General features: G+C 27.7%; 60 protein-coding genes and 1 other annotated feature. Of the genes, 56 read left to right on the top strand and 4 right to left on the bottom strand.

Features of this window, described 5'->3' with window-relative positions; translation table 11 throughout:
* Positions 1-226: 226 nt before the first annotated feature.
* Positions 227-1,954: an Rqc2 family fibronectin-binding protein gene (locus Q1K13_RS09285; RefSeq protein ID WP_300349920.1), complete on the bottom strand. Its 1,728-nt coding sequence runs from the start codon at positions 1,952-1,954 to the stop codon at positions 227-229.
* A gap of 90 nt (positions 1,955-2,044) precedes the next feature.
* Between Q1K13_RS09285 and dapF the strand changes: the two genes are divergently transcribed.
* From dapF to scpB, 42 genes are all read left to right on the top strand, one after another.
* Entirely contained in the window at positions 2,045-2,863 is an 819-nt protein-coding gene (dapF, locus tag Q1K13_RS09280) for a diaminopimelate epimerase (protein WP_300349918.1), read from the top strand.
* A 17-nt stretch (positions 2,864-2,880) separates the two neighbouring features.
* A complete protein-coding gene (locus Q1K13_RS09275; RefSeq protein WP_300349916.1) occupies positions 2,881-3,909 on the top strand; it encodes a hypothetical protein in 1,029 nt (342 codons plus the stop codon).
* Positions 3,910-4,065: 156 nt separating this feature from the next.
* Positions 4,066-5,439, top strand: coding sequence for a GspE/PulE family protein (locus Q1K13_RS09270; protein ID WP_300349913.1), 1,374 nt, complete (start codon positions 4,066-4,068; stop codon positions 5,437-5,439).
* Entirely contained in the window at positions 5,426-6,445 is a 1,020-nt protein-coding gene (locus Q1K13_RS09265; RefSeq protein ID WP_300349911.1) for a type II secretion system F family protein, read from the top strand. The genes Q1K13_RS09270 and Q1K13_RS09265 overlap by 14 nt, the downstream gene beginning before the upstream one ends.
* Positions 6,438-6,881, top strand: a complete 444-nt coding sequence (locus Q1K13_RS09260; protein WP_300349909.1) for a pilus assembly FimT family protein — start codon at positions 6,438-6,440, stop codon at positions 6,879-6,881. Before Q1K13_RS09265 ends, Q1K13_RS09260 begins: the two co-directional genes overlap by 8 nt.
* Before the next feature lie 79 nt (positions 6,882-6,960).
* Positions 6,961-7,440 (top strand): type IV pilus modification PilV family protein, encoded by a 480-nt coding sequence (locus Q1K13_RS09255; RefSeq protein WP_300349907.1) that lies wholly within the window; start codon positions 6,961-6,963, stop codon positions 7,438-7,440.
* 74 nt (positions 7,441-7,514) lie between these two features.
* Positions 7,515-7,892, top strand: coding sequence for a hypothetical protein (locus tag Q1K13_RS09250; RefSeq protein ID WP_300349905.1), 378 nt, complete (start codon positions 7,515-7,517; stop codon positions 7,890-7,892).
* A complete protein-coding gene (locus tag Q1K13_RS09245) occupies positions 7,882-8,274 on the top strand; it encodes a type IV pilin (protein WP_300349903.1) in 393 nt (130 codons plus the stop codon). Before Q1K13_RS09250 ends, Q1K13_RS09245 begins: the two co-directional genes overlap by 11 nt.
* Positions 8,261-8,890, top strand: a complete 630-nt coding sequence (locus Q1K13_RS09240) for a hypothetical protein (protein WP_300349901.1) — start codon at positions 8,261-8,263, stop codon at positions 8,888-8,890. The genes Q1K13_RS09245 and Q1K13_RS09240 overlap by 14 nt, the downstream gene beginning before the upstream one ends.
* A complete protein-coding gene (locus Q1K13_RS09235) occupies positions 8,865-9,293 on the top strand; it encodes a hypothetical protein (RefSeq protein ID WP_300349898.1) in 429 nt (142 codons plus the stop codon). Before Q1K13_RS09240 ends, Q1K13_RS09235 begins: the two co-directional genes overlap by 26 nt.
* Before the next feature lie 17 nt (positions 9,294-9,310).
* Positions 9,311-9,664: a hypothetical protein gene (locus Q1K13_RS09230; protein WP_300349895.1), complete on the top strand. Its 354-nt coding sequence runs from the start codon at positions 9,311-9,313 to the stop codon at positions 9,662-9,664.
* Positions 9,665-9,833: 169 nt separating this feature from the next.
* Entirely contained in the window at positions 9,834-10,391 is a 558-nt protein-coding gene (gene efp, locus Q1K13_RS09225) for an elongation factor P (protein ID WP_300349893.1), read from the top strand.
* 62 nt (positions 10,392-10,453) lie between these two features.
* Complete coding sequence (locus tag Q1K13_RS09220; protein ID WP_300349891.1) at positions 10,454-10,816, top strand: CD1247 N-terminal domain-containing protein; 363 nt, start codon at positions 10,454-10,456, stop codon at positions 10,814-10,816.
* 132 nt (positions 10,817-10,948) lie between these two features.
* On the top strand, positions 10,949-11,833 hold the full coding sequence (gene spoIIIAA / locus Q1K13_RS09215; protein ID WP_300349889.1) for a stage III sporulation protein AA: 885 nt from the start codon (positions 10,949-10,951) through the stop codon (positions 11,831-11,833).
* Positions 11,834-11,866: 33 nt separating this feature from the next.
* Positions 11,867-12,382: a stage III sporulation protein SpoIIIAB gene (gene spoIIIAB / locus Q1K13_RS09210; protein ID WP_300349887.1), complete on the top strand. Its 516-nt coding sequence runs from the start codon at positions 11,867-11,869 to the stop codon at positions 12,380-12,382.
* A 42-nt stretch (positions 12,383-12,424) separates the two neighbouring features.
* Complete coding sequence (gene spoIIIAC, locus Q1K13_RS09205; RefSeq protein ID WP_300349885.1) at positions 12,425-12,622, top strand: stage III sporulation protein AC; 198 nt, start codon at positions 12,425-12,427, stop codon at positions 12,620-12,622.
* Between the two features lie 76 nt (positions 12,623-12,698).
* A complete protein-coding gene (gene spoIIIAD / locus Q1K13_RS09200) occupies positions 12,699-13,085 on the top strand; it encodes a stage III sporulation protein AD (protein ID WP_300349882.1) in 387 nt (128 codons plus the stop codon).
* 17 nt (positions 13,086-13,102) lie between these two features.
* The gene (gene spoIIIAE / locus Q1K13_RS09195) at positions 13,103-14,275 is read left to right on the top strand and encodes a stage III sporulation protein AE (protein WP_300349880.1); all 1,173 of its coding nucleotides are present in this window, start codon (positions 13,103-13,105) and stop codon (positions 14,273-14,275) included.
* Between the two features lie 5 nt (positions 14,276-14,280).
* Complete coding sequence (spoIIIAF, locus tag Q1K13_RS09190; RefSeq protein WP_300349878.1) at positions 14,281-14,841, top strand: stage III sporulation protein AF; 561 nt, start codon at positions 14,281-14,283, stop codon at positions 14,839-14,841.
* A 94-nt stretch (positions 14,842-14,935) separates the two neighbouring features.
* Positions 14,936-15,535: a stage III sporulation protein AG gene (gene spoIIIAG, locus Q1K13_RS09185; protein WP_300349876.1), complete on the top strand. Its 600-nt coding sequence runs from the start codon at positions 14,936-14,938 to the stop codon at positions 15,533-15,535.
* Between the two features lie 57 nt (positions 15,536-15,592).
* Positions 15,593-16,096 carry a SpoIIIAH-like family protein gene (locus Q1K13_RS09180; protein ID WP_300349926.1) on the top strand — a complete coding sequence of 168 codons (504 nt, stop codon included), beginning with the start codon at positions 15,593-15,595 and terminating at the stop codon, positions 16,094-16,096.
* Positions 16,097-16,177: 81 nt separating this feature from the next.
* Positions 16,178-16,555 carry an Asp23/Gls24 family envelope stress response protein gene (locus Q1K13_RS09175; RefSeq protein WP_300349873.1) on the top strand — a complete coding sequence of 126 codons (378 nt, stop codon included), beginning with the start codon at positions 16,178-16,180 and terminating at the stop codon, positions 16,553-16,555.
* A 127-nt stretch (positions 16,556-16,682) separates the two neighbouring features.
* On the top strand, positions 16,683-17,090 hold the full coding sequence (gene nusB, locus Q1K13_RS09170) for a transcription antitermination factor NusB (protein ID WP_300349871.1): 408 nt from the start codon (positions 16,683-16,685) through the stop codon (positions 17,088-17,090).
* A 49-nt stretch (positions 17,091-17,139) separates the two neighbouring features.
* Positions 17,140-17,973, top strand: coding sequence for a bifunctional methylenetetrahydrofolate dehydrogenase/methenyltetrahydrofolate cyclohydrolase (locus Q1K13_RS09165; protein WP_300349869.1), 834 nt, complete (start codon positions 17,140-17,142; stop codon positions 17,971-17,973).
* A 1-nt stretch (position 17,974) separates the two neighbouring features.
* Positions 17,975-19,174, top strand: a complete 1,200-nt coding sequence (xseA, locus tag Q1K13_RS09160) for an exodeoxyribonuclease VII large subunit (RefSeq protein WP_300349866.1) — start codon at positions 17,975-17,977, stop codon at positions 19,172-19,174.
* Between the two features lie 241 nt (positions 19,175-19,415).
* On the top strand, positions 19,416-19,643 hold the full coding sequence (locus tag Q1K13_RS09155; RefSeq protein WP_300349864.1) for an exodeoxyribonuclease VII small subunit: 228 nt from the start codon (positions 19,416-19,418) through the stop codon (positions 19,641-19,643).
* Complete coding sequence (locus Q1K13_RS09150; RefSeq protein ID WP_300349861.1) at positions 19,633-20,505, top strand: polyprenyl synthetase family protein; 873 nt, start codon at positions 19,633-19,635, stop codon at positions 20,503-20,505. Before Q1K13_RS09155 ends, Q1K13_RS09150 begins: the two co-directional genes overlap by 11 nt.
* A 20-nt stretch (positions 20,506-20,525) precedes the next feature.
* The gene (gene dxs, locus Q1K13_RS09145; protein WP_300349858.1) at positions 20,526-22,385 is read left to right on the top strand and encodes a 1-deoxy-D-xylulose-5-phosphate synthase; all 1,860 of its coding nucleotides are present in this window, start codon (positions 20,526-20,528) and stop codon (positions 22,383-22,385) included.
* Positions 22,386-22,396: 11 nt separating this feature from the next.
* Positions 22,397-23,215: a TlyA family RNA methyltransferase gene (locus tag Q1K13_RS09140; RefSeq protein WP_300349855.1), complete on the top strand. Its 819-nt coding sequence runs from the start codon at positions 22,397-22,399 to the stop codon at positions 23,213-23,215.
* Positions 23,216-23,287: 72 nt separating this feature from the next.
* Positions 23,288-24,118, top strand: coding sequence for an NAD(+)/NADH kinase (locus Q1K13_RS09135; protein WP_300349853.1), 831 nt, complete (start codon positions 23,288-23,290; stop codon positions 24,116-24,118).
* A gap of 21 nt (positions 24,119-24,139) precedes the next feature.
* Positions 24,140-24,592, top strand: a complete 453-nt coding sequence (locus Q1K13_RS09130) for an arginine repressor (protein WP_300349850.1) — start codon at positions 24,140-24,142, stop codon at positions 24,590-24,592.
* 14 nt (positions 24,593-24,606) lie between these two features.
* Positions 24,607-26,304 carry a DNA repair protein RecN gene (gene recN / locus Q1K13_RS09125; protein WP_300349847.1) on the top strand — a complete coding sequence of 566 codons (1,698 nt, stop codon included), beginning with the start codon at positions 24,607-24,609 and terminating at the stop codon, positions 26,302-26,304.
* 298 nt (positions 26,305-26,602) lie between these two features.
* Positions 26,603-27,772 (top strand): SpoIVB peptidase, encoded by a 1,170-nt coding sequence (spoIVB, locus tag Q1K13_RS09120; protein ID WP_300349845.1) that lies wholly within the window; start codon positions 26,603-26,605, stop codon positions 27,770-27,772.
* 166 nt (positions 27,773-27,938) lie between these two features.
* The gene (gene spo0A / locus Q1K13_RS09115; RefSeq protein WP_300349842.1) at positions 27,939-28,769 is read left to right on the top strand and encodes a sporulation transcription factor Spo0A; all 831 of its coding nucleotides are present in this window, start codon (positions 27,939-27,941) and stop codon (positions 28,767-28,769) included.
* A gap of 115 nt (positions 28,770-28,884) precedes the next feature.
* Positions 28,885-29,211 carry a hypothetical protein gene (locus Q1K13_RS09110; protein ID WP_300349839.1) on the top strand — a complete coding sequence of 109 codons (327 nt, stop codon included), beginning with the start codon at positions 28,885-28,887 and terminating at the stop codon, positions 29,209-29,211.
* Between the two features lie 224 nt (positions 29,212-29,435).
* The gene (gene spoIIM, locus Q1K13_RS09105; protein WP_300349837.1) at positions 29,436-30,056 is read left to right on the top strand and encodes a stage II sporulation protein M; all 621 of its coding nucleotides are present in this window, start codon (positions 29,436-29,438) and stop codon (positions 30,054-30,056) included.
* A 49-nt stretch (positions 30,057-30,105) separates the two neighbouring features.
* Positions 30,106-30,978, top strand: coding sequence for a site-specific tyrosine recombinase (locus tag Q1K13_RS09100; RefSeq protein ID WP_300349834.1), 873 nt, complete (start codon positions 30,106-30,108; stop codon positions 30,976-30,978).
* 300 nt (positions 30,979-31,278) lie between these two features.
* A complete protein-coding gene (locus Q1K13_RS09095; protein WP_300349832.1) occupies positions 31,279-32,580 on the top strand; it encodes a pyrimidine-nucleoside phosphorylase in 1,302 nt (433 codons plus the stop codon).
* Between the two features lie 158 nt (positions 32,581-32,738).
* Positions 32,739-33,170 (top strand): HIT family protein, encoded by a 432-nt coding sequence (locus Q1K13_RS09090; RefSeq protein WP_300349829.1) that lies wholly within the window; start codon positions 32,739-32,741, stop codon positions 33,168-33,170.
* Positions 33,171-33,299: 129 nt separating this feature from the next.
* A complete protein-coding gene (locus Q1K13_RS09085) occupies positions 33,300-34,526 on the top strand; it encodes a D-alanyl-D-alanine carboxypeptidase family protein (protein WP_300349826.1) in 1,227 nt (408 codons plus the stop codon).
* Positions 34,527-34,980: 454 nt separating this feature from the next.
* Positions 34,981-35,727: a segregation/condensation protein A gene (locus tag Q1K13_RS09080; RefSeq protein WP_300349823.1), complete on the top strand. Its 747-nt coding sequence runs from the start codon at positions 34,981-34,983 to the stop codon at positions 35,725-35,727.
* A complete protein-coding gene (gene scpB / locus Q1K13_RS09075) occupies positions 35,720-36,316 on the top strand; it encodes an SMC-Scp complex subunit ScpB (RefSeq protein ID WP_300349819.1) in 597 nt (198 codons plus the stop codon). The genes Q1K13_RS09080 and scpB overlap by 8 nt, the downstream gene beginning before the upstream one ends.
* Before the next feature lie 145 nt (positions 36,317-36,461).
* Here the strand turns inward: scpB and ytfJ are convergent, their stop codons facing one another.
* On the bottom strand, positions 36,462-36,884 hold the full coding sequence (gene ytfJ / locus Q1K13_RS09070; protein WP_300349816.1) for a GerW family sporulation protein: 423 nt from the start codon (positions 36,882-36,884) through the stop codon (positions 36,462-36,464).
* 22 nt (positions 36,885-36,906) lie between these two features.
* Positions 36,907-37,356: a DUF2953 domain-containing protein gene (locus tag Q1K13_RS09065; protein WP_300349813.1), complete on the bottom strand. Its 450-nt coding sequence runs from the start codon at positions 37,354-37,356 to the stop codon at positions 36,907-36,909.
* A 321-nt stretch (positions 37,357-37,677) separates the two neighbouring features.
* On the opposite strand from Q1K13_RS09065, the gene Q1K13_RS09060 reads away from it, so the two are divergent.
* The 3 genes from Q1K13_RS09060 (at position 37,678) to Q1K13_RS09050 (ending at position 41,014) form a co-directional block, all read left to right on the top strand.
* Complete coding sequence (locus tag Q1K13_RS09060) at positions 37,678-38,556, top strand: D-alanyl-D-alanine carboxypeptidase family protein (RefSeq protein ID WP_300349811.1); 879 nt, start codon at positions 37,678-37,680, stop codon at positions 38,554-38,556.
* A 173-nt stretch (positions 38,557-38,729) separates the two neighbouring features.
* Positions 38,730-39,710, top strand: a complete 981-nt coding sequence (locus Q1K13_RS09055; protein ID WP_300349809.1) for a sulfide/dihydroorotate dehydrogenase-like FAD/NAD-binding protein — start codon at positions 38,730-38,732, stop codon at positions 39,708-39,710.
* A gap of 26 nt (positions 39,711-39,736) precedes the next feature.
* Positions 39,737-41,014, top strand: coding sequence for an FAD-dependent oxidoreductase (locus Q1K13_RS09050; RefSeq protein WP_300349807.1), 1,278 nt, complete (start codon positions 39,737-39,739; stop codon positions 41,012-41,014).
* A 122-nt stretch (positions 41,015-41,136) separates the two neighbouring features.
* Here Q1K13_RS09050 and Q1K13_RS09045 read toward each other — a convergent pair whose 3' ends face one another.
* A complete protein-coding gene (locus tag Q1K13_RS09045) occupies positions 41,137-41,745 on the bottom strand; it encodes a hypothetical protein (protein ID WP_300349805.1) in 609 nt (202 codons plus the stop codon).
* A gap of 547 nt (positions 41,746-42,292) precedes the next feature.
* Between Q1K13_RS09045 and Q1K13_RS09040 the strand changes: the two genes are divergently transcribed.
* The 11 genes from Q1K13_RS09040 to Q1K13_RS08990 all read left to right on the top strand — a co-directional run bounded on the left by Q1K13_RS09040 (position 42,293) and on the right by Q1K13_RS08990 (position 53,837).
* Positions 42,293-43,189, top strand: coding sequence for a GGDEF domain-containing protein (locus Q1K13_RS09040; protein ID WP_300349923.1), 897 nt, complete (start codon positions 42,293-42,295; stop codon positions 43,187-43,189).
* 23 nt (positions 43,190-43,212) lie between these two features.
* Positions 43,213-44,460 (top strand): replication-associated recombination protein A, encoded by a 1,248-nt coding sequence (locus tag Q1K13_RS09035; RefSeq protein ID WP_300349803.1) that lies wholly within the window; start codon positions 43,213-43,215, stop codon positions 44,458-44,460.
* A 241-nt stretch (positions 44,461-44,701) separates the two neighbouring features.
* Positions 44,702-45,163: an RrF2 family transcriptional regulator gene (locus Q1K13_RS09030; RefSeq protein WP_300349800.1), complete on the top strand. Its 462-nt coding sequence runs from the start codon at positions 44,702-44,704 to the stop codon at positions 45,161-45,163.
* Positions 45,156-46,355, top strand: a complete 1,200-nt coding sequence (gene nifS / locus Q1K13_RS09025; protein ID WP_300349798.1) for a cysteine desulfurase NifS — start codon at positions 45,156-45,158, stop codon at positions 46,353-46,355. Before Q1K13_RS09030 ends, nifS begins: the two co-directional genes overlap by 8 nt.
* Positions 46,356-46,357: 2 nt before the next feature.
* A complete protein-coding gene (gene nifU, locus Q1K13_RS09020) occupies positions 46,358-46,792 on the top strand; it encodes a Fe-S cluster assembly scaffold protein NifU (protein WP_300349795.1) in 435 nt (144 codons plus the stop codon).
* Positions 46,793-46,811: 19 nt separating this feature from the next.
* Positions 46,812-47,891, top strand: coding sequence for a tRNA 2-thiouridine(34) synthase MnmA (gene mnmA / locus Q1K13_RS09015; protein ID WP_300349792.1), 1,080 nt, complete (start codon positions 46,812-46,814; stop codon positions 47,889-47,891).
* A gap of 187 nt (positions 47,892-48,078) precedes the next feature.
* Positions 48,079-48,495 (top strand): hypothetical protein, encoded by a 417-nt coding sequence (locus tag Q1K13_RS09010; RefSeq protein WP_300349789.1) that lies wholly within the window; start codon positions 48,079-48,081, stop codon positions 48,493-48,495.
* A 173-nt stretch (positions 48,496-48,668) separates the two neighbouring features.
* Positions 48,669-49,139 (top strand): PRC-barrel domain-containing protein, encoded by a 471-nt coding sequence (locus tag Q1K13_RS09005; protein WP_300349787.1) that lies wholly within the window; start codon positions 48,669-48,671, stop codon positions 49,137-49,139.
* A gap of 15 nt (positions 49,140-49,154) precedes the next feature.
* Complete coding sequence (locus Q1K13_RS09000) at positions 49,155-50,192, top strand: AI-2E family transporter (protein WP_300349784.1); 1,038 nt, start codon at positions 49,155-49,157, stop codon at positions 50,190-50,192.
* 234 nt (positions 50,193-50,426) lie between these two features.
* Positions 50,427-50,598: a binding site (T-box leader), on the top strand.
* Between the two features lie 199 nt (positions 50,599-50,797).
* Positions 50,798-53,437 (top strand): alanine--tRNA ligase, encoded by a 2,640-nt coding sequence (alaS, locus tag Q1K13_RS08995; RefSeq protein WP_300349781.1) that lies wholly within the window; start codon positions 50,798-50,800, stop codon positions 53,435-53,437.
* 142 nt (positions 53,438-53,579) lie between these two features.
* Positions 53,580-53,837, top strand: a complete 258-nt coding sequence (locus Q1K13_RS08990) for an IreB family regulatory phosphoprotein (protein ID WP_300349779.1) — start codon at positions 53,580-53,582, stop codon at positions 53,835-53,837.
* The last annotated feature ends 1 nt before the right edge of the window (position 53,838 follow it).

Below are 53,838 nucleotides of genomic sequence, written 5' to 3'. Positions count from 1 at the left end.
AGACCTACTTAATTGCGCAGAGAGTTTCTATTGAATATTCCAGAATAATAGCTAAAGCGAAGAAACTCCCGTTGGTCAAACAACTTCGCTTCTTAACGCTATTATTCTTCCATATTCAATGAAACTCTAAACTGCTTATTAATATGGTCTTACAGTTCTATCTAAAATCAACACTAGTTTAAAACAGAACTAAAAATCATTATATTTTTTATAGTGTTAAATGAGTTTATTTTAGCTTTTCTAAAGTTATTTCTTTTGGTGAATCCATGTAAACTGTTTTGTTAGTTGAGTATATTACCATTCCAGGTTTTGAACCAGATGGTTTTTTTACATTTTTAACTAGGGTATAGTCTACAGGTATTTTATTTCCGCCTTTTCCTTTACTATAGAAAACAGCTAGGTTTGCAGCTTCTTCTAAGGTTTTATCTGGAACATCTGAACTTTTTACAATTACATGGGAACCAGGAATATCTTTTGTATGAAGCCATGTATCATATTTATCTGCAAATTTTAATGTTAGATAATCATTTTGTATGTTATTTTTACCAACATAAATGTCTATTCCATCAGATGAAACATAGTGATAAGGTTTAGACATTTTTTGTTTTTTCTTATCTTTAGGATTTCTTCTGAATCTTACATATCCAGTTTCAATAAGCTCATTTTTTACTCCATCTATATCTTCATAATTATCAGCAGCTTGTATGCTTGATGAAACTGAGTTTAAATATTTTAATTCATCTTCATTTATTTCTAATTGTTCTAAGGCTGATTCTTCAGCTTTCTTTAACTTATTATATTTTTTAAAGTAGAATTGAATGTTTTCAGAAGGAGTTTTATTTTCATCAAGTTCTATTTTTAGATATTCTTCCTCTTCACTATAGTAATTTAAAAGTTCTACTGATTTGTCACCTTTATTTATGCTATAAATATAAGATGTAAGAAGCTCTCCTTTTATTTTATATTCTTCTTTTTTCTCACATTCTTTTAGGGTATTTTCTAAAACTTTAATTTTCTTTAAACATCTATCTATATTGGTGTTTATAAGTCTTTGAATATCAGCACTCTTAGCATGAAGTCTATCTTGTTTATCTTTATTTGAGAAGAAGGCATCTAAAAGTTCACTGTTACTTTCATAAAATTCTTTTTTACAATCCTCTAATACCCATAAGTCTTTAAAGTAAAAGTCTAATATTTTCTCATCCCTATAGAATATTATGTTTTTTTCATTTTCAAAAATATTATTGAAGTAATTTGATATGAAGTTAAATAAATCATCAAAAACATAAGAATCTCCAAATTCTTTTGAGAATAAAGAGTACATTTCTAGTGAAAGGTTTTTACCAACACCAGTTAATATTCTTGAGAATACTTTTTCATTTATTTCATTATTTATTTTTCCTAATTCCTCTTTTAAATCTTCTTTTGAAAAATCAAAGGGATTTAATTTATCAGAAGCAGGAGGAAATACATAAGTAACACCTGGATATAGAACTCTAAAACTATTTTTATTTGCAGTTATGTGTTTTATTGATTCCATTATTTTATTATCTCTTTTTCTAACAAGAGATATATTACTATGTCTTGCCATGATTTCAATAACAAGAGTGTACACACTATCAAAGCCCATTTCATCCTTATTTGCTATGTCTATTGAAATTATTCTATCAGTTGATTGTTGATAAATGTCAATTATTCTTCCACCAGTTAAATATTTTCTTAATACCATACAAAAAACAGGAGGTTGTAATGGATTATTCTTACTTATTGTAGTAAAATGTAATCTAGGGTATTTGGAACTTGAGGAAATTAAAAGTTTTTTATTTTCCTTTCCACGTACATTTATTATTATTTCATCCTTTTCAGGTTGATTTATTTTGTCAATTCTAGAATTTAGTAATGAATCTTTTAATTCATTTATTAGGTTATATAAATAAATACCATCTAAAGCCATGATTTTCTTTCCTTTCTGATTGTTTGAACTTACAGTTAGTATACATCTTATAACAAAAAGTATCAATAATAGGTAATTTGAGGTGATAATATGAATTTTTCAAAAATGCATGGAAATGGAAATGATTTTATAGTTATAGAAGATTTAAATAATGAGTATTTAGGTAAAGAGGGAGAAATTGCTCAAAAAATGTGCCATAGAAGATTTGGAATTGGTGCAGATGGAATCTTAATAGTTAGAAAGAATGAAAATTGTGATATAGAAATGGTAATAATAAATTCAGATGGATCTTATGCAGCTATGTGTGGAAATGGAATTAGATGCTTTGCTAAGTATGTTTATGAAAAAGGCATAGTTAAGAAAGATGTTATGAATGTTTTAACTGGTGATGGAATTAAGAAGATTTTCTTAGAAGTAGAAAATGATAAGGTTAAGGCTATTAATGTTAATATGGGATTTGGCAGTTTTAATCCAAAAAAAATTCCAGCCTTATGTGATGAAGAAATAATAGAAAAAAAGGTTAATATAGGAGAGGAAGAATATGCTTTAACATCTTTGCTTATGGGAGTTCCTCATACTATCATATTTGAAGAGGAGAACCATGATATTAATTGTGGTAAGAATATTGAAAAGTATGAATTATTTCCTCAGGGAACAAATGTTAACTTTTGCAAAGTATTAGATAGAAATACTATGGAGGTTAGAACTTGGGAAAGAGGTGCAGGTCCAACTTTAGCTTGTGGAACAGGTAATTGCGCATCTGTTATTGCTGCAAATAAACTAGGCTTAGTTGATAATAAGGTTAGGGTTATAGTTCCAGGTGGAGAATTAAAAGTTAATATTGAAGATGATGGAGTAAAAATGATAGGAGAGGCATCATTTATTTGTGATGGAACATATTTATTTTAGAGAGGGAATGTAAGTAAATGAGGAAAGCTGCTGCTTTAAGTTTAGTATTAGTTATTTTATCAATAGCTTTTTTGGGGTGTAATTTCAATAAGAAAAGTGAGAGTGAGGGGTCTTTAGAAAAAAAGCTTAAACTTCCTGAGAATATTGTGTGCATAATTTCTGGGGAAGATGTTACTTATTATGAAATAGAAGGGGAAAATCTCAAAAAATTAGATTTAAATATTAAAGGACATATTGAAGTTTTTAGTAAGGAATTAGGATTAGTTATTTATAGAAATATTACTGATGAGGGAACAGATTTAATTATAACAAATGGTGAATCTGAGAAAAAAATATCAGTAAAAGGAAATATTGAATATTTAAGAGTTAGTCCAGGGGGAACAAAACTTATATATAAATATAATTCAGGGGATAAAATAGGATACAGAGTTTTAGACTTACAGAGTTTTAAAGAATTTGATTTAAATGAAAACTTAGCTATTTCTGGGGAGAATGTTGAGTTTTTAGATGAAAATCAATTAGTTTTATATGGTGTTGATTTAAGAAATAAGCAAACAGGAATATTTATCTATAATATAAAAGAGGGAAAATATACCTTGAAAAAGCCTATTGTTAAAGCCTTTATAGATCATATTGATTTAATTTCTAATCAAGTTATTTTATATACTCAGAGCAGTTTTAGTGGAGATAAGGAATGTTATATGTACAACTTATCAAATAATGAGAGTGTTTTACTTTCAAAAGATGGTTTAGAAATAGAAACTTCTAAGAAAGATGGAGATAAAATATATTTCATTGGAAATAAAGATGAGAGTGCAAGAAGTCTTTATTCTTTAGATATTAAAACTAAGAAGATTGATAGATTAGTTTATGATTTTCCTAAATATATAGGAAAAGAGGCTCTTTTACTTGTTAAAAATGGAAATATATATTTTAGTGGTTTCAATGAAGAGGAAAGTAAAAGCGCACTATATATGTATAATACAAAGGGAAAAAGTGTTAGGCTTATAGAAGGAAATAAAGGTCAGTACATGATTTTAAAATAATTAAGGAAGTTCTAGATTATTAAAAAAATTAATAATCTAGAATTTTTTTTGTTTAAAAAATAATTTCTATGTCAAATATTTAGATAATAAGATATGATTTAAACTTAAATTTTAAGTAAAGCTAAAGGTTATTTTATATAGGGAGGAATTTTAAGATTGGATTTTTCTATAAGAGATGTTGATATGTCAATTATGAGCATTATTCCAAATAAAGCTGCATTAATAAATAATGTTATTGCCATAAAGGATAAGGGAAATGATGTTTGTTTTTATACAGACTATGAAGATGAGAATAAGAAAAATTATCTTTCTGTATTTTTACCAGGTAGAAAAATAAGTTTTATTATTGGAGAAAAACATAAGGTAAAGAATCTAATTGATGCTTGTTATAATAAAAAGAATTTATCAGAAGATGAATTTACTGAGGAAGAGTTTAATAATTTAGTTTCTTTGGGAATTAAGAAAAATGCAAGTGATATACATATAGAGCCTGTAGATGGTGCTGCTAATATAAGGCTTAGAATTGATGGGATTTTGAATATAGAGAAGGTATTAAAACAACAATTATATGAGAATTTAATAAATAAAATCAAGATTAAAAGCGATATGAATATAGGTGATAAATTAAGGGCTCAAGATGGAAAAATGAGCTTTAAAAATGAAGGATATGAATGTGATTTGAGAATATCTATTTTACCTACTATTTGGGGTGAAAAGGTTGTTATAAGAATTTTGTATAAGAAAAATAATCTTATAACTATTGATAATTTAAATTTGATGAATGAACAGTATGAAAAAATATTAAGAGTTTTAAAATTAAGACATGGAATGGTAGTTGTAAATGGTCCTACTGGAAGTGGAAAATCTACCACTTTATATGCACTAATTAATTCTATTAATAAAGAGGGAATAAATATTAGTACAATTGAAGATCCAGTAGAATTTAGTATTAAGGGAATTACTCAAACTAATGTAAATGAAAAGATGGGTTTAACTTTTGCAAATGGATTAAAACATATTTTAAGGCAGGATCCAGATGTAATATTAATTGGAGAAATTCGTGATGAAGACACTGCTAAAATCGCAATAAGGTCATCTATTACAGGGCATAAAGTTTACTCAACAATACATGCTAATAGTGGAAAAGAGGTTTATGATAGATTACTTGATATGGGAGCTGAAAAATATTTAGTAAAAGAAGGATTAAGTGCCATAATAACTCAAAGACTTGTTAGAAAAAATTGTGAAAATTGCAAAAAGAAAATACCATGTGAGGAATATGGTTATGAAAATAAGAAGAAAAATTTTTATCTAAAAGGTGTTGGGTGTGAAAAATGTAATTGGAGTGGGAAAAAAGGAAGAAAGGCAGTTTGTGAAATAATATTTCCTAAGGAATATAAAAATAAAGAAGAAATACCATGGGGAAAGGAGCTTCTTAAATCTTGTTTGAATTTAGTTTATGGTGGAGAAGTTTCTTTAGATGAATATTATCTTTTAAAAGAATGTGAGGGGTTAGATGATTTTTACTAAAAGTGAAGCATGTTATATATGTATGAATCTAAGTACATATGTTAAATCAGGAATAACTTTAAGCAAGGCTTTACAACTTATAAAAGAAACAACTAATAATAAAAAATATAAAGAAGCCATTGAAAGAATTGAAGAGAAGGTTTTAAGAGGAGAAAATCTTTCAGATGCCTTTAAAGAAGAAGAGAAGTTATTTCCAAGTTTAATGATAGATATGATTAAAATAGGAGAAGAAAGTGGAAATTTAGAACTTGTTTTAGAAAAATGTGCAAAAACACTTATGGCTGAAAAAGAAATTGAAAACAAGGTTTTAAAGGCCATACGATATCCTGCTATGCTTTTTATAGGGTTAGTTATAATGATATTTTTTTATGGGACTTATATATTGCCTCAATTTGTAGATATGTTTGATTTAAAAGAAAAAAGTGATTCTTTTATAATGAGCATTTTAAATAACTATATTAATTTTATAGAAAAAAATCCTAATATAGAGACCATAGCATTTTGCTATCTTATATGTTTTATAATTTTTATTTTTTTAGTGATTAAGTTTATTAATCTCGAAAAGGTTTTATATAATTTTGAGGTTTATAGAATGTACTATGAAATAAGAATCTTATTTCTTATGAATATGATAATAAGTAGTGGAATTTCATTAACTAAATCATTAACTGTTTTTGGAGAAAATTTAAGTGATAAGAAGATTAAAAAATTTATAAATATAATTGATTATGGTCTTATAAAGGGAGACAGTTTAAGTAAAAGTATAGGGAGAGTTAAGGTTATATCCAATATTTCAAAAGGTTTCTTAGTAACTGGAGAAGAAAGTGGAAGATTAAATAATAATTTAGAAGACTTATTAAAAATAAGAGAAAAAGACTTTGAAAAAAGTTTAAATAAGTTGGTTGGAAGAATAGAACCTACAATGTTTGGAGTTATTGGAGTTGTAATATCAATTATGATGATTCTTGTTTTAGTACCAACATTTGAAGGAATGAAGTATGTGTAGTTTAAGAAAAAAGAAAAAAGGATTTACTTTAGTAGAAGTAATGATTTATTTAGGAATAACCATGCTATTATTAGCCCTTCCTACTTCATTTGTTTTGATTAAAAATAAAATTTATGATTTTAAAGTTCAAAAAGAGATAAATGAAGTGCACAGTTTTTTTATTGAATGCAAACAAATTTCAAGAAATAGAAGAAAAGAGGGGGTTATATTATTTGACCTTTTAAATAATAGGATAAGTTATGGCAATACACATGATAGCTTAGAAATAAGATTAAAAAGTCTTAAGATTTCTAATAATCTAAATAATAAAATTCTAATAAATGGTAATGGAAAAATAGCTACATCGGGAACCATTTGGTTAAGAAATAAAGAAAAAGAGGGAGCTAGAATAACTATAGAACCCTCAACTGGAAAAATAAATTTATATGATTTATAGGATTAATTACTTTTTGAAATAATTGTATTTCATAGTAATTAATATGTAAAACACTAAATTTTTAGCAAAGGTGATTTGTATGAGTAAAGAGCAGAGTTTAAGGAGTAAATTTTTACAAAGAAAAAATAAGGGTTATTTATTAGTTGATATAGTTGTAGCTTTGAGTATTATGTCATTATTGTTTTTAGGAATAGGAAGAGTTTTTAATATTTATCTTAGAAATACAAAGTACTCAAATGAAAAAAGTAGGATTATAGAAATAATGAGAGCATTGTCATTAGAAGTAAAAAATAATTTAGAGTTTACGGAACTTAAATCATTAAAAAATGGAGTTTATTATTTAGGTGAAATTAATATTTATGATGTTATGGAGAAAGATATACTTACTTTAATAAGTAATGGAGATTTTAAAGAATTTAAGGATGGAAGTGTTAATGGATGGAAGATTAAAGTTAATGAAATTCATAGTAGTGAGGGAGTGGCTAAAATAATTTATGAAAATAGTTTAACAAATATTAGTAAAGAAGAGGAGGTAAAGATATACGAGTTTTTAGAATAAAGAGAATTAAAAAGAGTGGTTACGTACTTATTGAACTTTGTATTTATATGACTTTTTTAGGTATATTGACGTTAATGTTAAGTAAAAACTTAATTTTTTATTTTGAAAGATTTAAAGGAAACATTGAAGATGATAAATTTTTAAATTATCTTATTAATGCAGAAATGTATTTAGACAATAGGTTTTTAGATAAGAGAGTAGAAGAGTTAATTATTGATGATAAACATAATTTTGTTTTAATAGATTTTTGGGATGAGGATAAAAGGGCAAATGATAAGATTGAATTAAAGAAAAACAACTTAAGCGTTACTTATTCAAGGTATGGGAAATATTATATAAATTCAATTTTAGATCATGTGGAAAGTTTTGATGTTATAGATAAGAGAAACTTATTTTACATTAAACTTAAACCAAATGGAAGGGATGAGAGAGTATATTGTTATGAAAAGTAAGGGCTTTGCATCAATTGAGGTATTATTAGTTTCCTTAGCTTGCAGTTTTATTGTTACAATTCTTATGGAAAATTCTTTCACAAAAAGAGAGGCAATCGAAAGAAAAGGTAAAAATAATATGATGAATTTGAATTATTTTTATGATGAAGAGGAGTTTATTAAAACAATAGTTGAGAATAATGATATAAACTCTGAAAATATTAAAAGTTTAGAGGTTAAATTAGATAATAAGCTGGCAAATTATGATGAGGAAAATAATGCTTTAAAAATTAGTATAAAAAACAAAGTAACAGGAGTATTTAAAAATACCTATTATGACTTTAGATTTAATGAGGAAAATAAAATTATTTTAAGTAAAAGGAGATATTATGATTTTACTTAGTAAAAAATTGGTTATTGACAATACTGAGGATATTTTAAAATTTAAAGAATCTAAAGAGAAAAAAGTTAAACTCATTATAAGAGATGGAAAGATATTAATACATATAGCTAGAATTAAGAAAAATGAGAGCTTAAATAGAAAAATAGACAATATAATAAAAGATTTATTTTTAGGCCATAATCCATTAGTTCATTACGAAAAAATATGGGTTAGAGGAAAGTGTTTTTTGCTTATATATGTTATGGGATGTTCTAATGAATTTAAGAAGTTTTTAGAGGATAAAAAGAAATTCTCCATAATACCAACAGATTTTATGTATAAAGGAGGTTTTTCTTTCAATAGATTAAAGATTGTATTAAGAATTGAAAATGAAGAATTTAAGATTAGATTTTATTTGAAAAGAAAATTAATATCAGTAAAGACTACAACTGAAGAAAATTATTTGAAGGATATAAAAAAAGAATTAGTAAACATAGAAGAGATATTTAATATAAAAATTAAGAAATTTGATTTTGAATCTGAAGATAAGTATATAAGTGAAGAGCTTAAAAGGGAATTTTATAATTGTAAACTTATTAAAAGTAGGGGTGATGGAAATATATATTCAAAAGTATAAGAAATTTTTACCTATAGAATATGTAGATAAGTGTAATGAGAAAATTAAAAAGAAGGTTTTTATATATCTTCTTATTACACTTTTCATAAATTTAGTTATTTATGTTGAAGTTAGTAAAGAAATTAATATTATGAATAAAAATATAGGCATACTAGCAGCTAATGAAAGAGAAAATATTAAGCATATTGGAAATGAGCTTATAGACAAAACTTATTCATTAAATACATTAATACATAATGATGGGGTTTTAAAATTAAATATAGAAAGAGAAAATTTTGAGATGTATGTTTTAAATGAATATTTAAATGAAATATTAGAAAAAATAAATCTTTCAAAAGGAGAGGTTTATGAAATAACCTATGATGATAAAAATTCGATTAATTTTATTAGAGGAGTTTTCTAAGAAAAGGAGTATAAGAGGTGAAGGACGGAAAAGTTAAATTAGGTATATTTTTAGTTTTACTTTTACTTGGACTATTTCAAACTTCAAGATTGATTGAAATAAGAGCATATAATGAAAATTTTTATACTGAAAAAAATAATGAAAGTAAAATAGAGGCTAATGAATTTTTAAATTTAATAAAAAATGAAGAGGCTGAAGTAATTGCTATTAAGAATGATAAAAATTGGAAAGGTGAAGTGATTTTTAAAGGAAATGAAGAAAAGTTAAGAAGTTATATTAATAATTTAAAAATAAACAATATTTATGTAGAAAACTATAAAATTGAAAAAATAGGAGAATTAAAGTGGTTTTTGGAGATTAAGCCTGTATAGTCTTGTAAATTTAATGAAAATAATTGCATTTATTATTTGGTTTTGATAAAATATGATTGTTGTTTTACACTTAATAGTAAATAAGTAACAAGATAATCCTAGAGGGTATTAATTTTATCTAAAGGGGTTATAATATAAAAAGAATTAATAGATTTTGGAGGGATACTTAATGATATCAGGAAGTGATTTAAGAAAAGGAACTACTTTTGAATTAGATGGACAAGTATACACAGTTATAGACTTCTTACACGTTAAACCAGGAAAAGGTGCTGCTTTCGTAAGAACTAAGTTAAGAAACGTTATCATGGGAGGAGTTACAGACAGAACTTTCAACCCAACTGATAAATTACAAGAAGCAATAATTGAAAGAAAAGAAATGCAATATCTTTACTCAGATGGAGAATTATACTACTTCATGGATCAAGAGACTTTTGAGCAAATTCCTTTAAACTATGAAAAAGTTGAAGAGGCTATCAAATTCTTAAAAGAAAACATGAATGCTATAATAAAATTCTACAAAGGAGAAGCTTTCTCAGTAGAAGCTCCAAACTTTGTTGAATTATTAATAACTGAGTGTGAGCCAAGTGTTAAAGGAAACACAGCTACTACAGCTATGAAAACTGCTGTTGTTGAAACAGGAGCAACAGTTATGGTTCCAATGTTCGTTGAAGAAGGAAACACTATAAGAATAGATACTAGAACTGGCGAATACATGGAAAGAGTTTAATAAAAAATATATTTATGCTAAGCCTTTTGGCTTAGCATATTTAGCATAAGGAAGTGATTTCAGTGAAAGATATAAGAAATAATATTAGTACTTTGCTTGAGGCTATGAATAAAAACACTGAGTTAGACAAAGAATTTAAAGATTCTTTAATAAATGTAATTTCATCATTAGTTGAAAAAGTTGAGGAATTAGAAGTTAATGTTGAAACTTTAGATGAAAATGTAACTTTACTTAATGATGATCTAAGTGGAGTTCAAGATGAACTTTTTGAAGAACTAACTTTAGAAGAGCTTGAAGAATATGAAGATGAATATTGTGAGGTTGTTTGCGATAAATGTCATAAACCTTTATATATAGAAAAAGATATATTAGATAAAGCTGAAAGTATCCCTTGTCCTTATTGTGGAAATGAATTTGAAGTTTAAAAAAACTGTGCCTATAAAAGGTACAGTTTTTTTATGCAAAATAAATTTAAAAAACATATAAAAAATTTCTTTGAGAGTAATAATTTCTTATGTAAACTAATAGATTTAAATAGAGAAAGGAGAGAGTGTACTTTGAAAGAAATTTTTGCAATTTTGCCAGAAAGAATAATAAGGTGTTTAAAAGATAAGAATTCACTTAGTAAACTTCAGGAGATTAGAGTTAAAGTTGGAAAACCACTTAGTATTGTTATGGATAATAATGAAACAATATTTAATTATGTAATAACAATAGATGATATTAAAGCTATAATTCAAAAAATAAGTAACTACTCTCTATATGCTTTTGAAGAAGATATAAGACAAGGATATATAACCATTCAAGGGGGACATAGAGTAGGATTAGCAGGTCAATGTGTTATACAAAATAATGCCATAAAGACTATAAGAAATATAACATCATTAAATATTAGGATTTGTAGAGAAATTATAGGGTGTTCAAATAATCTTATAAATCACTTAGTTGAGAATAATAGTGTAAGCAATACCTTAATAATCTCTCCACCAAAGTGTGGAAAAACAACTTTGTTAAGAGATATAACAAGAAATATTTCAAATGGCATGAGTAATCTTGGATTAAAGGGAAAAAGAACTGTGGTTATAGATGAGAGGAGTGAGATTGCAGCTTGTTATAATGGAATTCCTCAAATGAATGTTGGTATAAGAACTGATGTATATGATAACTGTATAAAAAGTGAGGGGATGATGATGGCAGTAAGAGGGTTATCGCCTGAGGTTATAGTTTGTGATGAGATTGGAACATATAAGGATATGGAAGGACTTATTATGGCATATAACTCAGGAGTAAGTATTATTGCAACCTTACATGGAAGAAATATAGAGGAACTTTACAAAAGACCAGTTTTTAGAGAGATAGTAGAAAATAATGTTATTAATAAGGTTGTAATCTTAAGTGGAAAAAGAGGAGTTGGAACCATTGAAGGTATATATGATGTTTAATTTTAATAATAAGCATTTAATAAAGGAGGAAAAATGAAAATTTTACTTCTTGTAATAATAGTTTTAATAAGTTCTATGATTGGATACACATATGGAGAAAATTTTAAAAATAGACTTCTTCAGCTTAGAGAAATCAAGAGAGCACTTATTGATTTTGAAAATGATATCGTCTATCTTTATACTGCCTTACCAGAAAGTCTTGAAAATATAGCACATAAATCAAAAGATCCAATAAGAGAGTTTTTTTACTTAGTATCATTAAAACTTAAAAATAATGAAGTGAATAATGTATATATGGCTTTTTATGAAAGTATAAATGAACATAAGAAAAATATGAATTTAAAAGAAGAGGATTATGAAATACTTTTAGATTTATCAAAATCTTTAGGAGAAACCAACATAGAAGGACAACTTAAAATATTTAACTTAGCAAAGGAAAAATTAGATTATGAGTTAACTATTGCAGAGGATGAATGCAATAAAAATATTAAGGTTTATAGATATTTAGGTGTTGGTGTTGGAGCTATGATAGCAATTTTTCTTATATAAAAACTATAATTAACTTTTGAATTTTCTATGGGGAGGAAAAGTATGGTGGATTTATCTTTAATATTTCAAATTGCGGGTGTAGGAATAATTCTTGTTATACTTGATAAAGTCTTAGAACAAAGTGGTAAAAAAGAATATGCAACATTAGCAAATTTAGTTGGAGTAATAATAATACTTACAATGATAATTCAACTCATAAGTAGGCTTTTTACTTCTGTAAAGACAATGTTTCTATTTTAAGGAGTTTGAGACTTGAAATAACAGAGGGGGGTGAACTTAGAAAGCTATACTAAAAAGTATTGCTTGAAAGAGTAGGATGGATGTATTAGTACAAGTTATATGTTTTTCATTAATATCTATGTTTTTATATTTATTTTTAAAAGAGCTTAAAAGTCCATTTGCTGTTATGCTTCTTTTGATTTCAGGGATTATAATCTTTCTTTTTATAATGCCTTATTTAAATGAAATAATAACTTTTATGCATAATATAGCAAAAGATTCAGGTATGGACTCAACATATATAGGTATTGTTATGAAAGTTATTGCAATTGCATATCTCTCCACTTTTTGTAGTTATATATGCAATGATGCGGGTGTTACTGTTTTAGGGAAAAAAGTTGAGTTTGCAGGAAAGATAATGATACTTCTTCTTGCAATACCAATAATGATAAATATTCTGAATTCTATATTAAGTATTATGTAAAAAATTAGGAGCTAACTATGAAAAAAATAATAAACATAATATTATTAACGGTGACTTTTTTATTTTGCTTTAATACAAATGTTTTAGCCAATAAAAATTTAGAAAGCTCTAAAGAAAAGATTAATAATGATTCTAGAGTAGAAGGTTTTTATAATTATATAAACAATTTAGAAACAGAAGAAGAATTTTTAGAAAACATGTCAGCAAAAGAATACATTAGTCAGTATTTAAATAGTGGGGAGGATCCTATAAGTATAAAAAAAATAGGAGCTTCTATAATAAGTTATATGCTTAGAGAAGTTAGAACAGTTCTTAAATTTGTTGCTTCAATACTAGTTATTGCACTTTTAAGCGCTTTACTTAAAAATCTCCAGGATTCATTTAATATTGAAGATGGAGTTACAAATATTGCCTTTTTAGCTTGTTATGCACTTATAATAATGCTTTTAACTAAGGGTTTTTTTGTAACTTTGGACTTAGGAAAAGAAGTATTATTCTCTATAATGGATTTTATGAACGTTATTGTTCCAGTTTTAATAATGCTAATAGCAACTTCAGGAGGTATTACTTCAGCAGTAACCATAGATCCAATAGTTTTAGGAGCAGTAACTATAACACCTAGAATATATACTTATTTTTTATTTCCATTAATATTAGCTTATTTTACATTACAATTTGTAAATAATCTTTCAGATGAATTTAAAATAGATAGAATGTGTAAATTTATTAAAAATATGGTTATGTTATCACAAGGATTTATTTTAACTATATTTGTTGGAATTCTTACATTAAGAGGAATGACAGCAGATACTTTAGACGCTGTGGCAGTTAAAACTGTTAAATTTGCAGTAGACAACTTTGTGCCTGTGGTAGGAGGGGCTTTTTCAGATGCAATTACTACTTTGGCTGGATATTCATTAGCTATGAAAAGTGTAATAAGTTCTTTGGGAGTTATTGTTATTATAGTTATAGCAGTTTATCCAATGATAAAGATGGCACTTATGGCCTTGTGTTTTAAATTTACAGCAGCAATTATAGAGCCTGTTGTTGATTCTAAGATATCTAGTAGTGTTGAAACTGTAGGAGAATCTGTATTTATGGTTTTATCATGTGTAATAAGCGTAAGTCTAATGTTTTTTATTATGACATCTATGCTAGCATCAGCAGGTAGTTTTATTGTAGGAGGATAAAAAGTATGATGGAAATATTAAAAACATGGATTTCAAATTTGTGCGTGGCTGTAGTTATTATGACTATTGCACAAATTATATTACCTAATACATCCATAAAAAAGCATTCTAAGTTTGCTTTTTCTTTAATAATACTTGCAATAACATTAGCTCCTATAATAAATTTATTAAATTTTAATAAGGGTACAGATGAAAACCTTTTTCAAGAAAGTATGACTTATGAGTTAAACTCTAAAAAAGAAATAGCTTCTTTTTATGATGAAAAATTTATTTTAGAAAGTATAGAAGAAAATTTGATAAATGCTTTAAAAGATGAATTTTATGAAAATGAATTTGATGTTTCTTTAAAGGGTGAAATAGATTTTCAATCAATGAATATGAATATAAAAGAAGTTAATGTTAAAGTTTTAGAAAATAAAAAGGTAAAAAAGGTGGATAAAATTGAAATTGGAAAAGAAAAAAGAGGTAAAGAGAAAATTAAGGATGATTTTTTAGAAAAAGTAGAAAGCTTTGTTGAAAAAGAACTTAAAATTCCTAATGAGAATATTTATGTTTCTTACTCTTAGAAAGTTTTAATAGTAACTTAAAATGACATTGCTTTGATTTAGAGAGGAGTTTTTATTTATATAAAATTAATATTGTTTTAAATTAGGGGGAAATATGGGAACTAAGAAGATTGGTGACTTTTTAAAAGAAGGTAAAATAGGAAAATTAATCATTGCGCTTTTAGTTGTTATAATGATTTATTTAGTTGTGTCATATTTTATAAATGTAAACAATATAACTAAAAGTGAGAAGACTAGTTCAGAAAAGGTAAGTGAAGAGATTGTATCTAAAGAAACTTTGGAAGATTCAAAAATTCTTAGCTATCAAGAAAAACAAGAGAAAGATTTAAAAGCTATATTAGGGAAAATAAGTGGAGTTGGAAAAGTTGAAGTTGCAATAAATTTTGAAAGTAGCGAAGTGAGGGTGCCAGCTATAGATAACTCTTCTCAAAAAAGTACAACAGAAGAAACAGATGGTGAAGGTGGAAAAAGAGTTAATTCTCAGGAAACAGATGGGGATAAAATAGTTATGTCAAATGGGCAAGATGGAAGTGCACCAGTTATATTAAGAACTGATAAACCAAATGTTATAGGAGTCATGGTGGTGGCTGAGGGAGCAGAAAATAGCAAGATTAAATATGAAATAACAAAAGCAGTATCTAGCTTATATGCAATAAGCATAGACAAGGTAAATGTATTACCTATGCAAAAGTAATTTTAAAATTTAATTTAAATTTGTGGGAGGTTCCTTATGAATAAAAAATTTAGTGGTATAAATGGAAAACAAGCAGGAATAATTTTAACACTTTTAGCTTTAATAGTTTGTACTGGAGTTTTAGCAACTAGAGTAAATAACCAAATAAAAGAAAGTATGGGAGAAGTGCCAATGGCCTTTGGAGAGAGTGATAAAGGTGAAACGGTAGAAACATCATCTGATTATTTTTATGAGTCAAGAAATTTAAGAGAGCAAAAAGATTCTAAAACAATTGCTAATTTAAAAGCTATAGTAGAAGATAAAAATACTTCAGAAGATCAGAAAAAAGAGGCTGAGAAAGAATTAACAGAGAAAACTATGGCAAGAGATTATGAAACAAGAATTGAACTTAGTATAAAAAGTAAAGGATATGAAGATGTAATTTGTTTTATAGATGGAGATAATGCAAAAGTTGTAGTTAAAACTAATGAAGATTTAACTCAAGAGAAAATGGTTGAGATTCAAGATATAGTTATGAATGTGTCAAAAATTTATGATGTTGATATAGAAAAAAATAATTAATTGTATTGTAATTAGTTATTTGCTATAATGAACCTATAACTAATTAAGAATCGTGATAGGTTATTAGGAGGGTTCAGCTTTATGAATGAAATAAATAGAGATGAAGCTAACTTAGGTATAGTTAATATATCTGATGAAGTTATCGGGGTTGTAGCTGGTATAGCTGCATCTGAAATAGAAGGAATACTAGAGATAAACCATAGTAATAGCACTGGATTAGGACATAAATTTTCAAAGAAAAGTTTAGGAAAAGGAATAAAGGTTCATGTTGAAAATGGTGAGGCTATAATAGAAATTGGCGTTACTGTTCAATACGGAGTTAAAATTCCTGAAGTAGTTTCTCAAGTGCAGGAAAACGTAAAAAGGACTGTTGAAGCTATGACTGGACTTAAGGTGGCACTAGTTAACATATATGTGCAAAACATAATTATCTTAAAAGAAGAAGATAAAATGAAATAGCGAAAAAATAGTAGTCACCCTCTGATTTCAGAGGGTGTTTCATTGTGTTAAATCATTACCATATGATTAATAATATAAATTAAGATAATAATACTAAATAGAGTATTTTAAAACATAGGAGGATATAATGAATAGAGTAAAATCAAGAGAACATTTATTACAATTAGCTTACCAAATGGAAATAACTTCAGAGTCTGCATTACAAACATTTAATGATTTTGTAGAAAATGAAGAATTACTTAAAAGTGATTTAGATTTAGAATATATAAAGTCTGGATTATTAGGAATAGAAGAAAATAAAGAAAAGATAAATTCTTTAATAGAAGAACAACTTGTAAAGTGGAAATTAAACAGAATATCAAAGGTTAACTTATCAATATTAAGAATTTCTGTTTATGAGATGTTATTTGCAGAAGATGTTCCAGGAAAGGTATCAATAAACGAAGCTATAGAGTTATGTAAGAAATATTCTGATAATAAATCAGTTTCATTTATAAATGGTGTTTTAGATAAAGTTTATAAGAGCATAAACTAGTACATATATTTATGATTTATAAAAATAAAGAAGATTAGGAGGGGCGATAATGGATAAAATTTTAAGCGGAAAAACAGTTGCTGTAGAAATAAAGGAAAAAATAAAAAGCTATACTGAAGATTTAAAAGCTAAAGGAGAAACTTTGAAAATATCCTCTATACTAGTAGGAAATGATGGTGGTTCCGTATATTATCAAAACTTCCAAGAAAAATTAGCTAATAATTTAGGAATTGAATTTAACAAGATAAAGTTAGATGAAAATATTTCAGAAGATGAACTGAAGTTAAAAATCCAAGAATTAAATAGCGATGAAAGGGTAAATGGAATAATGCTTTTGCTTCCACTACCAAATCACATTGATGAAAGAAGTGTTACAAACATTATAAATCCTGATAAAGATTTAGATTGTCTTTCAGAAGTCAGCGTAGGGAGATTTTATAAGGGAGAAAAAACTTATTTACCTTGTACACCAAATAGTGTAATAACTCTTTTAAAAGCTTACAACATTGAGATAGAAGGAAAAGAAGTTGTTATTATAGGAAGAAGTAACATTGTTGGAAAGCCTTTATTTCAAATGTTCCTAAATGAAAATGCAACAGTTACATTGTGTCATTCAAGGACCAAAAATTTAAAAGATGTTTGTAAAAGAGCAGACATATTGGTTGTTGCTATTGGAAGAGCTAATTTCATAGATTCTTCTTATGTTAGAGACGGAGCGGTTGTTATTGATGTAGGAACTAGTGAGGTTGACGGAAAAATAACAGGGGATGTTAATTTTGATGATGTTTATGATAAAGCATCATTTATTACACCAGTTCCTGGAGGTGTAGGCTCTTTAACTACAACTCTTCTTTTAAAAAATATTTGTAGGGAGTTAGATTAGTATGAAACTAAAGACATTATCTGTTGGTGAAGTTAATAACTATGTTAAAAAACTAGTTGAAAATGACTTTATATTAAAGAATCTTAATGTCAAAGGTGAAATATCCAATCTTAAATTCCATTCAAGTGGTCATATTTATTTTTCATTGAAGGATGAAAATAGCAAAGTTAACTGCATTATGTTTAAAAATAATGCAGTTAATTTAGATTTTAGACTAGAAGAGGGAATTAAGGTAGAAATAAAGGCTAGACTAGGTGTTTATCACAAGGAAGGAACTTATAATCTTTACTGTGAAAATATTAAAAAGGCTGGTATTGGTGAACTTTTTGAAGAATTTCATAGACTAAAAAAGGAACTTAGTGAGGAAGGATTATTTGACGAGAAGTATAAAAGAGCTTTACCAAATTTTCCAAAGAGAATAGGAATAATAACTTCAAGTACAGGTGCTGCTATAAGAGATATAATAAATGTAATAAAAAGAAGAAATCCTAGTTTGGATATTGTTTTATATCCAGCCAAGGTTCAAGGAGAGAATGCATCTTATAGTATAATAGAGGGTTTAAGATATTTTAATAATGAAAAGTCTGTAGATGTTATAATATTAGGAAGAGGTGGAGGTTCTATTGAGGAGCTTTGGGCTTTTAATGATAAGGAATTAGCTTATGAGATATTTAATAGTAGAATACCTACAGTATCAGCAGTTGGTCATGAAGTAGATTTTACTATTAGTGATTTTGTAAGCGATATGAGGGCCCCAACACCATCAGCAGCAGGAGAATTAGTTTCTCCTTCACTTAATGAAATGATGAATGATTTGATTAATAAAAAAGAGTTCATGAGAAGAGCTTTAGATAGAAAGTTTTTAAATGCAAAAAGTGATGTTGATTTACTTTATAAAGAATTAAAGAGTAATAATCCTAAAAATACTATTGATAAAAAATTAAGAGAGGTAAATAGATTAGAAGAAAAGCTTAATTTTTTAGGAAAAAGAAAAATTGACAAAGCTAAGGATGAATTACTTTCTTTAAATGGTATGCTTCAAACACTAAATCCACTTAATACCTTAGGAAGAGGATATTCAGTTATAATGGATAAGAATAATAAGGTTATAAAGGAAATAAATGAATTAAAAAAGAACGATATGGTAAAAGTGATAATGAAAGATGGTTCTCTTAATATGGATATAAATATTAGAAAATAAAATTTATTAGTATAAATTAAGTTGAAGTTATACTAATGAATTTAAAATCAATAGAGATTACTTTTTACTTATAAATAAAATTATAATTTAAATGTGAAAAAATTTAAAACACTCTTTTATTTAAGTAATATTTAAATTATAGTTCTTAGTATAGAAAATGATTTTGAAAAGGAACAATTACTACATATAACTTGAATTTTTAATTGTTACAAATAATTTAAGTTAGTTAGGAGTTTATAAGATGGCTAGAAAAGAAACTAATTATGAAAGTATGGTTAGCGAATTAAACGAAATTGTAAGTAGACTAGAAAATGGAGAGTTGTCATTAGAAGAGTCTATAAAAAGTTATGAGAGTGGAATTAAAATAGTAAATAAATTATATAAAAAACTTAACACCTTAGAAGGAAAAATAAAGGTGGTTGAAGAGGAAAAAGAGGAAGACTTTGGAGGATACAGTAATGAATATTAGTAGCTTAAAAGAGGAAGTTGACCAGTATTTAGAGAAATATTTCAGCAAAGAGAGAGAATATAATAAAGTTTTATATGATTCAATGGCTTATAGCGTAAATGTAGGTGGAAAGAGAGTTAGACCTATACTTATGCTTTTATCATATGGAATATATAAAGATGATTATAAAAAAATACTTAAGGCAAGTTCAGCTATAGAAATGATACACACTTATTCTTTAATACATGATGATTTACCTTGCATGGATAATGATGATTTAAGAAGAGGTAAACCAACTAATCATAAAGTGTTTGGAGAGGCTATAGCAGTATTAGCAGGAGATGCTCTTTTAAATGAAGCGATGAAGGTTTTAGTTGATTTTTCTTTAGAGTATGGAAGAGATAGCTTAAAAGCAACAAAGATAATTATGGATGCTGCAGGATCTGATGGGATGATTGGTGGCCAAATTGTTGATATAATAAATGAAGATAAAGAAGAAATTTCTTTAGATGAATTAAATTATATGCATTTAAAGAAAACAGGCGAGCTTATAAAAGCATCTATAGTTTCAGGAGCTATATTAGCAGGGGCTTCTGACATAGATATTAAAAAACTAGAGGAATATGGATATAAACTAGGCTTAGCATTTCAGATAAAAGATGATATATTAGATGTAGTAGGAAATGCAAAAGATCTAGGTAAAAAGGTCAATAAGGATCAAGAGGGACATAAAAATAATTATATTACTATTTTTGGATTAGAAGAATGCAAGAATAAATGTATAAGCTTAACAGAGGAATGTATTGATATATTAAACTCTATAGAAAGAAATGTAGATCCATTAAAGGAATTAACAATGATGCTTTTAGAGAGAAAATTTTAGAAATAAAGGATTTGGTTTATATGAGTGAGATTCTACAGAAAATAACTGATCCTAAAAAGATAAAGGATTTAAGTGAAAAAGAACTAGAAACATTAGCTGGAGAATTAAGAGAATTTTTAATTGAAAGTGTATCTCATACTGGAGGGCATTTAGCATCTAATTTAGGTGTTGTAGATTTAACAGTATCACTTTTTAAAAATTTTGATTTTACTGAAGATAAAATAATATGGGATGTTGGACATCAGTCATATGCTTATAAGATATTAACTGGTAGAAAAGATGAATTTACTAGTTTAAGACAGTTTGAAGGGTTATGTGGATTTCCTAAAAGAACAGAGAGTAAATATGACTTTTTTGCAACAGGACATAGTAGTACATCTTTATCAGCAGCTGCAGGTATGGCCAGAGCGCAGAAATTACTTGGAACAGGAAATCAAGTTATAGCTGTTATTGGAGATGGTGCTTTAACTGGAGGAATGGCCTTAGAGGCCCTAAATGATATAGGATATAGAAAAGATAACCTTATAATAATATTAAATGATAATCAAATGTCTATTTGCAAAAATGTTGGAGGACTTGCAACATATCTAAATAAATTAAGGTTAGACCCAGGATATAATAAATTAAAATCGGATATAAATACAACTTTAAAAACAACAGCTTTAGGAACAAATATTGCACACTCACTTTCAAGAGTTAAAGATGGAATTAAAAAGTTTGTTGTTCAGAGTATGTATTTTGAGGATATTGGATTAAAATATTTTGGCCCTATAGATGGTCATAATATTAAAGAATTAAATGAAGTATTATGTAAAGCAAAGAAAATTAAAGGGCCAGTTATAATACATACAGTTACTAAAAAAGGAAAAGGTTATGAATTAGCTGAGAAAAATCCTAATAAATATCATGGAGTATCACCTTTTGATTTAAATAAGGGGGTTATTTCTAAATTTGCAAGTAGAAATTACTCTTCAGTTTTTGGAGAGGAAATGATTTCTCTTGCCAAAGAAGATGATAAAATAGTTGCCATAACAGCAGCTATGCCTGATGGAACAGGATTAAAAGGATTTAGAGAAGAATTCCCAGAAAGATTTTTTGATGTTGGAATAGCAGAACAACATGCTGTTACATTGGCAGCTGGTATGGCAGCTGAAGGGTTAAAACCATTCTTCGCTGTTTATTCAACCTTTTTACAAAGGGCTTATGACCAAGTATTGCATGATGTTTGTATACAAAAACTCCCAGTAACACTTTGTTTAGATAGAGCAGGGATTGTTGGCGAAGATGGAGAAACACATCAAGGAATATTTGATATTTCATATCTTTCACCAATGCCAAATATGACAATCATGTCACCTAAGTGTATAGATGAAATGAAACTTATGTTAAGGTGGGCCAGTGAATTTGAGGCACCTTTAGCAATACGTTATCCAAGAGGAGGAGATTTAGAGGTTCCTTTAACTCCTTTAAAAGAGATAAGGTATGGTAAATGGGAAAAGATACAAAATGGAGAGAAAATTGCAATTATAGCAACAGGAAAAATGGTTCAGCATGCAATTTTAGCTTCTAAGATGATAAAAGAAGAAAAGAACATAGATGTTTTAATAATAAATGCAACATTTATAAAACCTATTGATACGGAAATTCTAATGGAATTATCAAGAGACGGATTTAAAATCCTTACAGTTGAAGATAACATGAAAAAAGGTGGATTCGGAGAAGGCGTTTTAGAATTCTTAAATGAGATAGGACATGAAGAAGATGTTGTAAATTTAGCATTTAATAATAAGTTCATAGAGCATGGAAAACCAGATATTTTATATAGAATAAATGGACTTGATGCTGAAGGAATAAAGAACAAGTTGATTGAATTACTTTAAAGGAGAAAATCATGGCTGAAAAAAAAGAGAAAAAAGAAAGATTAGACGTACTTCTTGTTGAGCAAGGAATTGCAGAATCAAGAGAGAAAGCTAAAAGATATATAATGGCTGGAATGGTATTTATAGGAGAACAAAGAGTTGACAAAGCAGGAGAAAAAGTTCCTGTAAGTTCAAATATAATATTTAGAGGAGAAAAACTTCCTTTTGTTAGTAGAGGGGGATTTAAACTAGATAAGGCTATTAAATCTTTCAAAATAGAGCTTGAAGGAAAAAGATGTTTAGATATTGGTGCTTCAACTGGAGGATTTACAGATTGTATGCTTCAAAATGGCGCTATTAAGGTATTTTCAATAGATGTTGGATATGGACAATTTGCATGGAAACTTAGAGTTGATAAAAGAGTAGTTTGTATGGAAAGAACTAATGTAAGATATGTAACTCCAGAACAAATAGGAGAAGCTTGTGATTTTGCATCAATAGATGTGTCATTTATATCATTAACAACTGTAATGCCAGCAGTTTTAAACCTTCTAAATGAAGAGGGAGAAGTTATGGCTCTTATAAAACCACAGTTTGAGGCTGGCAGAGAGAAGGTTGGTAAAAAAGGGGTTGTGAGAGAGGCTTCTACTCATAAAGAGGTTATAAAGAAAATAGTTGATTTTGCAGTAGCAAATAAGTTAAATATACTAGGTCTTGATTTCTCGCCTATAAAAGGACCAGAAGGAAATATAGAATATTTAATATACCTTAAGAAAACTAAGAACAATATTTGTGAGTTCGATTATAATAAAATAGATGAAGTAGTAGAAAAATCTCATAGTGATTTATAAATTTTAAGCTAAAATACTATGGATTAGAGATTTATATTGCTTGGTTTAGATATAAAGGTGTGATTATCAAGTATGAAAAATATAGGTATTATAATAAATAGGGAAAAAGATAAAGATAATAAGATTTTAGATTTAGTTAAAGATAGAGTTTATGAATATTTGGAACCGAAGAAAGTTATTATTGTAGATCAGTTTTTTAAGGGAGACTACAATAAGTTAAAAGATATAGAACTTTTAATAGTATTAGGTGGAGATGGCACTCTTTTAGGAGTTGCAAGAAAATTTTCTAAAGTAATAAATGCTCCTATTTTAGGGATAAACATAGGAAATTTAGGTTTTTTAGTTACTGCTGAAATAAGTGAATTAGAAGAGGCTTTAAAAAGAATAAAACTAGGTGATTATAAAATAGAAGAGAGAATGTTACTTTCTTGCACTATAGAAGGTGGATATTGCAAAGAAGATAGAGCATTAAATGATATTGTTGTTGCAAGAGGAACTTTATCTAGAATGGCTAATTATGAAGTTTATATAAATGATGAGCTTTATGCAATATTTAAAGGAGATGGAATTATTATTTCAACACCAGTAGGATCAACTGCATATTCATTCTCTGCAGGAGGCCCGCTTATTATGCCAGATTTAAAAATAGTATCAATAGTGCCTATATGTCCTCATACACCTAATTCGAGACCTATGATTATAGATGGAAATAATAAAATAAAGGTTAAACCTGTTATTCACGATTCAGATGTTTTTGTTACAATAGATGGACAAAAAGCTTTAAAGCTTGAAAAACATAATTCAGTAATTATAGAAAAAGCAGAGGAAGCCTTTAGAATAATTTCTTTTAATAATAAGAGTTATTTTAAAGTGCTAAGAAAAAAGTTGTTTAAAACAGAATAAGAATATGAAGGTGATTTGTAAATGAAATCTAAGAGACATTCGAAGATAATTGAGATAATAAAATCAAAGTCTATAGAAACTCAAGAGGAATTAGCTGAGGAACTAAAAAAAGCTGGTTTTGATGTTACCCAAGCTACTGTATCTAGAGATATCAAAAATTTAAAGCTTATTAAAAAGCAAGATAACAATGGAAAATATAAATATACTATAATTAAAGACGAAAAAAATGAAATGGTGGATAGATTAAGTAGTATATTGACTAATACCGTTTTAAATGTAGAAAATGTTGATAAGATGGTTGTGGTTAAAACACTTCCAGGTTCAGCTTCAGCAGCAGCAGAGGCTATAGATAGTTTACATTTAGGTGAAATTGCAGGAACTATAGCAGGTGATAATACAATATTTATAATGGTGAGAACATCAGAAAAGGCTGAAATGTTAGTAGCTAGAATTTTAGAAATGATAGAAGGGTAGTTAAGGAGGGGCATATGCTTTTACAATTAACTATAAATAACTTTGCTTTAATAGAGAAGGCATCTTTAGATTTTATGGATGGATTTACTATTTTATCAGGGGAGACTGGTGCTGGTAAGTCTATACTTATTGATGCTATAAATTATGTTCAAGGAAGTAAGTTTAATAAGGACTTAATTAGGACTGGAGAAGAAAAGACTTTTGTAGAGGCAGTATTTTCTATAGATGATAATGAGAGACTTAAGGAAGTTTTAGAAGAGTTAGAAATTGAATATGATGATAATTTAATAATAGCTAGAGAGACTTTCACAAGTGGCAGAGGTACAATAAAGGTAAATGGAAAGAGTGTAATTGCATCTACATTAAAGAAAATTAGTAGTACACTTTTAGATATTCATGGTCAACATAATAATCAAAATTTGCTAAATAAAGAGAATCATATAATATATTTAGATGATTTTGGTGATGAAAAATTAAATGATGATTTAAATGTTTATGGAGAAAAATATTCAGAGTTAAAGGAAATAGAAAGACAAATAAGTGAACTTAGCAATGAAGGAAAAGATGAAAAACTTTTAAATTATTTAGAGTATCAATTAAGTGAGATTGAAGAGGCTAAGCTTAGAAAGGGAGAAGAAGAGGAATTAACAGAAAGATTTAATATTTTATCTAATGCAGAAAAAATAAAAAATTCTTTAGGTATTTCTTATAACCTTTTAAATGGTGTTGAAAATAGTGTTTTAGATTCATTATCTGTGGTAAACAGAGAACTTTCTAATGTTGAGAATCACTTAGAAAGAATAAAAAACATAAATTCTAAGATGATGGAGATGTATTATGAAATACAAGAGATATCAATAGAAATTAGAGATATTTGTGATGAAAGTGTTTATGATGGAAATGAGTTAGAAGAGATTAACAGCCGTATGTTTAAAATAGCCGCTTTAAAGAAAAAGTATGGAAATTCCATAGAAGAAATTTTAGAGTACAAAAAAAATATAGAATCTCAAATAAATAATATTAAGAATTCAGAAAAGATAATAGAAGATCTTCTACATAATAAAAATAAGGTTGAAATTATTCTGGGTGATATTTCTAAAGAAATTCATAATAAGAGAATTACTCTTGGAGAGTTATTAGAAGAGAATATTCATAGAGAGTTAGCTTATGTAGGATTAGGAAAGTGTAGATTTAAAGTTTCAATAGAAGAGGATGAAAGTTTTAATCCTAGAGGAAAGGACAAGGTACAGTTTCTTATCTCAACAAACCCTGGAGAACCTTTAAAGCCTATGGAAAGAATAATTTCAGGTGGTGAGCTTTCAAGAATAATGCTTGCACTTAAGTCTGTATTTATTGATAAAGATAAAATACCTACTGTTATTTTTGATGAGATTGACACAGGAATAAGTGGAAGAATAGCTCAGTCTGTTGGAGAGAAGATGTATGAGATTGCTACAAAACATCAAGTTTTTTGTATAACTCACCTTCCTCAAATAGCCAGTATGTCTGATAATCACTATATGGTTAGAAAAAATGTAGTTCATAATAAAACTTTTTCAAAGGTTGAACCTATTACTTTTGAACAAAAGATTGAAGAGGTTGGAAAGATGCTAGGCGGTGTTGAAATGACAAATAATACTCTGCTTAGTGCAAAAGAAATGATTGAACTTGCAAATATAAAAAAAGAAACAATTAGGAAAATGCATACATAATAATTGTGATTTTTATACAAAATAGAACTGTAAAACAGTTCTATTTTTTTTTTTTGTTTTATTTTTTATGGAATTTTAAATTTAAAAATTATTTATTCAGCGTTTCTTATAAGATTAAATTAAAAGAACAGCTATTTATTGGTAGAAAACTCTTTATTTTAAAAATTAGAAAGTTTAAAGGTTAAATGTTGAATTTTAGTATGTTTTAATTTGATTTGGCTATAATAACAAAGTTAATACAGGATATTATGAATTGAAAGGGGCAAATTAAGAATAGAAAGAAAAGGAGGAGATTTGAATGAATAATATGAACAAAAAAGTAAAAAGTATATTAATCACTATGGTTTCTTTAATATTACTTTTATCCTCTGTATTATTTGCAAGGGATGTTTTTGAAAGTAACAATGTTTTTGCAAGTAGTAATTTCTATTCCTTAAATTCTAAGACTAGTGGTAAGGATGAAAGGTTTAAAAACAGATATGGAGTAGCTCTTGTAAATGCTGAACACCCCAAAAAAGATATAGAGCTATATGCAGGAGGAAATTCAGTTGGTATAAGGGTTTCTACAGAGGGAGTTTTAGCAGTTGGATATTCAGATTTAACAACTAGTAATGGCGAAGTAGCTAGTCCAGCACAAAGTGGTGGTATAGAAATTGGAGATAGACTTTTAGCTATAAATGGAGAAAGGATAAAAAGTTCAAAAGACTTATCTAAACAAATAAATGAAAGTAATTCTGAAAATATTGAAATGCTTTTAGAGAGAAATGGTAAAAAAGTAAAAAAGAATATAAGTTTAGCTAAAAATGATGAAGGAAATTATAAAATAGGTCTTTGGGTTAGGGATTCTACAGCAGGTGTTGGAACTATGACTTTTTATGATAAAGAAAGTGGAAAATATGGAGCACTAGGTCATCCTATTGTAGATAGTGAAACAGAAAAAATATTATCAATTAAAGATGGAGATCTTTTAAATTCTTCAATTATAAGTATAAAGAAGGGTGTAAAAGGCAATCCAGGTGAATTAAGAGGGATTTTTTCTAGCGATAAAACTCCTATTGGAAGTGTAACAGGAAATACTCAATGTGGCATATTTGGTAGTATGTGCAAAAATCAATATAGAAATATTAATCTTGCTAAGAAATATAAAGTTGGATGGAGAGATGAGGTTAAAGAAGGTCCAGCTCAAATAATTACTACTATTGATGAAAATGGACCGAAATTCTATGATATAGAAATTACAAAAGTTATGAAACAAAATGATGTAAATACAAAAAGTATGGTGATAAAAGTTACAGATGAAAAGCTTTTAGAGAAAACTGGAGGAGTCGTTCAAGGAATGAGTGGAAGTCCAATTATACAAAATGATAAAATAGTTGGTGCTGTAACTCATGTCTTAGTTAATAACCCTGAGGTTGGATATGGGATTTATATAGAATGGATGCTTAAAGATTCACAGATTGTACAATAGAAAATAAGTGTGATTACTGTAAATATGTGTTATAATAAATACTAGAAAAATAAATAAATTTTCTAGTATTTATTTTTTTTACAAGGAAATAAATACCTTTTGTCGAATATATATAGGGAATATATGTAAAATAATGGATGTAGTGAATTATTAAGGAGAGGGAAGTATGAAAGAATCAAAAATATCTGTACTTATAGCTGATGATAACAGAGAATTCTGCAATATTTTAAACGACTATTTACTAAGTCAAAGAGATATTGTAGTTACAGGAATAGCAAAAGATGGATTAGAGGCTTTAAAACTAATAGAAGAAAAACAACCAGACTTAGTTGTATTAGATATAATTATGCCACATTTAGATGGTTTAGGAGTTCTTGAAAGAATAAATTCTTTAGGATTGGAAAAAGTACCTAGAGTGATTGTTTTATCAGCTGTAGGACAAGATAAAATAACTCAAAGAGCAATATCATTAGGTGCTGATTATTATGTTGTAAAACCATTTGATATGGATGTATTCACAGAGAGAATAAGACAAATGTTTAATAGCACAATGAATGATGGTACTATAGTTAGTAAATCACCTTTAAGTGTTATTGAAGGAAATGAAACCGAAACTTCTGTTTCTGATGAAAGTAAAGAACCAATGGATTTAGAAGTTGAGATAACTAGTATAATTCATGAAATTGGAGTTCCAGCTCATATAAAAGGATATATGTATTTAAGAGAAGCTATAACTATGGTTGTTAATGACATGGAATTATTATCAGCTATAACTAAGGAATTATATCCTTCAATAGCTAAAAAATATAATACTACTGCAAGCAGAGTTGAGAGAGCAATTAGACATGCTATAGAGGTTGCTTGGGGAAGAGGACAAATAGATGCAATAAATAGAATATTTGGTCATACTATTCACAATGATAAAGGCAAGCCTACAAACTCAGAATTTATAGCTATGGTTGCTGACAAATTAAGACTTAAAAATAAAGTATCATAAAAATATATATACTATAAATATAAGATTTTATTTATATTTAAGGAAAAAGCACTTTTTATCAACTAGATTTGTATGGTAAAAAGTGTTTTTTATTTTAAGCGAGGTGATAAAAAATATGAGGAAAGCTTTATACATTTTTGGTAAATGGGGACAAATTATTTCAGCTAATTGTATTACCAAGATAGAATATGAAAAAAAGTTTAGGGGAAACTTAATTTGTCCTATTGATGGATGTAATGCTAAACTTGGCTTTAGAGAGATTAAAAAACATAGAGACGGAAAATATTTTTATACTTTACCTAATAATAAACATGTAGATGGGTGTCCTAATAAGGTTTATAAAAAAAGAAGAAAAACATCTAAGATATATTCTAAGAATAGGGGAGAATTTTATAGTAATAAAGAAAATGAAAATTTTGAGCAGTTGCTATTGGATATATAATAACTATCTTTTTAAAAGCAAATAATATTAAGAAAGTAGAAAGTTAAAAACCTATAAATAATATTAAGAGTTAAATTAAAGGATTTTCTTAATATGTTTATGGGTTTTATTATGTTTTTATATATTAGAGCTCTATTTTAAAAATAATTTTTGAAAGTATGTATGTTTTTATTATGTTAATCATATTCTTTAATAAATAGCTTGTTAGAGGGGAGAGTAAGTTTATGAAGATGTTTTTAAGGGGACTTATGGAGTCATTGAGAGAAAATAAAATAACTTTTTTATGGGTTCTTTTATTCTTTTTAGTAGGAATAGTTTTAGGTTCTTATACAGTTTATTATATGAGTGATTTAAATAAGGTTGAAATAACAAACTATTTTAACAACTTTTTAGGAGTTTTAAATCAAGATTCTGTAGCATACAAAAGTATTTTATTTCATAGTTTAAAAAGTGCAATACCTATGATTTTAATAATAATTTTATTAGGTTATACTTACGTTGGAATACCTGTAATACTTATGATTGATTTAGCTAAGGGATATGTTATTGGGTTTACATTTTCATTAATTGTTAGCATATTAGGAAGTAAGGGACTTATGGTTGTTTTGTTAGGTTTAATGTTTCAAAATTTAATATTCATACCAATTATAATGTTAATCAGTATTTTAGCAATAAGACATTCAATGACAAAGATTAAAACAGGTATTTCTAAAGACAGATTAAAACTTGATGTAAATAAGGTTTATTTGAATTTTCAAGGGGTTTTAAGTATTATTATGGTTATTGGAATATTAATTGAAACATATATATCACCTAATTTGATAAGATTAGTAATTAGTAGGTGATTTTTGTAATATAAATAATTATGTAATAACATTTTGGTTAGGAGTTAATATGAAAGAATTAGTAAGCAAATACGAAGTATATCTAGAATCAATAGGAAAGAGAAAGAATACCGTAAGTGCATACATTACAGATGTTTCTATGTATTTAGATTTTGTAGATGAAAAAGGATTAAAGGTTGATGAGGATGGATATCCTTTAGTATCTTATGTACAACATCTAAAGGGTAGTCATAAATCTCCATCATCAATCCAAAGAACTATAATATCTTTAAGAAATTTTTATAATTTCCTTGTTGCAGAGGAGTTTTTAAAGAAAGTTCCTAATTTAACTATGAAAAAAGAAAGAGTTGAAAAGAAGAAGCCTTTAGTTTTAACTATAGAGGAAATAAATAAAATTATGAATTCAACTAATTCTTTAACTGAAAAAGGTGTAAGAGATAAGGCTTTATTAGAACTTATGTATGCTACAGGAATGAAAGTTTCTGAGCTTATATCATTAAGAGTTCAAGATGTTAATTTGGACTCTTCATTTGTTAACTGTAGAGATAGTAGAGGGTATGAGAGACTTATACCAATAGGAAAAGAGGCTAAGGAATCATTAAAGAGATATATAGTTGTTAGAGAAGATAATTCAAAGGGATCAGATAAGCTTTTCCTAAATATGAGTGGGGAGCCTATAACTAGACAAGGTGTTTGGAGAATTGTTAAAGAATATGCTGTGATTGCAAATATAGGTAAGGATATTAATTTAAATACCTTTAGACATTCCTTTGCAGTGCATTTATTACAAAATGGAGCTAATGCTAAGGTTGTACAAGAATTGCTTGGAAATCAAGTGATGACTTATATAGACATGTATTATGATATTATAAATAATGAGAAAATTAATAATATATATCGTAAGGCTCATCCTAGAGCATAAATTTTAAGCAGTTATCTTATTACTAAGTTTAAAGAATTAGTAGTGAAATAGCTGCTTTAATTATATAAATTTAGTAATATATTTAATATAATTTTTCACAAAAATATTGTGTTTTAGCAAAAAACTATAATTTTATTTAAGACATTACTTAAAATAATAAGCATAGTAAAATAAGTATTTTGTTTATTAAAAAGTTGTTAATAAAGTATTAAATTTACAAAACTATTGTAAGTATTGGTTTTATTTGATAAAATTAGTTGTGAAAAGGTTATCATGATTGATGAGGTGGAGGAAAAACTTATGAGAATGTATGATTTAATTTTAAAAAAGAGAAATGGTGGAGAATTAAGCACAGAAGAAATTAATTTCTTTATTGATAAATATACAAAGGGAGAAATTCCAGATTATCAAGTATCAGCATTATTAATGGCTATATACTTTGAAAAAATGAATAAGAGAGAAACTTCAGATTTAACTATGGCTATGGTTAATTCAGGAGATATATTAGATTTAAGTGAAATACATGGAATAAAAGTAGATAAACATTCAACAGGTGGTGTTGGAGATACAACAACTTTAGTTTTAGGACCTATGGTTGCAGCTTTAAATATACCAGTAGCTAAGATGTCAGGAAGAGGTCTTGGACATACTGGAGGTACTATTGATAAATTAGAAAGTTTTGATGGATTCTCAGTTGAAATGACTAAGGATCAGTTTATAAATAATGTTAATACTATTAAATTAGCTGTTGGTGGACAAACTGGAGATTTAGCACCGGCAGATAAAAAATTATACGCCTTAAGAGATGTTACAGGAACTGTGGATAATGTTTCATTAATAGCCTCAAGTATAATGAGTAAAAAGATAGCAGCAGGTGCTGATGCTATAGTTTTAGATGTTAAAGTTGGAGATGGTGCTTTCATGAAAACACCAGAGGCAGCTAGAGAACTTGCAACTGAAATGGTTGGAATAGGTAAGCATGTTGGAAGAAACACTGTTGCAATAATTTCAGATATGGATCAACCTTTAGGATTTGCAGTAGGAAACGCCTTAGAGGTTAAGGAAGCAATAGAAACATTAAAAGGAAATGGACCTAAAGATTTATTAGAACTTTGCTTAACTTTAGGAAGTAATATGGTTGTTTTATCAGGTCATGCAAAAGATACAGATGAAGCAAGAGAAATGTTACTTGGAACTATAAAATCAGGAAAAGCAATTGAAAAGTTAAAAGAATTTGTAAAAGCTCAGGGAGGAGATGCATCAGTAATTGATGATACTTCAAACTTCCATAATGCAAAATATATTATGCCAGTAAAAGCTACTAGATCAGGTGTGATAAGTAAAATTCATGCTGAAAATATAGGATTAGTTGCTATGGAACTTGGGGCAGGAAGAGCTACAAAAGATAGTATAATAGATTTAGCTGTTGGTATAGTACTTGAAAAGAAAAGAGGAGACAAGGTTTCAGAGGGGGATATAATAGCATATGTACATGCTAATGATGAGGAGAAAGGAAAAAAAGCTATAGATGGAATTTTAGCTAACTATGAAATTTCAGAGTCAGTAAAAGATATTCCTTTAATATATGACATTATTAGATAGTTTTTAATAAAAGGTATTAATTAGATATAAGAAGTAATATACTTTTTATATAGAATTTATAGCGTTAAGTAGTTTAAGACTTAGCTTATTAATATGATTCTTTAAATTTAAGGAAGATTATTAATTGCTAGGTCTTAAATTTTATAAAGGAGAATTTTATGAGAGATAATAATTGTATATTTTGCAAAATAATTAATAAGGATTTAGAATCTTATGTAATATATGAGGATAAATTAGTAATTTGTTTTTTAGATAATGATCCAATAAATGAAGGCCATATATTGATAGTACCTAAAAACCATTATTGTGATGTGGATGAAGTTGATGATGAAAGTTTAGAAAGAATTACTAGGTTGTCTAAAATTTTAGTAGGAGTTTTTAAGGATGTATTTAATCCAGATGGGTACACAATTATGCAAAATGGAGGAGAGTTTAATGAAATAGGTCATTATCATATGCATATCTTTCCACGGTATAGGGAAGACGAATTTTCTTGGGTTTGCAAAGAAGTAGAAAGAAAACATACTTTTGATCATATAAAAAATATTGTTGAAAATAATCTGGAAAAAGCCTTATATAAAAATAAATAATTTTATAAAAATTATTGGAAAATAGGTTTAATTAAATTTTATCTAAGGACATAAGTATTATGAAAATTCCTTTTTTGCTTATAATTTATTTCTTTTAGGAGAAAATAAGCAAGAGAGGAGGAATATATTATGAAAAAGTACATAAGAAAAATAGCAACCTTTGCAATATTTTTATCTTTATTTAGTATCATTACACCTGTTTCTGTAAAAGCTGAGGAAGTTTTAGATGTTGAAGCTAGGTCAGCACTTCTTATGGAGGCTAATACAGGTAAAATAATATTTGAGAAGAATGCTAATGAAAAATTTGCACCTGCTTCAGTAACAAAGATAATGACTATGTTACTTGCTATGGAGAAAGTAGATAGAAGAGAGATGAAGTTAACAGACCAAATCACAGTTAGTGAGACAGCTAAAAAAATGGGTGGAAGTACCATGCTTTTAGATGTTGGTGAGATTAGAACTGTGGAAGAGATAATAAAGGGAATTGGTATTGCTTCAGGAAATGATGCAGCTGTTGCCATGGCTGAATATCTTGGAGGAAGTGAAAGTGGCTTTGTTGAAATGATGAACAAGAGAGCACAGGAACTTGGAATGAAAAATACTACTTTTAAAAACTGCACAGGTCTTCCTATTGAAGGACATCTTTCAACTGCATATGATATTTCAATTATGTCTAGAGAACTTTTAAAACATCCTACTATACTTAAATATACAGGAACATATATGGAAACAATATCAGAGGGAAGAAAGAGTCCAATTGAACTTGTTAACCATAATAAGCTTGTTAGATTTTTTAAAGGGTGTGATGGTTTAAAAACGGGATTCACAAATGATGCTAAGTATTGTATTTCAGCAACTGCAACAAGAGACGGAGTTAGAATGCTTTCTGTAATAATGGGAGCACCAACTTTTAAAATAAGAAATAGAGATGCTAGTATGCTTATGAATTATGGTTTCTCTAAGTTTGAAAGTAAGAAAGTTGCAGAGAAAGACTCAGATATTGAACAAATTCCTATGAGCAAAACAGGTGATAAGTTTATCATAGGAAAAGCAAAAGAGGACTTAGTTTTAGTTTTCCCTAAAGGAATGGGTGAAAAAATAGAAAAGAAAGTTGTTTTAGATGAAAGTAAGAAAAAATTTAAAGAGTTTGAAATTGTAGGACATTGTGAATACTATCTAAATGAAGAACTTTTAGGAAAAGTAGATTTATATTCAGATAGAGATATGAAAAAAGGTGGAATTTTAGATAGTGTTAAATTTAAAGTTAAAAATCTTTTAAATGGTGATGAAGAAAAGAGTAAAAATGAAAGTATAGAGGAAAATAAAGAAGAACAAAGAGAAGATAAAACTAAATAATAAAAATTTACAAGGTTAAAGGGTAAAGTTATTATGGATGATAAAAAGGAAAAAACAAAAGAAGAAATAGAGAACTTTGTTAATTTATTAAATAAAAAGTTAAGGGATAAAAAGATTTCAAGAGAAAAGAGTTATAGGTAATATTTTTAGAATAAATAACTAAAAATATTTTTTGTATATGAAAAATAAAGAATACTATTAAAAATCTCTTATTAAGTAGAAAAATATTAATTTTTTTACTTGATAGGAGGTTTTTTGTTTATTACTTAGCTTTTATGGGAGGTTCATTGCATTTTTAAGGGATAGTTGTTATGATATTATGTGAAGTTTTGAAATGTAGAAATAGAATTTTTGTTATAGGTTTATTATTAAAATTATTCTTTAAAATATTAAATTTTTATATAAGGTAGACCTATGTTTTTTATGAAGTTCTATAAATAGGAGAATATTTTTTATGGAAATGCCAATTATCAAACTTAAAAACTTTGATGGACCTTTTGATTTGCTTTTACATTTAATAAAAAAGAATGAAATGAGTATTACTGAAATAAAGATTCATGAAATCACAAAACAGTATTTAGAATATATAAATTTAATGAAGGAGCTTGACTTAGAAATAACATCAGAATTTATTGTTATGGCAGCTACTTTAATTGAGATAAAATCAAAATCTCTACTTCCTAAAGCTAAGGCTTATGAAGAGGTTGATGAGGAAGACCTTCAAAAAATGCTTATGGAAAAGCTACAGGAGTATAAGAAGTTTAAAAAAATAAGTGCTTATTTAAGGGAAAGAGAATTATCTACAGGAGAGGTATTTACTAAGAAGGCTGAGATTATTGAGGTTGAAGTTGATAATAAACTAGATGAAGATTATTTTAAGAATATATCAATGCTAGATCTTTATAAACTTTATAATAATTTAATGAGAGTCTATGGTGAAAAACAAAACTTAAATGTAATGGAAAAGAAAATCAGCGTAGATAAGTATAAGATTACTGATAAAATTAGTTTTTTAAGAGATAAACTTACAGAAAAAAGTGTTGTTAGATTTTCAGAGTTTGTTTATGAGTGTGAGTGTAAGCTTGAAGTTGTAGTTACATTTATGGCAATGTTAGAACTTATTAAAAGAAGTGAAATAAAAGTTGTTCAGCACTATAATTTTGGAGAGATTGTAATGGAGAAGGTGGAAGTTAATGAGTGATATAAATCAGATAGAATTTAGTGAGATTTCTAGAAAAGATGAAATTATGTCTATTATAGAATCTCTTTTATTTGTAAGTGGAGAACCACTGGCACTAAGAGATATATGTAGAATAGTTGAAGAAGATTTTAAATATATTGAAGAGTTAATGAAAGAACTTATGAATATATATAATGGAGATGGATCAAGAGGAATAAAGCTTATTAGTTTAAATGGAACTTATCAACTTGTTACTAAGACAAAAAATAGTGAGTATGTTCAAAAGTTGTTAAAGAAAAATGTTAGACAATCACTTTCTCAAGCTTCTTTAGAAAGTTTGGCTATTATATGTTATAAGCAACCAATTACTAGAGTTGAAATTGATGAAATAAGAGGAGTTAAAAGTGAGAGCGCTATACAAAGACTTGTTGAGAAAAATTTAGTTGAAGAAACTGGAAGATTAGAGGTTCCAGGCAGACCAATACTTTATGGAACAACAGATGAATTTTTAAGACATTTTGCATTAAATGATTTAGAGGATCTTCCATCAATAGAACTTTTTACTGATATTGAAGAGGAAGTTGCTATTCATGGAGAAGAGGAAAAATAAAGAAAATATATAGGACTATATCAACACTAAATAATAAACTTTGTAATGATACTTTATTCATATAAGTCTTATTAAAAATTTGTTTTGATAGAGTCCTTTTTGCCATATTTATAGAATGCTTTTTTAAAATTTTAAATTATATAAATTAGTCAAAATCACAGGGGTTTTTTGGATTTTTATTATCACAAGTCTTATTTCCCATATCTTTAAATATATCTATTATTTGAGGGATATTATCTACAATCCTATCGTAAGTATTATTTTGGTTTACAGGAAGCAACCTTACAGAATCTCCTTTTAAAACTAAGAATGCAACTGGTTTTACACTAACACCAGCACCAGAACCACCACCAAAGGCAAATCTATCTTCTAATTTTTCTAACTCCTTGTTTGGAATTTCAGAGCCACCAGAAGCAAAGCCAAAGGAAACTTTTGAAATTGGAACTATGTAGCTTCCATCTTTTGTTTCTATGGCATCACCAATAACAGTGTTTACATCTATCATATCTCTAAGATTTTCCATTGTTGTACCCATTAAGTTTTCTATTGGGTGATTTGATTTAATCATAAATATCCTCCTAAATATTTTTTTATAATTTATTCTTAATAAAATATAAAATTCCTATATATATAATTTGAGCAAAATTAAGGGTTATTATACTTTCAATTTCAAATAATATTGAGTTTATATCATTAAATTCTGGAAGGATTTCCTTAGTGAATTTTTTGAGATTAAAAAATGATTCCAGCAAAAGATATAAAAAAGAAGTCCCTTGATGAATGAGTCCAAATAATAAGGCTGTCAAAGCAGCGTCTTCTGTAGAATACTTTAAATTAAATGAAAGTTTTAATTTAGGTTTAAATTTATTACTATATAGAAGAGAGATTAGTTTTTTTATGTCAATGGAAAATCCACTCTTTTTTTTAGGCGTTTTTTTATGTTTTCTATTTTTTTTAGCTATTGAATTATTTGAGGAATTAGTACATTTAGAATCTTTATATTCACTACATTTCTCTTCTCTTTTATGTATTGTTTCCATTAATGAAAAGAGTTTAAATTTATAGAAGTAAACTTCTAAGTTTTTTTCAGTAGCTAATATTTTAAATTTTAACTTTATTGGGCAAAATATTAAAAATAATAGAAAAAATAATAAGAGAAATAAAAAAAATCTAAGCACCTCATAATCCTCCTCACTACATATACATTATTGTCAAAAAAAGATTAAATTATCCAAGAAAATACTAGGGTATAAAACTTATTATTTGGAAAAATAAAAACATAGTATTTTAATGTGAAGTTCCTTTTAATTACCAAAATTTATTTAGAAACAAAATAGAAATTTGTTTAGGAGGAAATTTAAATGAAAAAAATAATCACAGGTTTAATTGCTTTTTTAATGATTTTATCTATTAATGTAAATGTAATGGCTTTAGAAAATGCATTTGAAACTTCATATGATAAAGCTGTAATAGAAAAAATCGATGTTAAAGATGGTGAAGGTAAAAATTGTAAGGATATTACACCAGATGCTCACTTTGCTATTGCATATGATACAAAAAATAAAAAGATTTTATATGAGAAGGACGCATTTAGATGTGTACCAATGGCTAGTACAACCAAAATACTAACAGCATTAGTAGCTATAAATTATGCAGATTTAGATGATGAGGTTATTATTTCAAAAACAGCAGCTAGTATAAGGGGATCAAAGGTTGGGTTTAGAGCTGGAGAAAAAATAAAAATGAGAGAACTTCTTTTTGGACTTATGTATAAATCAGGAAATGATGCAGCTATTGCCATAGCTGAACATATTGGAGGAAGCATAGAAGAATTTTCAAAAATAATGAATGACTTTGGAAGAATGATTGGATTAAAGGATTCAAATTTTCAATCTCCTCATGGATTAGATAGCCAGATGCATTTTTCATCAGCCTATGATTTAGCAATATTAATGTCTAAGGCTATGGAAGAACCATTCTTTAGAGAAATTTCAGGAACTAAAGAAGTAGCAGCCTCAAAATATGATTTTACTAGAAGCTATAATAATATAAATAAAATGCTTTGGAAACTTCCAAATGCCAATGGAGGAAAAACAGGATATACAGGGCAAGCTGGAAAATGCTTAGTAAGTTCAGTAAATCATAATGGAAGAAATATAATAATAGTTGTTTTAAATTGTCCTACTAGATGGGAAGCCACAGAAAGAGTTTATAATTATGTAAAAGAAAATTATTCTTAAATTTAAATGTGCTTATTGCAAATAAAATTTATAATGTTTGCAATAAGCCTATTTTATTTCCTAAAAATACAAAACAATCAATTTTTTATTAAAACTTTTTATGTTTATATAGGAACATTTTTAATATATTAAGGATACTTTATAAGTAAGAACTTACTTGGGGGGATTTTTATATGAATTATGAAGTTATTGATTGCATAGATGCAGGTACTGAGTTTTGTCCTTGTCATTTAGCTGAGGAGGGAGAATGTATTTTATGTTCACAGCTTCATGGAAAATGTTTTTGTGATTGCGTAAATTGGAAAGGTGTTTGTATCTTTGAGGAGTTTGCAAGCAATGGATTTAAGGCGAAAGAAGGAAGAAAGACTTTTATTTGTGATGTTATAGATACTTTAGAAGTTGAAGAGGGACTTTTGTATGTTGAATTTAAAGCACCACATAAACTTTGCATTGATTTATTAGGTCCGGGAAAATTTATTTTTATAAGAACTAAGGATGACCCCTTCTTTGATGTACCTATATCCATTTTAGAATCTGATGCTGATAAAAATATAATAAAAGTACTTATAGAAATTAGAGGAATAAAAACTAAGAGGCTCTTAAACACTGATATAAATGGAGAAATAACAATAAGAGGGCCTTATTTTAATGGGGTTTTTGGACTTAAAAACATAAATTCTACTAAGAATGGAGAGGTCCTTGTTCTTTGTAGAGGAATTGGATTAGCACCGGCAGTCCCTGTAATTAAGAAATTAGTTGATGAGGGAAATAAGGTTAAGATTCTATTAGATAAATCACCTTTCAAAAAAAGCTATTTAGAAGAATATCTTAAAGGTTATGAGGTTGAGTATATTTATATGAATTTAATAAATAAGGGTGAAATTTCAGAGGAAGGAAAAGAAGCAATCAAAAATGGAAATTTTGATTTAATTCATTCAGCTGGAGCTGATATATTAACTTATAAACTTATTGAATATTTAAATGAAATAGGAGATGAGGATACAAAGGTTTCTTGTTGTAACAATGCTAAGATGTGTTGTGGAGAAGGAGTTTGTGGAAGTTGTACTGCTAGATTTGCAGGTCATAAGGTTAAAAGGCTTTGTAAGGTTCAAAGTGATCCAAGAAAGATTTTTGAAGATAGAAGATTTATTTAGAACTTAGCTTTGAAAGGAGAATTTTTATGAAGGTTATTGTTATTGGCGGTGGATGGGCAGGCACAGCTGCTGCTATTGAAGCGAAAAAAATGGGTGCTGATGTTACTATTTTTGAAAGAACTGATTTACTTTTAGGACTTGGTAATGTTGGCGGAATAATGAGAAATAATGGTAGATATACAGCCTCTGAAGAATTAATAGAAATGGGAGGAGGAGATTTAATAAAAATAACTGACAAAGTGAGTAGGCATAAGAATATTCCTTTCCCAGGGCATGAACATGCTTGGCTTTATGATGTAAATCTTATTGAGGGGGAAGTTAAAAGATATGTTGAGAGTTTAGGAATTGAAGTTAAAATGGTTTCTAGAGTTATTGACATTAAGAAAGAAGGAGAAAAAATTCTTGGTATATATACATGTGATGGTAAGTATTATGAAGGGGATGTTTTTATTGAGACAACTGGGTCAACTGGACCTATGGGAAATTGTTTAAGATATGGTAATGGATGTTCTATGTGTGTTTTAAGATGTCCATCTTTTGGGCCAAGAATAAGTATAAGTGAAAGATGTGGAGTAGATGATATCCAAGGAGAAAGAGTAGGAGATGAACTAGGTGCATTTAGTGGTTCATGTAAACTTGCAAAGGAAACTCTTTCAGAGGAAATAAGAAAAGAGTTAGAGGAAAAAGGATGTGTTGTCTGTGAAATTCCTAAGGAAGATATAAATTATGATAAGCTTAGTACTAAAGTTTGCCAGCAATATGCATTAAAAGAATTTGCAGAGAATGTTGTATTATTAGATACTGGACATGCTAAACTTATGACTACTTATTATCCATTAGAAAAACTAAGAAAAATAAAAGGATTTGAAAATGCTAAGTATGTTGATCCATATGCAGGTGGAAAGGGAAATTCAATAAGATATCTTTCTGTGGCACCAAGAGATGATAATATGAAAGTTAAGGGAGTTAATAATCTTTTTTGTGCAGGTGAGAAAGCAGGTTTATTCGTTGGACATACTGAAGCTATAGTTACAGGAACATTAGCAGGTCATAATGCAGTTAGATATTTCTTAGGTATGCCATACTTAATTTTACCTAGATCTACCGTTTTAGGAGATATAATTGCTTTTGCAAATGAAAATTCTCAAAGTAGAGAGGGTAAGAAGAGTAGATATACATTTGCAGGCTCTGTTTATTTTAATAGAATGAAAGAATTAGGATTATATACAATAGATAAGGATGAAATTAAAAAAAGAGTAGCTCAGCTTAATTTAGATGGTGTATTTAGCAAAAAGTTAATTTAGATGATTATTTAATAGAAAATTATAATTAAAATAGACTATATCAAAAATTACTTAATAAATATTAAAAAAACTTTTTCTTACTTTTATAAGAATTTTAGTGTAATTTTATATAGTCTATTGTTTTAGTTATTTAAAGTTTTTATTTCGGCTTCCGATAGTGAAACTAAATAAAGTGATAATAATGGAATTATTAAAAAGTTTAGGAATTCACCAACATGAGGAAGTAGGTTTATCCAAAAAATAAATACCATTAAGATGATTACATAAACATAGTTCTTTCTGTTAACAACAGTAATATCTGCTATTGATATTATCATAAGTGGAGTTAGCATTGAATTTAATAAAATACCTCCAATATAAGAAGATGTAGCCAACATAGGTGTTGGAATTAGAGAAAGAACCACTCCTAAAATTGAAGTTAGAAATGCTATTAGTATGTACCAAAAAGCACCAAGCTTTAATTTATCTTTACCTAAAGTAAATATATCAACGTACCTTAGGTTAACTTTTTTATAAGAACAATTTTTTATTGCTGTAATAACACCACAGTTTATAACTATAGTTAGTATTATAACGAAAAGACTAAAAATTGCATTTTCAATTTGGACTGAACCTATGGATAATACATATAGGCAAAAATAATTCAATAAACATATTAATATGTTTTTTTTATTTTGCATAAATGTTTCTCTGAAAAGATACATTATGTTTTGAAATTTAACTCTATTCACTTTACTCTCCTTAAAATAAATTTATTATAAGTTAATTATAGTGCATTAAGAAGAATAGTTCTAATACTTTATGAAGAAATGTAAAGTTGAATATTTACTAATAAAAATTTCATAAGGTTTAATAGTCTTTGATCTAGAGCTTTGGAGTTAGTTTAAGTTGTGTTATTGATGTTGCTATAAAAATGAAGTGAATTCAAAAATATTGTAGTTTATAAGAATATTTTGCAAAAAGATTAAAATTAAGGAAATATGATGAGAAATATAAGATTTAATTTTTTATTAATATTCAAAATATTCCATATAATGTTATAATATTTAACAAAGAGTAAATAAAATTGGCTGTAATATGAGAGGTTTAATAGAGAAATTGAGGGCAGTTTATACTAGTAATAGGTAAGTTTTAAATAAATAGATTTTTATTGTATAATTATCCATAGTAGTTAGATGGTTGTAAAAAGATTCTTTTAATGACTAATTAATATTTAAAAGATTGACAAAAAATATAAGGTTTATATTTAGAGTATTGGAGGAAATTTAATTGGACATTGTGTTGGATATTAAGGGTAGATTGTCTTTATTCAAAAATTTTTATGATGCAGTTAGGGTTGTAGATCCAATAAAAAAGAAAGTTATGTTAAATAAAACAAATGAATATGAATGTAATCATGGAAAAATCATAAAAGATTGTTTTTGGATTGTTAATTGTCATGATATATGGAAAAAGGAGTCAGGGTGTGAAAACTGTATATCAAAAAAGGCATTTTTAAAAAATGATACATTTGTTAAATTAGAACATAATAATGGAAATGTTTATTTAGTTATAGCATCACCTATAGAAATTGAAGATAAAAGATATGTTGTTGAGATTTTAAAGGATATAACAAATAACGGAGAAATAGTAGATAGAAGTGGTGAAATTACATATTTAGATTTAACAATGAATAATATTGGAGAAAGTATTGCAAAAGATTATTTAACTGGTGTATATAATAAAAGATATATAAATCAAAGGCTTCAAAGGGAAATAGAAAGAAATATAAAAAGAGATATGCCAACAATTGTTATTATGGCTGACATAGACTTCTTTAAAAATATAAATGATACTTATGGACATATAATTGGAGATAGAATATTAAAAGATTTTTCAGAAATTCTAAGAAGTAATATAAGAAGTAGTAGTGATTGGGTAGGAAGATATGGGGGAGAAGAATTTTTGATAGTTTTAAATAATACTGATCAAAGGGTTGGAGTACTTGTTTCTGAAAAACTTAGAAAATTAATTGAAGAAAAAGATTTTATATATGATGATTTAAAAATAAAAATAACTGCAAGCTTTGGTCTTTACGAAGTTGCAAAAGAAGAAGAAATATCTGATATAATAAAACATGCTGATGATAAGCTTTATGTTGCAAAAATGACAGGAAGAAACAAAACAGCGTTTTAATTAATTATTTAGGTGGTGAAATTTTGAGACCTTTAGCAGATATTATGCGTCCTAAAAAGTTAGAAGATATGGTTGGACAAAAGCATATTATAGGAGAGGGTACTCCTTTAAATAAGCTTATAAAAAACAAAAATATAATGAATTGTATATTCTATGGTCCTCCAGGAGTAGGGAAAACTACTCTAGCAAATATTATTTCAAATTATACAGATAAGAAATTCTATAAAATAAATGCCACAACCTCATCCATAAAAGAAATTCAAAGCATTACTTCTGATATTGATAATTTACTTAATTTTAAAGGAATAATACTTTATATTGATGAGCTTCAACATTTTAATAAAAAGCAACAACAAGCTTTACTTGAATTTATAGAGGATGGAAGAGTAATATTAATAGCAAGTACAACGGAAAATCCCTACTTTGCTATTCATAAGGCTATCTTAAGTAGAAGTACAATATTTACTTTTGAACCAGTTATTACAGATGATATTATTGTTGCTTTAGAAAGGTCTATTAAGAAGCTTGAAGATGAGGGATATAAGTTTAATATAGAAGAAGACACAATAAGATATATAGGAGAAATTTCTCAAGGGGATGTAAGGAAAGCTTATACTATTTTAGAATTAGGTATAAAATCTCAAGACAAAGAAAATATTGTCTTGAACAAGAAATACATAGAAGAATTAGGACAATCAAATTTAAAGTCTGATGCTTCAGGGGATGATTATTATAATCTCTTAAGTGCCATTCAAAAGAGTATAAGGGGAAGTGACCCAGATGCAGCTATCCATTACTTAGCTAGACTTATAAAAGGTGGAAATTTAGAGGGCATAGTGAGAAGGCTTGGAGTAATTGTTGCTGAAGACATAGGCTTAGCCCATCCTAATGCACTTCAAGTTGTAAATAGTGGAATTGAACTTTCTTTAAAAATTGGATTTCCAGAGGCTAGGATAATACTTTCAGAACTTGTTATTTACTTAGCTACTCTTCCAAAATCAAATAGTGCATATATTGCCATTGAAGAGGCGAGTAGAGATTTAGAAAGAATGAATTCAGGGGATGTTCCAAAACATCTTAAGGATGCACATTATAGTGGAGCTTGTAAACTTGGAATAGGTGGATATTTATATCCTCATAATTATCCTAATAGTTATGTTCCTCAAGATTATATGCCAGAGAATATGAAAAATAAAGAGTATTATAAACCTAAGGATAATAAATATGAAAGTAGTCTTAAATTTTATTGGAGTAATATAAAAAATAAATAGGATTTATTATGATAAGATATTTATTTTTTAGTAATATAGTTAAAGAATATACTATTAATTTTAAACAGTCAAAAAATTATTTTTTTTACATATAAAGAAAAAATATTATTTTTTTGAAATATATGATTTTTTGTAAAAAAGATATTAAAAATATGAGAATATTATTGTTGACAAAATTACTCGGTTTTGATATTATAATTACATAAAGTACATCAAATTAGTCGGATTTAGAGGTGATTAAATGAAATTATCTACCAAAGGAAGATATGGTGTAAAAGCTATGGTTGATTTAGCCATACATTATGGTGGATCACCTGTATCTATAAAATCAATATCACAAAGACAAAATATATCTGAATATTATTTAGAACAATTATTTAGTTCTTTAAGAAAAGCTAAACTTATAAAAAGTATAAGAGGAGCTCAGGGAGGATATATTTTAAATAGATTACCAGAAGAAATAACAGTTGCAGATATAATGGAGGTTTTAGAAGGACCAATAGAAATATCTGAATGTTTAGAAGGTGTGGTTTGTAACAATGTGGATTGTTGTGCAACTAGACTTTTATGGAAAAAAATAAAAACAAGCATAGATGAGGTTACAAACTCAGTAACTCTTAAAGATATAGTAGAAGATTATAAAGTAATGAAAGAAAAAAATGATGCTTTAAAAATTGTTAGTAGGAGTGAAGAAAATGAATAATGACAAAGTAGTTTATATGGACTATTCAGCAACTACATATGTTAAACCAGAAGTATTAGAGGAAATGTTACCATATTTCACAAATAAATTTGGAAACCCATCAGCATTCTATGGAATTTCAAGAGAATCAAGAATGGCTGTTGATAATGCAAGAGAGCAGGTTGCTAAAGTTTTAAATGCAGATACAAATGAAATCTACTTCACAGGTGGCGGATCAGAAGCAGATAACTGGGCAATAAAAGGAATAGCTTTTGCTCATAGAAATAAAGGAAATCATATAATAACTACAAAGATAGAACATCATGCAGTATTACATACTTGTCAGTGGTTAGAAAAACAAGGATTCGAAGTTACTTATCTAGATGTAGATAGTGAAGGATTCATAAATTTAGAAGAATTAAAAAATGCAATAACTGACAAAACTATATTAGTTTCTGTAATGTTTGCAAACAATGAAATAGGAACTATAGAACCAATAAAAGAAATAGGTAAAATCTGTAGAGAAAGAAAAGTATTCTTCCACACAGATGCAGTTCAAGCTGTAGGAAATGTTAAAATTGATGTTAAAGATATGAATATCGACTTACTTTCATTAGCTGGACACAAAGTTTATGCACCAAAAGGAATTGGAGCATTATATATAAGAAAAGGTGTTAGAATAGACAGCCTAATTCATGGAGGAAGCCAAGAAAGAGCTAGAAGAGCTGGTACTGAAAACTTACCAGGAATCGTTGGATTAGGAAAAGCTATGGAGATAGCAGGAAATAATTTAGAAGATCATATTGAGAAAATGAGTGCTTTAAGAGATAGATTAATAAATGGATTATTAGAAATACCATTTACAAGATTGAATGGACCAAAAGATGGAAGTAAAAGATTACCAGGTAATGTCAATGTATGCTTCGATTTTATAGAGGGAGAAGGAATACTTCTTTCATTAGACTTTGAAGGAATATGTGGTTCAAGTGGAAGTGCTTGTACATCAGGATCATTAGATCCATCACATGTGTTATTGTCAATAGGTTTACCTCATGAAATAGCACACGGTTCATTAAGATTAAGTTTAGGTGAAGCTACTACAGAAGAAGATGTTGATTATGTAATAGAAAAATTACCAGCAATCATCGAGAGATTAAGAAGTATATCACCATTATGGAAAAATCATTTAAAAGAAATTGAAGGAGAGAATTAGTCATGATATATAGTGAAAAAGTTATGGATCATTTCAGAAATCCAAGAAATGTAGGAGAAATAAAAGATGCTAACGGAATTGGAGAAGTTGGTAATGCTAAATGTGGAGATATAATGAGAATATATCTTAAAATAGAAAATAACATAGTTGAAGATGTTAAGTTTGAAACTTATGGTTGCGGATCAGCCATAGCTTCATCAAGTATGGCTACTGAGTTAATAAAAGGAAAGAGCGTAGAAGAAGCTTGGGAATTATCAAATAAAGCTGTTGCAGAAGCTTTAGATGGTCTTCCACCAGTAAAAATGCACTGCTCAGTATTAGCTGAGGAAGCTATACATAAAGCAATCAATGATTATAGACAAAGAGAAGGTTTAGAACCTTGGGATATGAAAGAACATTCACATGATATACATGAACATGTTCACGGAGAAGAATAAGATTTAAAGTGGTGATTTTGTGACAAAGAAGAAGGTTGTTATTGGTATGAGTGGCGGAGTTGATAGCTCCGTTGCTGCTTACCTTTTAAAAGAACAGGGATATGATGTAGTTGGTATTACAATGCAAATATGGCAAGAAGATAAGGAATACGAGGAAAGAGAAGGTGGATGTTGCTCACTTTCAGCTGTTGATGACGCAAGAAGAGTTGCTCAGAAAATAGGTATTCCTTTCTATGTTTTAAATTTTAGAGATAGTTTTAAAAGAAATGTTATAGACTATTTTGTTGACGAGTACATAAATGGAAGAACTCCAAATCCATGTATTGCATGTAATAAATATCTTAAATTTGATGAGCTTTTACAAAAAGCTAGAAGTATAGGAGCTGAGTATGTTGCTACAGGACACTATGCTAAAATTGAGGAGAGGGATGGAAGATTCCAACTTATAAGATCTGAAGATGATAGAAAAGATCAAACATATGCATTATATAACTTAACTCAAGACCAATTAGAACATACTTTAATGCCTTGTGGTGAATATACTAAGGATAAAATTAGAGAAATTGCTAAAGAAATAGGACTTGATGTTCATAATAAGAAAGATAGTGAAGAAATATGTTTTATTCCAGATAATAATCATGGAAGATATATATGTGAAGTAGCGCCAAACAAGGTTAGAGAAGGAAACTTTGTAGATAAGTTTGGTAATGTTTTAGGAAGACATAAAGGTATTGTTTACTACACGATAGGTCAAAGAAAAGGGTTAGGTTTAGCGCTTGGAAGACCAGTATTTGTTACAGATATAAATCCTTTAACTAATACTGTTGTAGTTGGACCAGAAGAAGATATCTTTAAAACTGATTTAGTTTGTAAAGATATAAACTTTATTTCTATAGATAAACTTGAAGAACCAATGGAGGTTGAGGCTAAGATTAGATATTCAGCTAGACCTGCCAAGGCTACTATAAGTCCTATTGAAGATGGAAAAGTTAAGGTTTCTTTTGAAGATAAACAAAGAGCAATAACTAAAGGTCAATCTGTTGTTTTCTACAAAGGTGATTTAGTTGTAGGTGGAGGAATAATAGAAAGCCTACTTTAATAAAAAACTCCCTAATTGGGGGTTTTTTTGTTTTGTAATTAGTAGTATTATAAAATAGATAATGTATATTTAAAAAATTCAAATTAAATTTTATAGCGGGAGATTTTTAAAGTAAAGTATGGATATGAATTTTATCTTGAGTATATTTGTTTTTATATTTTTTATTTTTATGACAATAAAATCAGTTTTGAGCAGAAAAAAATTATTAGTAAAATCTATAAGCACAAAACTTGAAAAGAATGTAGTTTTATTATGTTCTTTAGTTATATTAATAATAACTATAATTTGGGGTAAAACAGTTTTTCATTATTTAGTTGGATTAGCTGGAATATCAATGTTAATAACAACATGGCTTAATCAAGGAATATGTGAAGAGGGATTTGTTGTTTGGTATAGAGGTATAGAAGTTATTAAATGGAAAAAGGTTAGAGTGGTAACTATAAGAGCATCTAAGTCGATTAAAGTTGAGTTAACAGGAAAATTTATGGATAAATACTTAAGGTTTCATATAGATGATTATGAAAAAGTTTTTAATATTATAAAAGAAAATATTCCTTATTATGCAGATATGAAAATAATGAAGTATGAGAGTATTTCACTTTAAAGGTTGTAAGTAGATTTTAATTAAGTTGAAATCTACTTATTTTTTTATAAAAATTATTAAATTTAAGTTTTTACATGAATTTTTTGGAATGATAGAGAGAATACTAAGTTTATTAATAATATTTTCCTTTATTGTCATATGAAAACTCAGCTAGAAAGGGATGAGAATTTAAAATGTATAGAGTTAGAGATTTAATGGGTCTTACAGTTTTTGATTCAAAAGGAAAGAAAATAGGGGTAGTGAATGATTTAGCTTTAGATTATTTTAATGGAAAAATAACTGGTTTTATAGTTTCTAAAAAACTTTTTTCAAATTTAGATTATGTGGATTTAAGTAATGTTATTTCAATAAATGAGTCTATTATGGCAGTTGGGATTCATATCCATAGAGGAGTAAAATTCAGTGAAATAAAGAATTTTGATTTCATAGATAAGGATGGAAGTATATTGGGGATATTAGAGGATTTGCTTATAGATTATGATTTTTCAATTAGAGGATTAATTGTTGTAGGTGGATTTTTTAATAAGTTTAAAAGTGGGAAAAGAGTTTTTCAGATAAAAGACACAATATTAGGAGAAGAAAATTTGCTTTTTTTTGGAAATAAAAATATAACAATGAGGATGCTTCCAGCTAAATTTGTATAAAAGGGAGAGTTTAATATGCTTGAATCATTCAAAATTAATAAAAATATAAAGAAAAATATTATTGTATCATTTATATGTTTAGTTGTTTTTTATATTTTATATAGATTTGAAGCTCTAAGAGATATAGTTTTCATAATTATAGCATCAGGGGTTTTTGCTTATATACTTAAACCTTTTTATAAATTTTTGTGTATTAAAACTAAGATTAATAAAAAATTATTGGCTATGTTGATTGTTGTTGTAGTAATTCTTTTAGTGTTATTTTTCTTTATTGTTCTAATACCAAGCATGTTTAAAGAAGGAAAGAGTTTTGAAAGTTTAGTAAATAATATTGGAGGTTTTATAAATTACTTAGTTTATAAATTTAAATATATTGATTTAGAAGTTTTTTCTGTTGTTGAAAATCAAATAATAGAAAAATTAAATATTATAGTTTTATCTTTGGCAAACAGTATAATAAATGGATTTATAGGATTTTCAGAGAATATATTGGCCTTTGCTGTTATACCAGTATTAGCCTATTATTTCTTAGCCTATGGAGATTTAGTAACAAATAAATTTTTATATTTTTGCCCAATGGATAAAAGAGAATTATTAAGGTGCTTGGGAAAGGATGTTGACAAGGTATTAGGAAAATATATTTTAGGGCAACTATCATTAAGTTTAGTTGTTGGTATTATGACTTTTATGGGTATGTTAATACTAGAATTGAAATTCCCACTTTTATTAGCAGTATTAAATGCGATTTTGAATATAGTACCTTATTTTGGAGCAATTTTAGGAGCTATTCCAGCTATTTTAGTGGCTGTTATAGAGGGACCAACAAAAATATTGTGGGTAATATTAACATTTATAATTATTCAACAAATAGAAGGAAATTTAGTTGCACCTAAAATAACTGCTGAAAGTATAGATATGCATCCAATTTTAATAATAGTTTTGTTGCTTATAGGAGAAAAGGTTGGAGGACTTATTGGAATGGTTTTTATAGTTCCCATAGCTGTAGTTATAAAAGTTATTTATGAAGATTTAGATTATTATATGTTTATATAGAACTTTTTAAGAAGTGAAATTAAATTTTTAAAGGTATAAAATAGATTTATTATTAAAAAGTTTTTTTAGGTTTATGAAAAAACATATAGTTTAGGAATATATGTGATTTAGCTTATGAGGATAAATAAAATTTACAAAAATTATAAATAAAATTTATTAAAATAGTTAACATTAATTGGTAATTATATTGACATGAGAGGATTTTTTTCTTATAATTTGCCTATAATAACTAAATGAAAAGCGTTGACTAGAATTAGTAGACATTTTACTTTTATTCAGAGAGGAAGTGGATGGTGAGAACTTCTTAAAAGGGATGTTGAAGCTATCTAAGAGCTATAATTATTATGAGTGATGTAGTTTTACATAATTAGGGTGGTACCGCGGAGCATAGTCTTTCGTCCCTTGTCTTAGGGAAGATTGTTTTTATGTTCCTTTTTTATGTGTAAAACTAATGATAAATAAATATTTTATTTAGTTTAATTAAAATAGATTAGCCTGTTTAATTTTATATTTTTTGACTTCATAAGAGTATATAAAAATATTTATGAAATAGGTATGATAATTATTTGAACTTAATAAATAATAAATTTTGGAGGTAAAAAATTATGAAATTCATGGGAGCAAATGAATTAAGAGAAAAGTATTTAAGCTTTTTTGAAAGCAAAGGTCATTTAAGATTACAATCATTTCCGTTAGTACCTAAAAATGATAAGAGTTTATTATTAATAAACGCTGGTATGGCACCACTTAAACCTTATTTTACAGGATTAGAACAGCCACCAAAGAAAAGAATAACTACTTGCCAGAAGTGTATAAGAACTGGTGATATAGAGAATGTTGGTAAAACTTCAAGACATGGTACATTCTTTGAAATGCTTGGAAACTTCTCGTTTGGAGATTATTTTAAAAGTGAAATAATTCCTTGGGCTTGGGAGTTCATAACAGAAACATTAGGAATTCCAAAAGACAAATTATATGTAACAATATATGAAAATGATGATGAAGCATTCGATATATGGACTAGTAAAACAGATGTAGATCCAAGCAGAATATTCAGATTAGGAAAAGATGATAACTTCTGGGAAATTGGAGTAGGTCCATGTGGTCCATGTACAGAAATTCACTTTGATAGAGGAGAAGGAAAAGTTGAAACTGTAGAAGAATTCTTAGAATCTTCAGATGCTGATAGAATAGTTGAGTTTTGGAATCTAGTTTTCACTCAATTTGATAAAGATGAAGAAGGAAATTACAATGAGTTAGCTCAAAAGAATATAGATACAGGAATGGGTCTTGAGAGAATAGCTACAATAATGCAGGGCGTTGACAACATATTTGAAATAGATACAGTTAAAAACATATTAAATAAAGCTTGTGAATTAACAAATGCTAAATATGGAGAAAACAAAGATACTGATACATCATTAAGAATAATAACTGACCATGGTAAAAGTGTTACATTCTTAATATGTGATGGAGTTCAACCATCAAATGAAGGTAGAGGATATGTTTTAAGAAGACTTCTTAGAAGAGCTGCTAGACATGGAAGACTTTTAGGAGTTAAGGGAATATTCTTAAATGAAATGGTAGATGCTGTTGTTGAAAACTATGGAGCAGGATATCCAGAGTTAAAAGAAAAAGCTAATTACATCAAAAAAATAATTAAACTAGAAGAAGAAAGATTCAATGAAACAATTGACTCAGGAATGGATATATTAATGGGTTATATTGATGAAATGGAAGAAAAGAATGAGAAAGTTTTATCAGGGGCTAAAGCATTTAAATTATATGATACTTATGGATTCCCACTAGAACTTACTCAAGAGATATTAGAAGAAAAGGGATTAGACCTTGACATAGAAAACTTCAACAAAGAAATGAAGGAACAAAGAGAGAGGGCTAGAAATGCTAGAGGCGAAAGCAGCTACATGGGAAGTGAAGAAAGTCCAATAAACAAGGTTGAAGCTTCAATTGTTACTGAGTTCGATGGATATGTAAACTTAGAATTAAATTCAAAAGTTATAGTTTTAGGAACTAACGAAGAATTTAAAACTGAACTTTCAGAAGGAGAAGAAGGATTCTTATTAACAGAGAAAACTCCTTTCTATGCTGAAATGGGAGGTCAAGTTGGAGATGTAGGTAATATAACTTCAGAAACAGGAATGGCAATAGTTACTGATTGTAAGAAAAATGTAGGTGGAAAATTTGTTCATCACATAAAAGTTGTAGAAGGAACTATAAAAGAAGGTCAAGAAGTTAAACTTTCAGTAGATGCTTCAAGAAGAGCTAATATTTGTAAAAATCACACTGCAACTCATATGTTACATGAAGCATTAAGAGAAGTTTTAGGAGATCATGTAAATCAATCAGGTTCATATGTTGATGCTGAAAGATTAAGATTTGATTTTACTCACTTCACAGGATTAACTCAAGAAGAATTAGAAAAAGTTGAGTTAATAGTTAATGAGAAAATAATGACAGTTGCTGTTGTTGATACAAAAGAAATGTCTTTAGATGAGGCTAGAAATAGTGGAGCAACTTGTTTATTTGACGAAAAATATGCAGAAAAAGTAAGAGTGGTTTCTGTTGGTGATTTCTCAAAAGAATTATGTGGAGGAACTCACGTAGCTAACTCTGGAGAAATTGGATTATTCAAAATTGTTTCAGAATCAGGAGTTGCTGCTGGAATAAGAAGAATAGAGGCTGTTACTGGAATAAGTGCTTTGAAATTTATGGAAACTAAGAATGATATTCTTAAAGAAGTTTCTTCAATGCTTAAGTGTAATGAAAAAGAAATAGTTAAGAAAATATCAGTTCAAGCTCATGAATTAAAAGAGAAAGAAAAAGAAATTGCAGAACTTAAAGCTAAATTAGTTCAAGGTGCTGAAGATGATATATTAAATAACAAAGTTGAAATAAATGGAGTAAGTTTAGTTACAGCAGAACTTAAAGATGTTGATGGAAACTCGTTAAGAGATTTAGCAGATAAAGTTAGAAATAAATTAGATAAAGGAATAGTTGTTTTAGCAAGTGAAATAGGAGGAAAAGTTAATCTAGTAGCTATGGCAACTAAGAACTCATTAGATAGTGGAGTTCACTGTGGAAAAGTTATTAAAGAAGCTGCAGCAGTTGTTGGAGGCGGTGGAGGTGGAAGACCTGACATGGCTCAAGCTGGTGGAAAAAATCCAGAAAACATAGCTAAAGCATTAGAAAAAGCTCAAGAAGTTGTAGAAATGCTTGTAAAATAGTTGTACTTTTATAGAAATATAGTTTATAATGATTATAAAGTAAAGCGTGTATAAAAATTAATTTAAAAGATAATAATATAGGTAGATATATTATTGAAATATATTTACTGTAAGGGGGTGAGCTGCTAGTAAGCAGCAGGTTATGAGTAACAAGTTAGACCACACAATGCAGTTCGATTTTAGTAAAAATAAGGAGGATTTAACTAAAACAATATTAACTGACGTATACAACTCACTAAAGGAAAAAGGCTACAACCCGGTTAATCAACTAGTTGGATACTTAATTTCAGGTGACCCTACTTACATCACTAATTACAACGGGGCAAGAGCTTTAGTAAGGAAACTGGAAAGAGATGAAATACTTGAAGAAGTTATAAAATCTTATCTAGAGATAAAATAAC

The sequence above is a fragment of the Clostridium sp. genome (assembly GCF_029267215.1).
GTDB lineage: Bacteria > Bacillota > Clostridia > Clostridiales > Clostridiaceae > Sarcina.
Note: the sequence above shows the minus strand (reverse complement) of the source record. Positions and strands in the feature narration are given on the sequence as shown.

Coding starts and splice junctions, on each gene's coding strand:
- scpB (WP_300349819.1), top strand. CDS start 35,720: ATGAGTGATATAAATCAGATAGAATTTAGTGAGATTTCTAGAAAAGAT.
- Q1K13_RS09260 (WP_300349909.1), top strand. CDS start 6,438: ATGTGTAGTTTAAGAAAAAAGAAAAAAGGATTTACTTTAGTAGAAGTA.
- Q1K13_RS09265 (WP_300349911.1), top strand. CDS start 5,426: ATGATTTTTACTAAAAGTGAAGCATGTTATATATGTATGAATCTAAGT.
- Q1K13_RS09150 (WP_300349861.1), top strand. CDS start 19,633: ATGAATATTAGTAGCTTAAAAGAGGAAGTTGACCAGTATTTAGAGAAA.
- spoIIIAE (WP_300349880.1), top strand. CDS start 13,103: ATGAAAAAAATAATAAACATAATATTATTAACGGTGACTTTTTTATTT.
- nifU (WP_300349795.1), top strand. CDS start 46,358: ATGATATATAGTGAAAAAGTTATGGATCATTTCAGAAATCCAAGAAAT.
- Q1K13_RS09250 (WP_300349905.1), top strand. CDS start 7,515: ATGTTAAGTAAAAACTTAATTTTTTATTTTGAAAGATTTAAAGGAAAC.
- Q1K13_RS09080 (WP_300349823.1), top strand. CDS start 34,981: ATGGAAATGCCAATTATCAAACTTAAAAACTTTGATGGACCTTTTGAT.
- Q1K13_RS09060 (WP_300349811.1), top strand. CDS start 37,678: ATGAAAAAAATAATCACAGGTTTAATTGCTTTTTTAATGATTTTATCT.
- Q1K13_RS09110 (WP_300349839.1), top strand. CDS start 28,885: ATGAGGAAAGCTTTATACATTTTTGGTAAATGGGGACAAATTATTTCA.
- nusB (WP_300349871.1), top strand. CDS start 16,683: ATGAATAGAGTAAAATCAAGAGAACATTTATTACAATTAGCTTACCAA.
- Q1K13_RS09255 (WP_300349907.1), top strand. CDS start 6,961: ATGAGTAAAGAGCAGAGTTTAAGGAGTAAATTTTTACAAAGAAAAAAT.
- spoIIM (WP_300349837.1), top strand. CDS start 29,436: ATGAAGATGTTTTTAAGGGGACTTATGGAGTCATTGAGAGAAAATAAA.
- Q1K13_RS09140 (WP_300349855.1), top strand. CDS start 22,397: ATGGCTGAAAAAAAAGAGAAAAAAGAAAGATTAGACGTACTTCTTGTT.
- Q1K13_RS09155 (WP_300349864.1), top strand. CDS start 19,416: ATGGCTAGAAAAGAAACTAATTATGAAAGTATGGTTAGCGAATTAAAC.
- recN (WP_300349847.1), top strand. CDS start 24,607: ATGCTTTTACAATTAACTATAAATAACTTTGCTTTAATAGAGAAGGCA.
- spoIVB (WP_300349845.1), top strand. CDS start 26,603: ATGAATAATATGAACAAAAAAGTAAAAAGTATATTAATCACTATGGTT.
- Q1K13_RS08990 (WP_300349779.1), top strand. CDS start 53,580: ATGAGTAACAAGTTAGACCACACAATGCAGTTCGATTTTAGTAAAAAT.
- xseA (WP_300349866.1), top strand. CDS start 17,975: ATGAAACTAAAGACATTATCTGTTGGTGAAGTTAATAACTATGTTAAA.
- spoIIIAF (WP_300349878.1), top strand. CDS start 14,281: ATGATGGAAATATTAAAAACATGGATTTCAAATTTGTGCGTGGCTGTA.
- spoIIIAG (WP_300349876.1), top strand. CDS start 14,936: ATGGGAACTAAGAAGATTGGTGACTTTTTAAAAGAAGGTAAAATAGGA.
- ytfJ (WP_300349816.1), bottom strand. CDS start 36,884: ATGATTAAATCAAATCACCCAATAGAAAACTTAATGGGTACAACAATG.
- Q1K13_RS09000 (WP_300349784.1), top strand. CDS start 49,155: ATGCTTGAATCATTCAAAATTAATAAAAATATAAAGAAAAATATTATT.
- Q1K13_RS09095 (WP_300349832.1), top strand. CDS start 31,279: ATGAGAATGTATGATTTAATTTTAAAAAAGAGAAATGGTGGAGAATTA.
- Q1K13_RS09100 (WP_300349834.1), top strand. CDS start 30,106: ATGAAAGAATTAGTAAGCAAATACGAAGTATATCTAGAATCAATAGGA.
- Q1K13_RS09055 (WP_300349809.1), top strand. CDS start 38,730: ATGAATTATGAAGTTATTGATTGCATAGATGCAGGTACTGAGTTTTGT.
- Q1K13_RS09240 (WP_300349901.1), top strand. CDS start 8,261: ATGATTTTACTTAGTAAAAAATTGGTTATTGACAATACTGAGGATATT.
- Q1K13_RS09135 (WP_300349853.1), top strand. CDS start 23,288: ATGAAAAATATAGGTATTATAATAAATAGGGAAAAAGATAAAGATAAT.
- Q1K13_RS09285 (WP_300349920.1), bottom strand. CDS start 1,954: ATGGCTTTAGATGGTATTTATTTATATAACCTAATAAATGAATTAAAA.
- spoIIIAC (WP_300349885.1), top strand. CDS start 12,425: ATGGTGGATTTATCTTTAATATTTCAAATTGCGGGTGTAGGAATAATT.
- Q1K13_RS09090 (WP_300349829.1), top strand. CDS start 32,739: ATGAGAGATAATAATTGTATATTTTGCAAAATAATTAATAAGGATTTA.
- Q1K13_RS09085 (WP_300349826.1), top strand. CDS start 33,300: ATGAAAAAGTACATAAGAAAAATAGCAACCTTTGCAATATTTTTATCT.
- Q1K13_RS09050 (WP_300349807.1), top strand. CDS start 39,737: ATGAAGGTTATTGTTATTGGCGGTGGATGGGCAGGCACAGCTGCTGCT.
- Q1K13_RS09175 (WP_300349873.1), top strand. CDS start 16,178: ATGAATGAAATAAATAGAGATGAAGCTAACTTAGGTATAGTTAATATA.
- Q1K13_RS09235 (WP_300349898.1), top strand. CDS start 8,865: ATGGAAATATATATTCAAAAGTATAAGAAATTTTTACCTATAGAATAT.
- Q1K13_RS09030 (WP_300349800.1), top strand. CDS start 44,702: ATGAAATTATCTACCAAAGGAAGATATGGTGTAAAAGCTATGGTTGAT.
- Q1K13_RS09005 (WP_300349787.1), top strand. CDS start 48,669: ATGTATAGAGTTAGAGATTTAATGGGTCTTACAGTTTTTGATTCAAAA.
- spo0A (WP_300349842.1), top strand. CDS start 27,939: ATGAAAGAATCAAAAATATCTGTACTTATAGCTGATGATAACAGAGAA.
- Q1K13_RS09165 (WP_300349869.1), top strand. CDS start 17,140: ATGGATAAAATTTTAAGCGGAAAAACAGTTGCTGTAGAAATAAAGGAA.
- dxs (WP_300349858.1), top strand. CDS start 20,526: ATGAGTGAGATTCTACAGAAAATAACTGATCCTAAAAAGATAAAGGAT.
- spoIIIAB (WP_300349887.1), top strand. CDS start 11,867: ATGAAAATTTTACTTCTTGTAATAATAGTTTTAATAAGTTCTATGATT.
- Q1K13_RS09245 (WP_300349903.1), top strand. CDS start 7,882: ATGAAAAGTAAGGGCTTTGCATCAATTGAGGTATTATTAGTTTCCTTA.
- Q1K13_RS09275 (WP_300349916.1), top strand. CDS start 2,881: ATGAGGAAAGCTGCTGCTTTAAGTTTAGTATTAGTTATTTTATCAATA.
- nifS (WP_300349798.1), top strand. CDS start 45,156: ATGAATAATGACAAAGTAGTTTATATGGACTATTCAGCAACTACATAT.
- efp (WP_300349893.1), top strand. CDS start 9,834: ATGATATCAGGAAGTGATTTAAGAAAAGGAACTACTTTTGAATTAGAT.
- spoIIIAD (WP_300349882.1), top strand. CDS start 12,699: ATGGATGTATTAGTACAAGTTATATGTTTTTCATTAATATCTATGTTT.
- Q1K13_RS09065 (WP_300349813.1), bottom strand. CDS start 37,356: ATGGAAACAATACATAAAAGAGAAGAGAAATGTAGTGAATATAAAGAT.
- dapF (WP_300349918.1), top strand. CDS start 2,045: ATGAATTTTTCAAAAATGCATGGAAATGGAAATGATTTTATAGTTATA.
- Q1K13_RS09130 (WP_300349850.1), top strand. CDS start 24,140: ATGAAATCTAAGAGACATTCGAAGATAATTGAGATAATAAAATCAAAG.
- alaS (WP_300349781.1), top strand. CDS start 50,798: ATGAAATTCATGGGAGCAAATGAATTAAGAGAAAAGTATTTAAGCTTT.